Annotated in this window: 42 protein-coding genes; 28 read left to right on the forward strand and 14 right to left on the reverse strand. The window is 71.6% G+C overall.

Annotated features, from left to right (window positions below):
- Positions 1-295 precede the first annotated feature (295 nt).
- From AC3WRM_RS16800 to AC3WRM_RS16815, 4 genes are all read left to right on the forward strand, one after another.
- Positions 296-1,378, forward strand: coding sequence for a sugar ABC transporter substrate-binding protein (locus AC3WRM_RS16800; protein WP_492249698.1), 1,083 nt, complete (start codon positions 296-298; stop codon positions 1,376-1,378).
- Positions 1,379-1,499: 121 nt separating this feature from the next.
- Positions 1,500-2,261 (forward strand): ATP-binding cassette domain-containing protein, encoded by a 762-nt coding sequence (locus AC3WRM_RS16805; protein WP_492249699.1) that lies wholly within the window; start codon positions 1,500-1,502, stop codon positions 2,259-2,261.
- Positions 2,262-2,269: 8 nt separating this feature from the next.
- The gene (locus AC3WRM_RS16810; protein ID WP_492249700.1) at positions 2,270-3,565 is read left to right on the forward strand and encodes a sugar ABC transporter permease; all 1,296 of its coding nucleotides are present in this window, start codon (positions 2,270-2,272) and stop codon (positions 3,563-3,565) included.
- Between the two features lie 52 nt (positions 3,566-3,617).
- Entirely contained in the window at positions 3,618-4,802 is a 1,185-nt protein-coding gene (locus AC3WRM_RS16815) for an ROK family protein (protein ID WP_492249701.1), read from the forward strand.
- 12 nt (positions 4,803-4,814) lie between these two features.
- On the opposite strand, the gene AC3WRM_RS16820 is transcribed toward AC3WRM_RS16815, so the two are convergent.
- From AC3WRM_RS16820 to xylB, 3 genes are all read right to left on the reverse strand, one after another.
- Positions 4,815-5,963, reverse strand: a complete 1,149-nt coding sequence (locus AC3WRM_RS16820) for an ROK family protein (RefSeq protein WP_492249702.1) — start codon at positions 5,961-5,963, stop codon at positions 4,815-4,817.
- A 2-nt stretch (positions 5,964-5,965) separates the two neighbouring features.
- Positions 5,966-7,126 (reverse strand): xylose isomerase, encoded by a 1,161-nt coding sequence (gene xylA / locus AC3WRM_RS16825; protein ID WP_492249703.1) that lies wholly within the window; start codon positions 7,124-7,126, stop codon positions 5,966-5,968.
- Between the two features lie 64 nt (positions 7,127-7,190).
- Positions 7,191-8,576, reverse strand: coding sequence for a xylulokinase (gene xylB / locus AC3WRM_RS16830; protein WP_492249704.1), 1,386 nt, complete (start codon positions 8,574-8,576; stop codon positions 7,191-7,193).
- A 139-nt stretch (positions 8,577-8,715) separates the two neighbouring features.
- On the opposite strand from xylB, the gene AC3WRM_RS16835 reads away from it, so the two are divergent.
- From AC3WRM_RS16835 to AC3WRM_RS16855, 5 genes are all read left to right on the forward strand, one after another.
- Positions 8,716-10,440, forward strand: a complete 1,725-nt coding sequence (locus AC3WRM_RS16835) for an alkaline phosphatase D family protein (protein WP_492249705.1) — start codon at positions 8,716-8,718, stop codon at positions 10,438-10,440.
- 57 nt (positions 10,441-10,497) lie between these two features.
- A complete protein-coding gene (locus AC3WRM_RS16840; protein WP_492249706.1) occupies positions 10,498-11,001 on the forward strand; it encodes a flavin reductase family protein in 504 nt (167 codons plus the stop codon).
- A 45-nt stretch (positions 11,002-11,046) separates the two neighbouring features.
- Entirely contained in the window at positions 11,047-12,936 is a 1,890-nt protein-coding gene (gene dxs, locus AC3WRM_RS16845) for a 1-deoxy-D-xylulose-5-phosphate synthase (protein ID WP_492249707.1), read from the forward strand.
- Between the two features lie 10 nt (positions 12,937-12,946).
- Positions 12,947-13,852 (forward strand): PAC2 family protein, encoded by a 906-nt coding sequence (locus AC3WRM_RS16850; protein ID WP_067857765.1) that lies wholly within the window; start codon positions 12,947-12,949, stop codon positions 13,850-13,852.
- 352 nt (positions 13,853-14,204) lie between these two features.
- Positions 14,205-15,077, forward strand: coding sequence for an acyl-CoA thioesterase (locus AC3WRM_RS16855; protein ID WP_492249708.1), 873 nt, complete (start codon positions 14,205-14,207; stop codon positions 15,075-15,077).
- 12 nt (positions 15,078-15,089) lie between these two features.
- On the opposite strand, the gene AC3WRM_RS16860 is transcribed toward AC3WRM_RS16855, so the two are convergent.
- From AC3WRM_RS16860 to AC3WRM_RS16870, 3 genes are all read right to left on the reverse strand, one after another.
- Positions 15,090-16,979, reverse strand: coding sequence for a CocE/NonD family hydrolase (locus AC3WRM_RS16860; RefSeq protein WP_492249709.1), 1,890 nt, complete (start codon positions 16,977-16,979; stop codon positions 15,090-15,092).
- 65 nt (positions 16,980-17,044) lie between these two features.
- Complete coding sequence (locus AC3WRM_RS16865; RefSeq protein WP_492249710.1) at positions 17,045-17,920, reverse strand: MaoC family dehydratase; 876 nt, start codon at positions 17,918-17,920, stop codon at positions 17,045-17,047.
- The gene (locus tag AC3WRM_RS16870) at positions 17,917-19,263 is read right to left on the reverse strand and encodes a 3-oxoacyl-ACP reductase (RefSeq protein ID WP_492249711.1); all 1,347 of its coding nucleotides are present in this window, start codon (positions 19,261-19,263) and stop codon (positions 17,917-17,919) included. The genes AC3WRM_RS16865 and AC3WRM_RS16870 overlap by 4 nt, the downstream gene beginning before the upstream one ends.
- Positions 19,264-19,480: 217 nt before the next feature.
- Here AC3WRM_RS16870 and AC3WRM_RS16875 point away from each other — a divergent pair, with 217 nt between their 5' ends.
- The gene (locus AC3WRM_RS16875) at positions 19,481-20,869 is read left to right on the forward strand and encodes an acetyl-CoA C-acetyltransferase (RefSeq protein ID WP_492249712.1); all 1,389 of its coding nucleotides are present in this window, start codon (positions 19,481-19,483) and stop codon (positions 20,867-20,869) included.
- Between the two features lie 88 nt (positions 20,870-20,957).
- On the opposite strand, the gene AC3WRM_RS16880 is transcribed toward AC3WRM_RS16875, so the two are convergent.
- Positions 20,958-21,659 (reverse strand): TetR/AcrR family transcriptional regulator, encoded by a 702-nt coding sequence (locus tag AC3WRM_RS16880; protein WP_492249713.1) that lies wholly within the window; start codon positions 21,657-21,659, stop codon positions 20,958-20,960.
- Between the two features lie 117 nt (positions 21,660-21,776).
- Here AC3WRM_RS16880 and uvrB point away from each other — a divergent pair, with 117 nt between their 5' ends.
- From uvrB to AC3WRM_RS16905, 5 genes are all read left to right on the forward strand, one after another.
- On the forward strand, positions 21,777-23,861 hold the full coding sequence (gene uvrB, locus AC3WRM_RS16885) for an excinuclease ABC subunit UvrB (RefSeq protein WP_492249714.1): 2,085 nt from the start codon (positions 21,777-21,779) through the stop codon (positions 23,859-23,861).
- Positions 23,858-24,646: an aldose 1-epimerase gene (locus AC3WRM_RS16890; RefSeq protein ID WP_492249715.1), complete on the forward strand. Its 789-nt coding sequence runs from the start codon at positions 23,858-23,860 to the stop codon at positions 24,644-24,646. The genes uvrB and AC3WRM_RS16890 overlap by 4 nt, the downstream gene beginning before the upstream one ends.
- A gap of 103 nt (positions 24,647-24,749) precedes the next feature.
- Positions 24,750-25,241, forward strand: a complete 492-nt coding sequence (locus tag AC3WRM_RS16895) for a beta-class carbonic anhydrase (RefSeq protein WP_492249716.1) — start codon at positions 24,750-24,752, stop codon at positions 25,239-25,241.
- Positions 25,242-25,330: 89 nt separating this feature from the next.
- Entirely contained in the window at positions 25,331-26,065 is a 735-nt protein-coding gene (locus AC3WRM_RS16900) for a peptidoglycan recognition protein family protein (protein ID WP_492249717.1), read from the forward strand.
- 198 nt (positions 26,066-26,263) lie between these two features.
- Positions 26,264-27,262, forward strand: a complete 999-nt coding sequence (locus tag AC3WRM_RS16905) for a TerC family protein (RefSeq protein WP_492249718.1) — start codon at positions 26,264-26,266, stop codon at positions 27,260-27,262.
- A gap of 51 nt (positions 27,263-27,313) precedes the next feature.
- Here AC3WRM_RS16905 and AC3WRM_RS16910 read toward each other — a convergent pair whose 3' ends face one another.
- Both AC3WRM_RS16910 and AC3WRM_RS16915 read right to left on the reverse strand, forming a co-directional pair.
- Positions 27,314-27,619 (reverse strand): putative quinol monooxygenase, encoded by a 306-nt coding sequence (locus AC3WRM_RS16910; protein WP_492249719.1) that lies wholly within the window; start codon positions 27,617-27,619, stop codon positions 27,314-27,316.
- Positions 27,612-29,063 (reverse strand): APC family permease, encoded by a 1,452-nt coding sequence (locus AC3WRM_RS16915; RefSeq protein WP_492249720.1) that lies wholly within the window; start codon positions 29,061-29,063, stop codon positions 27,612-27,614. The genes AC3WRM_RS16910 and AC3WRM_RS16915 overlap by 8 nt, the downstream gene beginning before the upstream one ends.
- A gap of 109 nt (positions 29,064-29,172) precedes the next feature.
- Here AC3WRM_RS16915 and AC3WRM_RS16920 point away from each other — a divergent pair, with 109 nt between their 5' ends.
- Positions 29,173-30,453, forward strand: coding sequence for a cytochrome P450 (locus AC3WRM_RS16920; RefSeq protein WP_492249721.1), 1,281 nt, complete (start codon positions 29,173-29,175; stop codon positions 30,451-30,453).
- Between the two features lie 9 nt (positions 30,454-30,462).
- Here AC3WRM_RS16920 and AC3WRM_RS16925 read toward each other — a convergent pair whose 3' ends face one another.
- From AC3WRM_RS16925 to AC3WRM_RS16935, 3 genes are all read right to left on the reverse strand, one after another.
- Positions 30,463-30,855: a hypothetical protein gene (locus AC3WRM_RS16925; RefSeq protein WP_492249722.1), complete on the reverse strand. Its 393-nt coding sequence runs from the start codon at positions 30,853-30,855 to the stop codon at positions 30,463-30,465.
- A 185-nt stretch (positions 30,856-31,040) separates the two neighbouring features.
- Positions 31,041-31,277 carry a hypothetical protein gene (locus AC3WRM_RS16930; protein WP_492249723.1) on the reverse strand — a complete coding sequence of 79 codons (237 nt, stop codon included), beginning with the start codon at positions 31,275-31,277 and terminating at the stop codon, positions 31,041-31,043.
- A 79-nt stretch (positions 31,278-31,356) separates the two neighbouring features.
- On the reverse strand, positions 31,357-32,010 hold the full coding sequence (locus AC3WRM_RS16935; protein ID WP_492249724.1) for an MBL fold metallo-hydrolase: 654 nt from the start codon (positions 32,008-32,010) through the stop codon (positions 31,357-31,359).
- Positions 32,011-32,063: 53 nt separating this feature from the next.
- Between AC3WRM_RS16935 and AC3WRM_RS16940 the strand changes: the two genes are divergently transcribed.
- Positions 32,064-32,270 carry a hypothetical protein gene (locus AC3WRM_RS16940; RefSeq protein ID WP_492249725.1) on the forward strand — a complete coding sequence of 69 codons (207 nt, stop codon included), beginning with the start codon at positions 32,064-32,066 and terminating at the stop codon, positions 32,268-32,270.
- A 118-nt stretch (positions 32,271-32,388) separates the two neighbouring features.
- A complete protein-coding gene (uvrA, locus tag AC3WRM_RS16945; RefSeq protein ID WP_492249726.1) occupies positions 32,389-35,250 on the forward strand; it encodes an excinuclease ABC subunit UvrA in 2,862 nt (953 codons plus the stop codon).
- A 105-nt stretch (positions 35,251-35,355) separates the two neighbouring features.
- Here the strand turns inward: uvrA and AC3WRM_RS16950 are convergent, their stop codons facing one another.
- Positions 35,356-35,760, reverse strand: a complete 405-nt coding sequence (locus AC3WRM_RS16950) for a hypothetical protein (RefSeq protein ID WP_492249727.1) — start codon at positions 35,758-35,760, stop codon at positions 35,356-35,358.
- A 234-nt stretch (positions 35,761-35,994) separates the two neighbouring features.
- The gene (locus AC3WRM_RS16955; protein WP_492249728.1) at positions 35,995-36,339 is read right to left on the reverse strand and encodes a type IV toxin-antitoxin system AbiEi family antitoxin domain-containing protein; all 345 of its coding nucleotides are present in this window, start codon (positions 36,337-36,339) and stop codon (positions 35,995-35,997) included.
- Between the two features lie 234 nt (positions 36,340-36,573).
- On the opposite strand from AC3WRM_RS16955, the gene uvrC reads away from it, so the two are divergent.
- The 10 genes from uvrC (at position 36,574) to AC3WRM_RS17005 (ending at position 45,833) form a co-directional block, all read left to right on the forward strand.
- Positions 36,574-38,514: an excinuclease ABC subunit UvrC gene (gene uvrC / locus AC3WRM_RS16960; RefSeq protein WP_492249729.1), complete on the forward strand. Its 1,941-nt coding sequence runs from the start codon at positions 36,574-36,576 to the stop codon at positions 38,512-38,514.
- Positions 38,511-39,371: an RNase adapter RapZ gene (rapZ, locus tag AC3WRM_RS16965; protein WP_067857711.1), complete on the forward strand. Its 861-nt coding sequence runs from the start codon at positions 38,511-38,513 to the stop codon at positions 39,369-39,371. The genes uvrC and rapZ overlap by 4 nt, the downstream gene beginning before the upstream one ends.
- Positions 39,368-40,336 carry a gluconeogenesis factor YvcK family protein gene (locus AC3WRM_RS16970; RefSeq protein WP_492249730.1) on the forward strand — a complete coding sequence of 323 codons (969 nt, stop codon included), beginning with the start codon at positions 39,368-39,370 and terminating at the stop codon, positions 40,334-40,336. Before rapZ ends, AC3WRM_RS16970 begins: the two co-directional genes overlap by 4 nt.
- A 38-nt stretch (positions 40,337-40,374) precedes the next feature.
- Positions 40,375-41,358, forward strand: a complete 984-nt coding sequence (gene whiA, locus AC3WRM_RS16975; RefSeq protein WP_492249731.1) for a DNA-binding protein WhiA — start codon at positions 40,375-40,377, stop codon at positions 41,356-41,358.
- The gene (locus AC3WRM_RS16980) at positions 41,339-42,133 is read left to right on the forward strand and encodes a putative protein N(5)-glutamine methyltransferase (protein WP_492249732.1); all 795 of its coding nucleotides are present in this window, start codon (positions 41,339-41,341) and stop codon (positions 42,131-42,133) included. The genes whiA and AC3WRM_RS16980 overlap by 20 nt, the downstream gene beginning before the upstream one ends.
- 62 nt (positions 42,134-42,195) lie before the next feature.
- A complete protein-coding gene (gene gap / locus AC3WRM_RS16985) occupies positions 42,196-43,200 on the forward strand; it encodes a type I glyceraldehyde-3-phosphate dehydrogenase (RefSeq protein ID WP_492249733.1) in 1,005 nt (334 codons plus the stop codon).
- 15 nt (positions 43,201-43,215) lie between these two features.
- Positions 43,216-44,433 (forward strand): phosphoglycerate kinase, encoded by a 1,218-nt coding sequence (locus tag AC3WRM_RS16990; RefSeq protein WP_492249734.1) that lies wholly within the window; start codon positions 43,216-43,218, stop codon positions 44,431-44,433.
- Positions 44,433-45,227 (forward strand): triose-phosphate isomerase, encoded by a 795-nt coding sequence (gene tpiA, locus AC3WRM_RS16995; RefSeq protein WP_492249735.1) that lies wholly within the window; start codon positions 44,433-44,435, stop codon positions 45,225-45,227. The genes AC3WRM_RS16990 and tpiA overlap by 1 nt, the downstream gene beginning before the upstream one ends.
- A gap of 16 nt (positions 45,228-45,243) precedes the next feature.
- Positions 45,244-45,480, forward strand: coding sequence for a preprotein translocase subunit SecG (secG, locus tag AC3WRM_RS17000; RefSeq protein WP_253022056.1), 237 nt, complete (start codon positions 45,244-45,246; stop codon positions 45,478-45,480).
- The gene (locus tag AC3WRM_RS17005; RefSeq protein ID WP_492249736.1) at positions 45,477-45,833 is read left to right on the forward strand and encodes an RNA polymerase-binding protein RbpA; all 357 of its coding nucleotides are present in this window, start codon (positions 45,477-45,479) and stop codon (positions 45,831-45,833) included. Before secG ends, AC3WRM_RS17005 begins: the two co-directional genes overlap by 4 nt.
- Positions 45,834-45,880: the final 47 nt, after the last annotated feature.

The raw sequence follows: 45,880 nt of genomic DNA on the forward strand, positions 1-45,880 counted from the left end.
GCGGTGGATCTGCCACCTGAACAGCGCTCAGAAGGTGGCAGATCCACCGCCCGGGACGCGCGAACGCAGCATCGTGCGTCGCCAACCCGCCCCCCGGTGGACCGTCCAGCGGGCGGGGGAGGAGCGCCCCGGTGCCGACCCACGGAAGAAATTCGTTGTCCGCGACACCTTATTGCTCCAAGGTGCTGGACGTGACCCCGATCACGCGATAGGTTCACGCAAACAACAATTGCGTCCGGGTGTCGATCAGATGTCGTCTCCGTGTCGCGCGAGATGAATCAAGGAGGCGGTTCGTGTGAAGCGGACGCGCAATCTGGTGCTGGCCGGGCTCATGGGTGCCACGCTCATGCTGAGCGCCTGCGGCAGCAGCGACTCGGGGAACGACGGCGGCGACAGCAAGGGTGACGAGGGCAAGATCGGCGTCATCCTCCCCGACACCAAGTCCTCGGTGCGCTGGGAGTCGGCCGACCGTCCCGCGCTCGAGAAGGCCTTCAAGGAGGCCGGCGTCAAGTACGAGATCCAGAACGCCGAGGGCGACGCCGACAAGATGGCCACCATCGCCGACAGCATGATCGCCGACGGCGTCACCGTCCTCGCGATCGTCAACCTCGACTCCGACTCCGGCGCCTCCATCGAGGAGAAGGCCGCGCAGCAGGGCGTCAAGACGATCGACTACGACCGGCTCACGCTGGGCGGCTCGGCCGACTACTACGTCTCGTTCGACAACACCAAGGTCGGCGAGCTGCAGGGCCAGGGTCTCGAGCAGTGCCTCGGTGACAAGGACGCCAACATCATCTACCTGAACGGCTCGCCCACCGACAACAACGCGACGCTGTTCTCCCAGGGTGCGCACAGCGTCCTCGACAAGAACAGCAAGTACAAGAACGTCGGCGAGCAGGCCGTCCCGGACTGGGACAACGAGCAGGCCGTCACGATCTTCGAGCAGCTGTACACGAAGGTCGACGGCGACGTCCAGGGCGTCTACGCGGCCAACGACGGCCTCGCCGGCTCGGTCATCTCGATCCTCCAGAAGAACGGCCAGGAGGGCAAGGTGCCCGTCACCGGCCAGGACGCCACGGTCGAGGGCCTGCAGAACATCCTCAAGGGCGACCAGTGCATGTCGGTGTACAAGTCGGCCACCCAGGAGGCCGGCGCGCTCGCCAAGGCGGCCATCGCGCTCGCCAAGGGCGACAAGGCCGAGACCAACGGCACCACCGAGGACTCCGAGGGCAAGCGTGAGGTTCCCTCGATCCTCCTGACCCCGCAGTCCATCACGAAGGACAACGTCAAGGACGTCGTCGACGACGGAGGCGTCAGCAAGGACGACCTCTGCGCCAACGACTTCGCGAAGCTCTGCGCGGACGCCGGCATCAGCTGACGTCCACCCCGACGTCCCGCGGGGGACGGTCCTGCCAGACCGTCCCCCGCGGGAGTCACGCTGGGCGCGTCCGCGCCCGCACCGTCCGACCGCCCTCCTGCGACTCCCTGGAGACACCCCCATGACCACCACCCCGCTGCTGGAGCTGCGCGGCATCAACAAGAGCTTCGGCGCCGTCCACGTCCTGCACGACGTCGACTTCGCCGTCTACCCCGGCCAGGTCACGGCGCTCGTCGGCGACAACGGCGCCGGCAAGTCGACGCTCGTCAAGACCATTGCCGGCATCTACTCCGCCGACACGGGCCAGCGCTACTTCGAGGGCGAGCCGGTCGACATCCACGGCCCCCGCGACGCCGCCGACCTCGGCATCGAGGTCGTCTACCAGGACCTCGCCCTCTGCGACAACCTCGACATCGTCGAGAACATGTTCCTCGGCCGCGAGCTCATGAAGGGCCCCCAGCTCGACGAGGCCACCATGGAGGCCCGCGCCCGCGAGACGCTCGCGTCGCTGTCCGTGCGCACCGTGAAGTCGGTGCGCCAGAGCGTCGCCAGCCTGTCCGGCGGCCAGCGCCAGACCGTCGCCATCGCGAAGTCGGTGCTCTGGAACTCCAAGGTCGTGCTGCTCGACGAGCCCACCGCGGCCCTCGGCGTCGCCCAGACCCGTCAGGTCCTCGACCTCGTCCGCCGCCTCGCCGACCAGGGACTCGGCGTCGTGCTGATCTCCCACAACATGGTCGACGTCTTCGAGGTCGCCGACCGCATCACCACCCTGTACCTCGGCCGCGTGGCCGCCGACGTCGCCACGAAGGACGTCACCAACACCCAGGTCGTCGAGCTCATCACCGCGGGTCGCTCGGGCGACCTCGGGCTCGCATCCGTCTGAGAGGCACCATGACCACGTCATCCACGGGCACCCAGCCCGCCCAGAACGTCGGCAGCGGACTCGCCGACTCCGACTTCGCGATCGACGCGCGCCAGACGACGACGCTCGGCGAGGCCTGGCAGGCCTACCTCAACCGCCTGCGCGGCGGCGACATGGGCGCCCTGCCCGCGACGCTGGGGCTCGTCGTCCTCTTCGTCGTCTTCGGCTCGCTCAGCGACACGTTCCTCACCGCGCTGAACATCGCGAACCTCATCACGCAGGCCGGCGCGATCTGCGTGCTGGCCATGGCCCTCATCCCGGTGCTGCTGCTCGGCGACATCGACCTGTCCGCGGGCGTCGCGGGCGCGGTCGGGGCCGCGGTCGCGGCGCTCGTCATCGACGACCACGGGCTGCCCTGGTACGTCGCCGTGGTCGGCGCGCTCGTCGTCGGCATGGTGCTCGGCGCGTTCATCGGCGCGCTGGTCGCCAAGCTCGGCATCCCCAGCTTCGTCGTCACGCTGGCCTTCTTCCTGGCCCTGCAGGGCGTGCTGCTCAAGATGATCGGCCAGGGCGGCTCGGTCCGCGTGGCCGACCCGGTCCTGCGCGGCATCACCATCAAGAACGTGCCCGTCACCGTCGGCTGGATCGTCGCGGTCGCCGTGGTCGTCCTGTTCGCGGCCCTCGCGCTGCTGCGCCACCGCACCCAGGTCCGACGCGGGCTCGCGCACCAGCCGCTCAGCCTGATCGTCGTCAAGATCGCCGGCCTGGCCGTCGTCGTCCTGGGCCTCACGGCCCTGCTCAACGTCGACCGCAGCCGGAACCCGAACTTCCCGATCCAGGGCGTGCCGTACGTGCTGCTCGTGGTGGGCGCGCTGCTGGTGCTCTTCACCTTCCTGCTCAGCCGCACGCGCTACGGACGCCACGTGTACGCCGTCGGCGGCAACCGCGAGGCCGCACGACGGGCCGGCATCAACGTCGACCGCATCCGCATCTCCGTGTTCGTCATCTGCACCTCCACGGCGGCGATCAGCGGCATCATCGCCGCGTCGTACGCGGGCAAGGTCTCGCCCTCCTCCGGTGGCGGCAACACGCTGCTGTACGCGGTCGGCGCCGCGGTCATCGGCGGCACCAGCCTCTTCGGCGGCAAGGGCAAGGCGCGCGACGGCGTCATCGGCGGTGTCGTGATCGCGACGATTGCCAACGGTCTCGGCCTGCTCAACCAGGCCAGCTGGATCAACTACGTCGTCACGGGAGGCGTGCTGCTGCTCGCCGCCAGCGTCGACGCCCTGTCGCGCCGACGCCGGTCGGCGTCGGGCGTGAGCTGAGCCGACCATGCAGACGCGGGCCCGCGGGGGGGCGGGTACCAACCAGGAGGCCGTGAGACGGCACAACCTGGGCACGCTGCTCGGGCAGGTGCACCTGCGGGGTCGGGTGTCCCGCGCGGACCTCACCACGCACATGGGCCTGAACCGCAGCACGATCGCGGGGCTCGTGAGCGAGCTGGAGTCCATCGGCCTGGCCGAGCAGGTGCGGTCGGCGGCCGTGCGCAACGGCGCCGGCCGCCCCTCGCCCGACGTCGTCCCGACAGCGGACGGTGCCCACGTGCTGGCCGTCGACGTGCGGGTCGACGGCCTGGCCGTGGCACGTGTCGGCCTGGGCGGCACCGTGCTCGCCCGGGCCACCGGCCCGATCCCGGCCTCGCGCGACCCGTACGCGGTCGCCGACGCCATCCACGCGATGCTGCGCCTCGTGGTGCGCGACGCCGCCCCGAGCAGCGCGCTCGTCGGCGTCGGCATGGCCGTCCCCGGCGTGGTGCGCCGGTCGGACGGCCTGGTGCGGCTCGCCCCCAACCTCGGCTGGGTCGACGTGCCGTTCAGCGCGATCCTGTCGGAGCGCCTCGGCCGGATCGCTCCGGTCGAGGTGGGCAACGACGCCGACCTCGGCGCGCTCTCGGAGCATCTTCGTGGTGCCGGCGTCGACGTGGCCGACCTCGTGTACCTCTCGGGCGAGGTCGGCGTCGGAGCCGGTGTGATCGTGGGCGGGCACCGGCTCGTCGGCGCAGGCGGGTACGCGGGGGAGATCGGGCACCTGTCGATCGACCCGCAGGGTCGCGAGTGCCACTGCGGCAACCGCGGATGCTGGGAGACGCAGGTCGGTGCGCACGCCATCGCGGAGGCCATCGGGTGCCCGGCGGACCGGGTCGCGTCGCTCGACGAGGTGCTCGACGGCCTCACGACCGCCGACGAGGACCTGCGCGAGGTGGGGCGGCTCCTGGGCCGCGGCCTCGCGAACGTCGTCAACCTGCTCAACCCGCAGGTCATCGTGCTCGGTGGGTTCCTCCGCTCGCTCTACCCGCTCGTGCGCGAGGAGGTCGACCAGACCCTCCGCGACGCCGCGCTCGTCGCTCCGCAGGAGCTCGTGCGGGTCGCGCTGCCCGGTCTCGGCCCCGACGCGGTGCTGCTCGGTGCGGCCGAGACGGCCTTCGGCCGCCTGCTCGCCGACCCGGTCAGCTGCCTGGCGCAGGCCCAGCTCGACGTCGAGTCGGCGCTCGTCGTCGCCTGAGCCCGCGAGCGTTCAGAGCGCGGCGACGCCGCTGAGCACGTCGGCCAGCGCCTGCTCCGCCGCGCCCAGGGCGGCGGCCTCGATGCCGAGCTCGCCGACGCGGAGCGTGGGTCGGTGCGCGTCCGCCGACGGCAGCCGGTCGGCGAGCGTGGCCTCGGCGTCGTCGAGGATCCACGGCGCCAGCGGCTGGAAGTAGCCGCCCAGCACCACGGTCTCCGGGTCGAGCACCGTGCACAGGGCGGCCAGGCCGCGGCCGAGGTCGGTGGCCAGCGACCTGAGGACGTCGGCGGCGGCGGGGTCGGTCGACGCGCGGTCGGCGACCTGCGTGGCGCGTTCCATGGGCGTGCCCTCGCCGGTCACGTCGACGGCGGCCAGCGTCGGCCGCAGACCGACGGTCGCCTCCCAGCAGCCGAGCCGGCCGCACGCGCACCGCCGGTCCGGCTGGCCGACCGGCATGTGCCCGACCTCGCCGGCGAACCCGGAGCCGCGGACGAGCCGCCCGTCCTGCACGATGCCGCCGCCGATGCCGACGGTTCCGGTGATGTACAGCGACGACGCCGTGCCACGCGCCGCGCCGTGGGTGGCCTCGGCGACCGCGGCGAGGTTGGCGTCGTTGTCGACCTGCACGGGCAGGCCGAGCGCGTCGGCGAGCCGGTCGCCGGGCCGGGTGTCCGTCCAGCCCAGGTTGGGCGCGAGCCGGACGGTCGCGTGGTCGCGCTCGACGAGGCCGGGGACGGCGAGGTGCGCACCGACGATGCGACCGGGGGCCTCGCGCCGGACCTCCAGCGCGAGACCCTCCAGCACGTCGAGCGCGTCGTCGCCCTGCGGCACCTCGCGCGTCGTGGTGAGCACGTGCGACCCGGCGAGGTCGACGAGCGCCGCCGCCACGTAGTCGACGTTCACCTCCAGCCCGAGGCCCAGCACGCTGCCGGCGACCAGCCCGACCGGGGTCGACGGCCGACCCCGGCCCTGCGAGGAGGCCTCGCCCTCGACGACGACGGCGTGCTCGGCGAGCTCGCCCACGATCGCCCCCACCGTGGCCTTGGCCAGCCCGGTGCGACGTGCGAGCGCCGACCGGCTGCCGGGGCCCTGGTCACGCAGCGTGCGCAGCACGAGGGCCGTGTTGGCGCGACGCAGCTGGTCGGGGGCGGCGGGGGGCATGCTCAGCGCACCCCGTAGAGGTGCTCGAGCGCGAGCTGGTCGAGGCGCTCGAAGGCCATGCCGCGGGCCCCGAGGGTCTCGGGATCCTCCTCCGGCGCGGCCTGCAGGTCCTGCCAGGTCTCGCCCTCGGCGAGGGTCGGCGTGGCCAGCTCACCCACGCGCGACGCGGCGAGCGCCTCCTGCACGTCGGGGTCGGCGCGGAAGGCGAGTGCCTTGTCGCGCAGCACCAGGTAGTTCGTCATGCACGCGGCCGCGGCCGTCCACACGCCGTCCTCGTCCTCGGTGCGCGGCGTCTTGAAGTCGAAGTGCACCGGTCCGTCGTAGCCGCCCTGCAGCAGCGTGTCGACGACCCAGAACGCGCCGCGGGCGTTGCCGGCGCCGAAGCGGAAGTCCTGGTCGTAGCGCGGCCCGGTCTGGCCGTTGAGGTCGATGTGGAAGAGCTTGCCGTGCCACAGCGCCTGCGCGTAGCCGTGGGCGGCGTTCAGGCCGGCCATCTCCTCGTGCCCGATCTCGGGGTTCACGCCGACCAGCTCCGGACGCTCGAGGCTGTCGATGAAGGCGAGGGCGTGGCCGATGGTGGGGAGCAGGATGTCGCCACGGGGCTCGTTCGGCTTGGGCTCGATCGCGAAGCGCAGGTCGTAGCCCTGGTCCACGACGTACTGGCCCAGGAGGTCGAAGCCCTCCTTGTAGCGCGACAGCGCGGCCTGCACGTCCTTCGCCGCGCCGCTCTCGGCGCCCTCGCGACCGCCCCAGCAGACGTAGACCTGCGCGCCGAGCTCGGCGGCGAGGTCGATGTTGCGCATCACCTTGCGCAGCGCGAAGCGGCGCACGGCGCGGTCGTTCGACGTGAAGCCGCCGTCCTTGAAGACGGGGTGGCCGAAGAGGTTGGTGGTGGCGGTCGTGACGGCCAGGCCGGTGTCGGCGAGGCCCTGGCGGAACCGGTCGAGGATGGCGTCGCGCTCGCTCGTGGAGGAGCCGAAGGGCACGACGTCGTCGTCGTGGAAGTTGACGCCGTAGGCGCCGAGCTCGGCGAGCTTCTCGAGCGCGTGCACCGGGTCCATCGGCGCGCGCGTCGGGTCGCCGAACGGGTCGCGGCCGGCGTACTGGACGGTCCAGATGCCGAAGGAGAACTTGTCGGCGGGGGTCGGGGTGGGGACGGACATGGTGCGCCTCTCGGTGGGTGGTGCGGGGTGTGGGCAGGTGGTCGGTGGTGCTGGCGGGGACGGGTCAGGGGGTGAGGGCGGTGGCGCGGTCGCGCAGGGCCGCGTACGCGTCGCGGACGGCGGGCGTCGGGTCGGCGCGCAGCACCCGGGTGCCGGCGAGCGGCCACGCGGGCGGCTCGGCCGAGCCGGCCAGGGTCCACGCGGCCTGGCGGGCGGCGCCGAGTGCGACGTACTCGGCGGAGGCCGGCAGCACGACGTCGCGTCCCAGCACGGCCGGTGCGAGCGCCTGCACGGCCGGGCTCTTGGCGCCGCCGCCGATGAGCAGCACGCGGTCGACCCCGGTGAGCCCCTGGGCCACGGCGTCGAGCGCGTCGGCCAGGGAGCACAGCAGCGCCTCGACGGCGGCCCGGGCGACGTCGGCGCGGCTGGTCGCCGTGGTGAGCCCGGCCCAGGTGCCGCTGGCGTCGGGCCGGTTCGGGGTGCGCTCGCCGTCGTAGTACGGGCTGACGGTGAGGCCGTGGGCACCCGGCACGGAGTCGAGGGCGAGAGCGGCGAGCTCGTCGTGGTCGACGCCGAGGAGCCGTGCGTGCAGGTCGAGGATGCGTGCGGCGTTGAGCGTCGTGGCCATGGGCAGGTAGCGCCCGGTCGCGTCGGCGAAGCCGGTCACGACGCCGGTGCGGTCGACGACGGGGGAGTCGCTGACCGCCGCGGCCACGCCGGACGTCCCGATCGAGAGCGACACGTCGCCCGGCCCGAGCCCGAGCCCGAGGGCGGCGGCCATGTTGTCGCCCGTCCCGGGAGCCACGACGGCGCCGTGCTCGGTGGTGCCGACCTGCTCGCTCGGGCCCGCGACGTGCGGCAGTCCGGCCCGGTGCCCGAGAGCCCGCTCGAGGACGTCCTCGCGGTAGGTCCCGTCCGCGGGGGAGTAGTAGCCGGTGCCCGAGGCGTCGCCGCGGTCCGTGGCGGGGGCGGAGCGACGCCCTCCGGCGTGCCACGACAGGTAGTCGTGGGGCAGCAGGACACGTGTGGTGCGCCGCGCGGCGTCGGGCTCGTGGTCGCGCAGCCAGCGCAGCTTCGTGACGGTGAAGGAGGCCACGAGCACGCTGCCCACGGCCTCGGCGCAGGCGGCCGGTCCGCCCAGCTCCTCGACCAGCGTCGCGGCGGCCGCGGCGGAGCGGGTGTCGTTCCACAGGAGCGCGTCGTGCACGGGCGCGTCGTCGGCGTCCAGCGCCACCATGCCGTGCTGCTGGCCCCCGACGGCCACGGCGGCGGCGCGGGGGAGCAGGGGACCGGCCGCGGCGTCGAACGCGTCGAGCCAGGCGCGCGGGTCGACGCTGGTGCCGTCGGGGTGCGGGGCCGTGCGCGACGCGACGACCGTGCCGTCGTCGGCGTCGACGAGGACGGCCTTCGTGGACTGCGTCGAGGAGTCGACGCCGAGGGCGAGGGGCATGGACCCATATTCGTTCAGGGTCCGAACGAAGTCAAGCGTCCAGCGTGACGTGTCTCACGCGTCGGGCCGGCTGGGGTCGTTCCGCGGGCGCTCCCACGTGCGTCGCCGTGCGTTCACCCGCGACCGGTCGGCTGGGGCCATGACTGACACGCCCGAACCCACCCCCACGCCCGCCCCCGACCCCACGCGCCGACGACTCGTCGTGGGCGGCGCCGTCGGCGCGGCGGCGGTCGGTGCCGGCGGCGTCCTGGTCCCAGCGACGGCCTCGGGGGCCGCCGCGGACCGACGTCGTCACGCCGACACCCTGCGCCACGACCCCTTCACGCTCGGCGTCGCGTCCGGCGACCCGGTGCCCGACGGGGTCGTGCTCTGGACCCGGCTCGCGCTCGACCCGACCGCTGCCGACGGCCGCGGCGGCATGCCCGACCGTCCTGTCGCCCTCACCTGGCAGGTGGCGTCCGACTCCCGGTTCCGGCGCGTGGTGCGCAGCGGGCGGGTGACCGCGCTGCCCCAGCACGCCCACAGCGTGCACGTCGAGGTCGACGGGCTGCGGCCCGGCCGGGAGTACTGGTACCGCTTCCGGGCCGGACGCCACGTCTCGCGGGCCGCCCGCACGAGCACCTCGCCCACGCCGGGCAGCCTGCCCGCGTCGATGACGATGGCGTTCGCCTCGTGCGCCCAGCTCGAGCACGGGTTCTTCAGCGCCTACCGCAACATCGCCGTCGACCAGCCCGACCTGGTGCTCCACCTCGGCGACTACCTCTACGAGTACACGGCGCGCGACTACGTGGCACCCGGCGGGAACGTGCGCGACCACGAGGGTCCCGAGACCGTCGACCTCGCCTCGTACCGCCAGCGGCACGCCCAGTACAAGGCCGACGCCGACCTCCAGGCCGCCCACGCAGCCGCCCCGTGGCTGGTCGTCTGGGACGACCACGAGGTCGACAACAACTGGGCCGGCGACACGCCCGAGAACCTGTCGGAGAAGCCCGGGTTCGCCGCCCGACGGGCCGCCGCCTTCCGCGCCTACTACGAGAACATGCCGCTGCGGCGCTCCTCGATCCCGCGGGGCGACCACCTGCAGCTCTTCCGTCGGCTGCACTGGGGTGCGCTCGCGTCGTTCCACATGCTCGACACGCGGCAGTTCCGCGACGACCAGGGCTGCGGCGACGGCTACAAGGCCGACTGCCCGGCGGCGGTCGACCCGAGCCGCACCATCGTCGGGCCGGCGCAGGAGCGCTGGCTCCTCGACGGCTTCCGCCGGTCGCGGGCCCGGTGGGACGTCATCGGCCAGCAGGTGTTCTTCGCCCAGCGCGACAGCACCGACGGACCGGTGAAGACGGTGTCGATGGACGCCTGGGACGGCTACCAGGCGTCGCGCGACCGCATCACCCGCGGCTGGGTCGACGCGCAGGTCCGCAACCCCGTGGTGCTCACCGGTGACGTGCACGCGCACTGGGCCTCGGAGCTGAAGCTCGACTACGACGACCCGACGTCGCGCAGCGTCGGCACCGAGCTGGTGTGCTCGTCGGTCACCTCCGGCGGCAACGGGTCCGACAGCGACCTGACCGCGCACCCGTGGCTGCGGTGGAACCCGCACCTGAGGCTGCAGAACAACCTGCGCGGCTACGTCCGCACCCGCATCACGCCGGAGGAGCTGACGGCGGAGTTCCGCTGCCTGCCGCAGGTCCGGACACCTGGTGCGGAGGCGTTCACCCGGGCCACGTTCGTCGTCGAGGACCGGGTGCCGGCCCTGAACCTCGTCCAGGACCGTGGCGTCCCGGGCGCGCGGACGCTGACGGGCCGCTCGGTCGAGGAGGACACGCGCGCGACCATCGAGCACGAGACCGCGCGTCCCCGGTGAGTCTCTCGCCGGGCGTGCCACGCTGCCGCGCGGACGGGGTCTGCCTAGGCTGACGGCGTGACGATCCACGACGAGCACCCCTTCGTGCCCCCCGAGGGGGAGCGGGATGTGCTGCGACGCCTGCGCGGGCGGCTGCCGGCGGCCGTCACGGTCTGGACGGCAGGCCAGGGGCGGGGGAGAGTCGGGCTGACCGTCTCGTCGTTCCTGCTCGCCGCAGGCGATCCCGCCCGGGTGCTGGCCCTGGTGGACGAGGAGTCCGACCTCTGGGACGCGCGCCCCGCGCGGGTGAGCGTGAACGTGCTCGGGGCCGACCACGGGTACCTCGCCGACGCGTTCGCCGGGACGGCGCCGGCACCGGGCGGGCCGTTCACGATCGGGTCGTGGAGCGACGGTCCTTGGGGGCCGCGCCTCGACGACGCCGTCGCCTGCGTCGGGGTCAGCCTCGACGACGTCGAGCCCGCGCACGAGGGCTGGGGCCTGCTGCTGCGGGGCACCGTCGACGACGTGGACCTGCGCGACGGACCCGCGCTGACGCACCTGCGCGGTCGTTACCGCACCTGACGGTGGTGCCGGGCGTGCGTGAGGCCCGCTGGCTAGACTGACCGAATGGCGTTGCTCGACGAGATCACCGGCCCGGCGGACCTGCGGGCGATGTCCGACGCCGATCTCGAGACCCTCGCCCACGAGATCCGTGAGCGCACGATCGACGCCGTCGCGGCGCACGCCGGGCACCTGGGCCCGAACCTCGGTGTCGTCGAGCTGACGCTCGCGCTGCACCGCGTCTTCGACTCCCCGCGCGACCGCATCGTCTGGGACACGGGACACCAGGCCTACGTGCACAAGATGGTCACGGGCCGGGCCGGCGCGTTCGACACGCTGCGCCAGGAGGGTGGCCTCTCGGGCTACCCGAGCCGGGCGGAGTCCGAGCACGACTGGGTCGAGAACAGCCACGCGTCCACGAGCCTGTCCTACGCCGAGGGCATGGCACGGGCCAACCAGGTGCTGGGTCGCGAGGACCACGTGGTCGCGGTGATCGGCGACGGCGCCATGACGGGCGGCATGGCCTGGGAGGCCATCAACAACATCGCCGCGTCGCAGGACCGGCGGGTCGTCATCGTCGTCAACGACAACGGACGCTCCTACCAGCCGACCGTCGGCGGCCTCGCCAACCGGCTCACCGACATCCGTACCAACCCGCGCTACGAGCCCGCGCTGGGCGCGATCCGCGAGCGGCTGAACCGCGGCGGCTCGGTCGGTCCGGCCGCCTACGACGCCCTGCACGCCATCAAGAAGGGCCTGAAGGACGTCCTCGCCCCGCAGGGCATGTTCGAGGACCTCGGCCTCAAGTACGTCGGTCCGGTCGACGGGCACGACCGCAAGGCCGTCGAGTCCGCCCTGGCGCACGCGAAGCGCTTCGGCGGTCCGGTGCTCGTGCACGTGCTGACCACCAAGGGCCAGGGCTACGACATCGCCGTCGCGAACGAGCACGACCAGATGCACCAGGCTCCGCAGTTCGACCGCACCACGGGCGACGCCGTCTCGGTCGCGCCGGCCGGGTGGACGTCGGTGTTCCGCGACGAGGTCGTCCGGATCGCCGACGAGCGTCCCGACGTCGTCGGCATCACCGCGGCGATGCTCTACCCCGTCGGGCTCGACGCGTTCGCCGACAAGTTCCCCGACCGCGTCTTCGACGTCGGCATCGCCGAGCAGCACGCCGCGACGAGCGCCGCCGGCATGGCGATGGCGGGGCTGCACCCCGTGGTCGCCGTCTACGCGACCTTCCTCAACCGCGCGTTCGACCAGGTGCTGCTCGACGTCGCGCTGCACCGGTGCGGCGTCACCTTCGTGCTCGACCGCGCGGGCGTCACCGGCGACGACGGCGCGAGCCACAACGGCATGTGGGACATGTCGATGCTGCAGCTCGTGCCCGGGCTCCGCCTGGCGGCGCCGCGCGACGGAGCCCGTCTGCGCGAGCTGCTGCGCGAGGCCGTCGACGTCGACGACGCCCCGACGGTCGTCCGCTTCGCGAAGGGTGCCGTGCCCGCCGACGTCGAGGCGATCGACACGGTCGGCACGTGCGACGTGCTCGCGCGTGGCGACCGACAGGACGTCCTCGTGCTGGCGGTCGGCTCGATGGTGCCCACCTGCCTCGCCGCGGCGGAGCGGCTGTCGGCCCAGGGGCTGGGGGTCACGGTCGTCGACCCGCGCTGGGTCAAGCCCTTCGACCCCGCCGTCGTCGGGCTCGCCGCCGAGCACCGCCTCGTCGTGACGGTCGAGGACAACGGCCGCGCCGGTGGTGTCGGGGCGGCGTTCACGCAGGCGCTGCGCGACGTCGAGAGCGAGGTGCCGGTCCGCGTGCACGGCGTGGCCCAGGAGTTCCTCGACCACGCGAAGCGTCCGGTCATCCTGGAGCGGCTCGGGCTGACGCCGGACGCCATCGCTGCCGACACCCACGCCGCCTGGCTGCGGCTGACCGGGAACAACGCGGACGTCTGAGGGCTTGACGATGAAGTGGCCCTCACGACGTGACCGAGACGACGCGACCGACCCGACGCCCTCCGGCGACGGCCCGGTCCTCATCCATGCCCTCGACGGGTTCCTGACCGCGGGCGGCGCGCCGCGCATCGCGGCGCAGCACCTGTTGTCCGGACGCGGCGAGGTGCTCCGCAGCTTCGACGTCGACGAGCTGTACGACTACCGCGCGCGTCGTCCGTTCATCACGTTCCGCCAGGACCACTACGTCGACTACGACGAGCCGCGGCTCGACGTCGTCCGCGAGCACGACCGGTCGGGCACGCCCTACCTGGTGCTGACCGGGCCGGAGCCGGACTTCCGGTGGGAGTCCTTCGTCGACGGGGTGCAGGAGGTCGTGGAGGACCTCGACGTGAGCCTGACCCTGGGCCTCGGTGCCGTGCCGATGGGCGTGCCGCACACGCGGCCCACCATGATCACCGCGCACGGCTCGCGTCCGGAGCTCGTCGACCGCACCAACCTGTGGCAGGCCGAGGTGCGGGTGCCCTCGTCGGCACAGTCGCTGCTGGAGTACCGGCTGACCCAGCGGGGCCTCGACAGCGCCGGCTACGTCGCGCACGTGCCGCACTACCTGACCCAGGTCGACTACCCGCCCGCCGCGCTCGCGCTGCTCGAGGCCGTGCTCGACCGGACGGGCCTCGACCTCGACCTCGACCCCCTGCGTGCCGTGCAGGGTGCGACGGTGGCCGACATCGAGCGCCAGATCGAGGACCAGGGCGGCGCCGAGGTCCTCGCGGGCCTCGAGCAGCAGTACGACGCCTTCACCCGCGGCGCCGCCGAGTCGCTGCTCGCCGAGGACGGCGACCTGCCGAGCGGCGACGAGCTGGCCGACCAGTTCGAGCAGTTCCTCGCTCGCCAGCGCAAGGACGACCAGGACTGACCCTCCCGCGCCCACCATCGGTGGATCGGCACCCTCAGGATCGCTCCTGCGGTTGGACATCCACCGACAGCGGGCGTCGGGGCGCAACGATGCTGCAATCGCGCGTTCGAGACCAAACGCTTCTGCGTTCATGACGGGATCTCGTCGCCAACGCAGCATCCTCGACCCTCCGACACGCGAACGCAGAATCCTGCGTCCACCCCGTGCCGAAGCCACAGCCCGAGACCCGCAGGCAGCACCAGCAGGTCGAGACCCCCACCACCACGACACACCGCACCCACCCCGGTGTGAGCCCGCTCTCGACCCCTGCAGGCCCACGCGGGGCGGCCTCGCGGATCGGTAGGATCTGCGCGTGCCTGCATCCCTCCACGAGCTCGTGACCCTGCTGGACCTCGAACCTCTCGAGGTCGGCCTCTTCCGTGGCAGTCAGCCGGAGGGGTCCAGCCTCAAGCGGGTCTTCGGCGGCCAGGTGGCCGCGCAGGCCGTGACGGCGGCCCAGCTGACGGTGCCGGAGGATCGGCACATCCACTCGCTGCACGCCTACTTCCTGCTCGGCGGAGACCCGTCGATCCCGATCGTCTACGACGTGGAGAACGTGCGCGACGGCGGCTCGTTCACGACGCGGCGGATCGCGGCGCGCCAGCACGGCGAGAACATCTTCTACATGACCGCGTCGTTCCAGCGGACGGAGGACGGGTTCGACCACCAGGACGTCATGCCGCAGGTGCCGTCGCCGGAGGAGTCCGTGCCGCTGCTCGACGTGATCCGCCAGGTCCGGCCGCAGGAGGTCGAGTCGTGGAAGCGGGAGTGGTCGTCGTTCGACCTGCGCTACATCGGCGACAACCGTCCCGCGGACGACCCGACCCGGGCGACGGTGCCGGCGGTGCAGCGGCTGTGGTTCCGGGCCGATGGCACGCTCCCGGCGTCGCGGATCATCCACACGGCGGCGTTCGTGTACATCAGCGACTTCAGCCTGCTCGGCGTCGCCCTCCTGCCGCACGGGGAGCTGATCAGCTCCCCGCGAGTGCAGCCGGCGTCGCTGGACCACACGATCTGGTTCCACCGTCCGATCAGCGCCGACGAGTGGCTGCTGTACGACCAGACGTCGCCGTCGGCGTCGGGTGCCCGCGGGCTCAGCACGGCACGGGTGTTCGCCGAGGACGGCACGCTCGTCGCGACCGTCGCGCAGGAGGGCCTCATCCGGCGGGTCACGCCCCGCGACTGACGCCCCCGCTCGTCAGGGCGTGCCGAAGGACAGGGACGACGGGTGCTCCGGTCCGGTCAGGACCGTCATCGGCACCAGCGCGGGCAGGAGCGACCCGAGGGTCGGCAGCAGGTGCGGCACGTCGAAGCCCTGCACCGACACGCGCAGCCGGTGGCCCCGGGCGATGCGGGCGCGCGTGGGGAACACCTCGACGTCGACCGGCGCGACCTGGCCGGCAGCCAGAGGAGCCTGCGCCGCCCGCGTGAACGGGTGGTACGGCTGCACCAGGGTCGTCCCGACGTAGCGTGAGCGTGAGCGGTCGAGTGCGCGGTGCGAGAGCACCTGCCAGCCGCCGGTGAGGCGGGACACCGTGCCGTCGGGCGCGACGTCGGAGACGGTGACCGAGAGCATCCCGTCGCCGGCGGGGGACGACGTGTAGAGGCGCGCGTTCAGCGGTCCGTGCACGACGACGTCGGCCTTGAGCGGTGCCGTCTCGAACACCGGGCCGAGGCTGTCGTTGAACGTGTTGTTCGTGAAGCACGGCAGGTCGGGCAGCGCCTGGCGCAGGATGCCCGCGGTCCACTGGTTCGCCGACCGCGTGCAGAGCCCCTGGACGGGGATGGTCGGCACGGTCGTGCTGCCGCTGCGGGGCGTCCCGGCGGTGAGGCCGCCGGGGGTGCCGGCCGTCGTGGCGCTTCCGCTGAGCCGGAAGGTGCGTGGGGTGAGGGTCGACGGCATCCACGCCGTCCCGCGGACCCAGCGGCCGCTGCCCTGCTCGTAGCTGCTGAGACCGGCGATCTCGTCGAGCCGCTGGCCGGGCAGCCCCTTGACGTAGTGGTCGAACCAGCGGAGCTGCAGCTCCTCGATGCTGCCGTACCCGGCGTCGCCGACCTCGGCGCCAGAGGAGCCCTGGAGGTGGTCCCAGGGGCCGACGATCATGCGGGTCGGGACGCCCCGACGCTGCAGGTTCTCGTACAGGAGGGGTGTCCCGCGCTGGAAGAGGTCGTACTGGCCCGCGACGAAGAACGTGGGCACGGTGATGCGCGACGCGACCTGCAGGGGCGAGCGCCGCGTGTAGAACGCGCCGTCGTAGGCGGGTTCGCCGCCGGTGAACGCGGACAGCAGGAGGTTGGTGCTGAACAGGCCGTTGCCGACCAGGTGGGTCACGAGGGTGCCCAGGCCGGTGCCGGGGTCCGTCGCGGTGAGGGCCGGCGGGATGATCGACGTCCCGTTCACCAGGCCGATCCAGAGCGGGATGAACCCGATGTCGAGCGCGCCGCCCGAGGCGACCACGTCGCGGTAGACGTCGGCACCGGGCACCTGGGGGAAGATGGCCCGCAGCCCCTTCGGTCGGTCGGCGGCGGCGAAGAGCTGCGAGATGCCCATGTACGAGGGCCCGTTCATGGCCGTGCGTCCGTCGCTCCACGGCTGCTCGGCGGCCCAGGTCATGACCTCGCCGAAGTCGCGGTCCTCGCGCGAGCAGAAGGCGCACCACGTCCCGTCGGAGCTGCCCGTGCCGCGGGCGTCGACCGTGAGGTGCAGGTAGCCGCGCTTGACCAGATAGCTCGGGTCGGTCCCGAGGAGGCCGCCGGCCTGGGACTGGACGTTCTTGTTGTAGGCGGTGATGGTGACGACGACCGGGAGCCGGCGGGTCACCGGCCGCCCGGCGGCGTCGACGGGTCGCATGAGGTTGCCGCGCAGCACGGTCCCGTCGGACGTGCGGATCGCGAGGTCCTGCTGGGTCACGGTCGCGGGGTACTGCTCGGGCCGTGGCTTCCACGCCGACGTCGGCGCGGCGTCCGCGACGGTCGTCGCCGAGGCCGGCGGTGCCACCGCGGCCGCGCTCGCCGGCGCCGTGAGCGTCGTGACCGACGCCGCCGCGGACACGGCGAGCACGAGGGTGCGGGTGAGCAGGTTCGTCATCGGTCCTCCTGGTGGTCCGGGAGGACCAACGACGAGACCTGCATCACGTCACGTGCGCGACCTCGTCAGTGGCTGACCCGACCCACCAGGTGCGTCGCGTCCTTCTTCTGGGCGCGGACGCCGAAGACGATGCCGTCCTCGGAGGCCTCGGACCCGAAGACGACGGTGGTCGGCAGCAGCACGGGCTTCTTGAACTCCACGTCGACCGTGAAGGCGTCGGGCAGTCGGTTCTGCAGGGCCGCCAGGCTGCGCGCCTTGGTCCACATCCCGTGCGCGATGTTGGTCGGGAAGCCGAACGCCTTCGCGGTGACGGGGTAGAGGTGGATGGGGTTGCGGTCCCCGGAGACGGCGCCGTAGCGGCGTCCCAGGTTGCCGGCCAGTCGCCAGTGCACGACGCCCCGCGGGGCCTCGACGCCGTCGAGCACCGGGGTCGAGGTCTCGGCGTCGCCGCCGCGGCCCCGGGAGAACAGCGTCATGGTCTCGTCCCAGACGACCTCCTCGCCGACCGTGACGGTCGTGAGCACGTCGACGAGGCGGCCCTTCGGGTGCGGGCGCAGGTCGGCCGCGTGCACCGACACGTCGAACGTCTCGTCGAGGCCGATCGGACGGTGCTGCGTGATGCGGTTGCGCAGGTGCACCAGCCCCATCGGCGCGAACGGGAACGACGTGTCGGTCATGAGCGCCATGTGCAGCCCGAAGGCGGCCATGTGCGGGTACGTGACCGGCAGGTGCTCGGCACGCGGGAACGCGCAGACCTCGAGGTAGCGCTCCAGGTGTGCCGGGTCGGTGTTCACGCCGCGGCGCTCGAGCACGAGGTCGGGCACGGTGCCCGACGCGTGCTTGACGCCGGGGAGCGAGCCGACCACCGGCAGCGCGGGCAGCGCGGCCTTCAGCATGAGCGGCAGCGTGGCCGGAGCCGCCTCGAACTGCCTCGTGGTCACGACGCCCCCAGCAGCATCTGGCCGTTGACGCCGAGCACGTTGCCGCTGACCGCGCCGGAGCCGGGGTTGGCGAACCAGGCGATGGCCTCGGCGACGTCGACGGGCTGGCCGCCCTGCGACATCGAGTTCATGCGTCGGCCGGCCTCGCGGATGCCGAGCGGGATGGTCTTGACCATCTCGGTCTCCATGAAGCCGGGGGCCACGACGTTGGCGGTGATGCCGTCGCCGGCCACGCGCTCGGCGAGCGCCTGGATCCAGCCGATGACGCCCGCCTTCGCGGAGGCGTAGTTGGTCTGGCCGTTGTTGCCCGCGATGCCGGCGATCGACGCGATGCCGATGACCGTGCCGCCCTCGTTGATCAGGCCCTGGGCCAGGAGCTCGTCCGTGATCCGCTGCGGCGCACCGACGGAGATGTCGACGACGAGCTGCCAGTTCTCGGCCTTCATGTTGCGCAGGCGCTTGTCGCGCGTGATGCCGGCGTTGTGCACGACGACGTCGACGGAGCCGTAGTTCTCCTTGACGTACGCCGCGATCGTGGCGGGGGCGTCCTCGGCGGTGATGTCGCCGACGATGTAGCCGCCGCCGAGCTCGTCGGCGAGGGCCTTGAGGTCGGCCTCCAGCGGCGGGACGTCGAGGCCGATGACGGTGGCGCCGTCGCGGGCGAGGGTGCGCATGTCCGCCTCGCCCAGACCACGCGAGGCACCGGTGACGAGGGCGACCTTGCCGGCCAGCGGCTTCTCGAGGTCCGCAGGCTCCGTGACCGACGTGATGCCGGTGGTGCCGATCCGCACGACCTGGCCGGAGACGTAGGCCGACTTGGGGGAGAGGAAGAAGCCGAGGGTCGACGCGAGCGACGTCTCGGCGCCGGGGGCGAGGTAGACGAGGTTGGCCGTGCTGCCGCCGCCGACCTCCTTGGCGAGCGAGCGGGTGAAGCCCTCGAGGGCCCGCTGGGCCACACGAGCGCCCTCGCTGCCGGCCTGCTCGGGGACGGTCCCGACCACGACGACGCGACCGTTGCCCTGGAGCTGGCGCAGCACCGGCGTGAAGAACTCCTGGAGGGCGACGAGGCCGGCCGCGTCGGCGATGCCGGTCGCGTCGAAGACGAGACCCTTGTAGCGCTTGCCCTGGGCGGGGACGCCGGTCGCCTCGATCTTGAGCGCCTTGAGCGCGGCCGTCACGGCCTTCGCGACGTCGCCCGGGGTGGCGCTGCCGGTCAGCACGGAGCCCCGGACGAGCGGTCCGCCCTCGTAGCGCTCCAGGTACGGCGGGTTGGGCAGCCCCAGGTTCTTGACGAGGAACTTGCCGATCGGGTTGTGGGCCAGGTCCTGGTAACGATCGCTCATCGCCGGGTGTGTCCTATCTCTCGCATACCATTGGTATCTGGATTCGCAGCCAAACTGTAACTTGGAGTGACACCAACGTCCACCGAGGGTGGCGAGGCGCACACGGGCGTGCAGGCGACCGAGGACCGCGTCGCGTGGCACCATCGTCGCACCCACCCCGGTGGCTCGGCACCACCCGACCACCCCGTCCACCCCGAAGCGCAAGGAGCACCGCGCCATGGCGGAGAACACCCCCGCGAAGAAGACGGCCGCCAAGAAGGCCCCCGCGACGAAGGCCCCGGCCAAGAAGGCCGCAGCGGCCACCGAGGCCTCCACCGGCCCGTCCATCCGCAAGGTCGTCGTCGTCGGCGGCAACCGCATCCCGTTCGCCCGGTCGAACACCGTCTACCAGAACGTGTCCAACCAGGAGATGCTCACCGCGGCGCTCGACGGCCTCGTCGCCCGGTACGGCCTCGAGGGCGAGCGCGTCGGCGAGTTCGTCGCCGGTGCCGTCCTCAAGCACAGCCGCGACTTCAACCTCGCCCGCGAGGTCGTGCTCGGCTCCGCGCTCTCGCCCGAGACGCCCGCCGAGGACATCCAGCAGGCCTGCGGCACCGGTCTGCAGGCCGCCTTCCAGGTCGCCGCCAAGATCCAGCTCGGCAAGATCGAGTCCGGCATCGCCGGCGGCACCGACACCACGTCGGACGCGCCCCTGGCCATCGGCGACAAGCTCCGCAAGATCCTCATCGAGGCCAACAACGCGAAGGACACCAAGGGTCGGCTCGCCGCCCTGGCCAAGGTGCGCCCGGCGTACCTCGCGCCCGACCAGCCCCGCAACGCCGAGCCGCGCACCGGCCTGTCGATGGGTGACCACCAGGCCCTGACCACGCACGCGTGGGGCATCACGCGCGAGGCGCAGGACGAGCTCGCCGCGCTGTCGCACCAGAACCTCGCGAAGTCCTGGGACGAGGGCTGGCAGGACGACCTCGTCACGCCCTTCCACGGCGTCACGAAGGACAACCACCTGCGCCCGGACTCCACGGTCGAGAAGCTGGCCAAGCTCAAGCCCGTCTTCGGCAAGCAGCTCGGCGACGAGGCGACCATGACGGCCGGCAACTCCACGCCGCTGTCCGACGGCGCCTCGGTGGCGCTGCTCGCCTCCGAGGAGGAGGCGGAGCGTCGCGGCTGGACCAAGCGCGCCTACTTCGTCGACTACGAGACGGCTGCCGTCGACTACGTCAGCGGCGCCGAGGGCCTGCTGATGGCGCCCGCCTACGCCGTGCCGCGCATGCTCGCCCGCAACGGCCTGACGCTGCAGGACTTCGACTACTACGAGATCCACGAGGCGTTCGCCGGCCAGGTGCTGTCGACGCTCGCCGCGTGGGAGGACGCCGAGTTCTGCCAGCAGAAGCTCGGCCTCGACGTGCCGCTCGGCTCGATCGACCGCAGCAAGCTCAACGTCAAGGGCTCCTCGCTCGCCGCGGCCCACCCGTTCGCGGCGACCGGCGCCCGCATCGTGGCCAACCTCGCGAAGCTGCTGCACGAGAAGGGCGCGGGCAGCCGTGGTCTCATCTCGATCTGCGCCGCCGGCGGCCAGGGCGTCGTCGCGATCCTCGAGGGCGCCTGACCCTCGGCCTACGGCGTCGGAGCAGCCGCGACGTCGAAGGACCCCCACGGCACTGCCGTGGGGGTCCTTCGCGTCTCGCGGGTGCGGGTCAGGCGCCGCGTGCCATGGCCAGCGCTCCGCGCAGCAGGTGCCCGAGCAGGTCGTCGGTGCCGACCGGGTCGACGACGGGCAGGCCCGAGATGTGCCGGCGCACCGACAGCTGCAGGTGGGCGAGGTTCAGCGCACCGAGGCCCTGCGTGTAGAGCACGTTCGCGAGCAGGTGCGGGTCGGCCACGGCGAAGTCGCCGGAGCGCGTGCCGTCCTCCAGCACGCCGACGACGTGGCCGAGGCACGCGCTCATGCCCGTGCCGAGCCGGATCATGACCTCCTCGCTGACCTCCTCCATGAGCTCGGTGCCGCGGCGACGCAGCAGCGTCTGGGCGCAGTCCACGAACGCGGGGTGCTCGAGGCCGTAGCCGAAGAAGGCCCGCACGAGCAGCTCGAGCCGGTCGGGCGCGGCGAGGTCGGGGTCGTCACCGGGGGAGAGCGCGGCGTCGAGCTCGGTGAGGTACCCGAGCAGCGTCACGGCGAACAGCTCCTCCTTGCTGGAGAAGTGCCGGTAGATGATGGCCCGGTTGATGCCGACGGCCCGCGCGATGTCCTCGATCTGCGCCTCGCGCACGCCCCGCTCGTCGAACAGGGCCCGGGTGGCGGCGACGATCTCGCGCGAGCGCTCGGCCCGCCGCTCGGCCGTCCGCGGCCGCACCGCGGGCGGTGCTGGCGAGTCGGCCTCCGGCTCCGATACAGACATGGATGCATCCTAGGCTCGACGTCGCGCGCGACGTCACTCCCGGGGCGTCGTGGCGGGTCGTCCGGTCGGACGTCGTCGGACGCGCCACTGTCGGTGGCTGGTCGTACGGTGGAGCACATGAGGCCCTTGTCCGAGCTGCGCCGTCAGGTCGCCCCCTTCACCGTCGTCTCCGAATACGAGCCCGCCGGCGACCAGCCCGCCGCCATCCAGGCGCTGCAGGAGCGGATCGAGGGCGGCGAGCAGGACGTCGTGCTCATGGGCGCGACCGGCACCGGCAAGACGGCCACCACCGCCTGGCTGGCCGAGCGGCTCCAGCGGCCCATGCTCGTCATGCTGCCGAACAAGACGCTCGCCGCCCAGTTCGCGAACGAGCTGCGCGAGCTGCTGCCGAACAACGCCGTCGAGTACTTCGTCTCCTACTACGACTACTACCAGCCCGAGGCGTACGTCCCGCAGAGCGACACCTACATCGAGAAGGACTCCTCGATCAACGAGGAGGTCGAGCGGCTGCGCCACAGTGCCACGTGGTCGCTGCTCACCCGACGCGACGTGATCGTCGTGGCCACCGTCTCCTGCATCTACGGCCTCGGGTCGGCGCAGGAGTACATGGAGCGCATGATCCGCTTCACGGTCGGCGACGAGAAGCCGCGCGAGGAGCTGCTGCGCACGCTGGTGCAGGCCCAGTACGTCCGCAACGACGTCGCGCCGACCCGGGGCACCTTCCGGGTCAAGGGCGACACGCTCGAGATCTTCCCCGTCTACCAGGAGATGGCGGTCCGCATCGAGTTCTTCGGCGACGAGATCGAGCGGCTCATGACGCTGCACCCGCTCACCGGCGAGGTGATCAGCGAGGACACCGAGCTGGCCGTCGGCGCCGCGACCCACTACGCCGTGGGGCCCGACATCATGACGCGGGCCATCGAGAGCATCGAGATCGAGCTCAAGGACCGCCTGGCCGAGCTCGAGGCACAGGGCAGCCTGCTCGAGGCGCAGCGGCTGCGCATGCGCACCACCTACGACATCGAGATGATGCAGCAGGTCGGCACCTGCTCGGGCATCGAGAACTACTCGCGCCACATGGACGGCCGGGCGCCGGGCTCGGCACCCAACTGCCTGCTCGACTACTTCCCCGAGGACTTCGTGCTCGTCCTCGACGAGTCGCACGTGACGGTGCCGCAGATCGGCGCCATGTACGAGGGCGACATGTCCCGCAAGCGCACGCTCGTCGAGCACGGCTTCCGGCTGCCGAGCGCCATGGACAACCGCCCGCTCACGTGGAGCGAGTTCCTCGAGCGCATCGGCCAGACGGTGTACCTGTCGGCCACGCCGGGCAACTACGAGATGGAGAAGACCGGGGGAGAGGTGGTCGAGCAGATCATCCGGCCCACGGGCCTGGTCGACCCCGAGGTGCTGGTCAAGCCGACGCGCGGTCAGATCGACGACCTCGTCGCGCAGATCCGCGACCGGGTCGAGAAGAACGAGCGTGTCCTCGTCACCACGCTCACCAAGAAGATGTCCGAGGACCTCACCGACTACCTGCTCGAGGCCGGCATCCGCACGCGCTACCTGCACAGCGAGGTCGACACCCTGCGCCGGGTCGAGCTGCTGCGCGAGCTGCGGATGGGCGAGTACGACGTGCTCGTCGGCATCAACCTGCTGCGCGAGGGCCTCGACCTGCCCGAGGTGAGCCTGGTGGCGATCCTCGACGCCGACAAGGAGGGCTTCCTGCGCTCCGGTCGCTCGCTCATCCAGACGATCGGCCGTGCCGCCCGCAACGTGTCCGGCCAGGTGATCATGTACGCCGACCGGATCACGGACTCGATGGCGCTGGCCATCGACGAGACGAATCGGCGTCGCGAGCGTCAGGTCGCCTACAACACCGAGCGCGGCATCGACCCGCAGCCGCTGCGCAAGAAGATCGGCGACATCACCGACCTGCTGGCCCGCGAGGACGCCGACACGACGAAGCTGCTCGCCGCCACCGGCGACCACAAGCGTCGGGGTGCGCCGGTGCCGCTCGGCCAGCACACCGCGGACCTCGCCGACCTGCCCTCGGCCGACCTCGCGGCGCTCATCGAGCAGCTGAGCGAGCAGATGCACACGGCCGCCGCCGACCTGCAGTTCGAGGTCGCCGCCCGGCTGCGCGACGAGATCGGGGAGCTGAAGAAGGAGCTGCGCGGCATGCTCGAGGCTCACGCGTGACCGTGCGTGCCGCAGCGGGCGACCTCGCGATCGAGGTCGACCCGGCGCACGGAGCCCGGCTGGTGTCCTTCACCGTCGCAGGGGAGGAGCTGCTCTCGACGCAGGAGGTGCCCGGCGTGCCGACGTCGATCTCCCGCGGGTGCTACCCGATGGTGCCCTGGGCGGGGCGGATCGGCGGCGGCACGCTCGAGCACGCCGGGGCACGTCACGCGCTGCCGCTCGACGGCGACGGCAACGCGCTGCACGGGCTCGGTCTCGACGCCGTCTGGCAGCAGGACGACGCGACCGAGGACGGCGCGGCGTTCTCGGTCGATCTCGGCGACCCGTGGCCGGTCGACGGACGCGCCACGCTCGGCTACGCGCTGACGCCGCAGCGGCTCGTGTGCACGCTCACCTGGGACGGTGGCGGTCCCGGCGCGTCGCTCGGCCTGCACCCGTGGTTCCGCCGCACGCTCTCCGACGGGACGTCCGCCGACGTCGACGTCGCCCCCCTCGAGATGGTCGAGCGCGACGGCGCCCTGCCCACTGGACGCCTCGTCGCGCCACGCGAGGGTCCGTGGGACGACTGCTTCCGGCTCGCCCGCGATCCGATCGTGCGCTGGGGCGACGCTCTGACGCTGCGCCTGTCCAGCGACGCGCCCTGGTGGGTCGTCTACAGCGAGCCCGTGCACGCGGTCTGCATCGAGCCGCAGACGGCCCCGCCCGACGCGTTCGCGCACCCGGACTGGCACCGCTGGCTGCAGGCGCGCTCGCTCACGTTCACGCTCGACGTCGACGCGGGGTAGCACCAGGGCGGTGCGACCGTGCGGCGTCCCGTCTGCTGGGACGTCGGTGGTCGCGTCCCGGGGGAGCGCACGCTGGACGCACATCCCACCCCGAGGAGCTGTCATGACCGTCACCGACGAGTTCGTCCAGGCCAACCGCGCCTACCAGGAGGGCTTCGAGGGCCCGCTGCCCCTGCCACCGGCCCGCAAGGTCGCGGTCGTCGCCTGCATGGACGCGCGGCTCGACCCCGCCAAGATCCTGGGGATCGTCGAGGGCGACGCCCACGTCATCCGCAACGCCGGCGGCGTGGTCACCGAGGACGCTCTGCGGTCCCTCGCCATCAGCCAACGTCTCCTCGGCACGGAGGAGATCGTGCTGCTGCACCACACGGACTGCGGCATGGTGACCTTCACCGACGATGCGTTCCGCCAGCAGATCGAGGCCGAGACCGGCATCCGGCCGAGCTGGGAGGCCGAGGCCTTCCCCGACGCTGCAGCCGACGTGCAGCAGGGCATCCGGCGCATCCGGGCGAACCCCTTCGTGCCGAGGACCGACCGGGTCCGCGGCTTCGTGTTCGACGTCGCCTCCGGTGCGATCGACGAGGTCGTCGCCTGACCTCGTCCGGCACGTCGTCGGCGCGGCTGGACCGGGCCCCGTAGCGTCGTCCTGAGACGTCCCGCCGGGGCCAGGACGAGAGCAGCGCGATGACACGGATGGACGAGCAGCCGACGGTCCGCCCGACCACCCGGTCGGGTGCCGTGGGCCGTCGGGTGCTCCTCGGAGGTGCCCTGGCGACGACCCTCACCGTCGGCGGGCTCGCGCTGCTCGACCGCATGCCCTACGTGCGCGACCTGCCGATCCCGGGACGCCGGCGCGTGCAGCTGACCTGGTTGGCCGACGAGCTCCGCGGCGCCGGGCTCCGTGTGCAGGGTGACGCGGGGTGGGTCGAGCGTGGTCGCCCGTGGGCCTTCGACCCGGTCGGCGTCCTGATGCACCACACGGCCTTCCGAGCCACCGCGGCGGACCCCCAGCCGGCCCTCGCCACGGTGCGCGACGGTCGCGCCGGGCTGCGGGGTCCGCTGTGCCACGTGCTCGTCGCACGGGACGGCACCTGCCACGTGATCTCCGCCGGCCGCGCCAACCACGCCGGCGAGGCCCGGGCGAGCGGGCCGGTGGAGGGCGGGGACGGCAACGTCTCCTACGTCGGCATCGAGATCGACTACGCGCCGCAGCAGCCCTTCTCCCAGCAGCCGACCGCGGCCCAGCTGGACGCCTCCGTCGTCGCTGCGGCGGTGGTCGTGGCCAGGCTCGGCAACGGAGCGGACCACGTGCGCTACCACGCCGAGACGAGCCTGGCCGGCAAGTGGGACCCGGGGAACACGCTCGACGCCGACGCGTTCCGAGCGAGGGTGGCCGCCGAGCTGGCGCGGCGCGCCTGAGGCCGCCGCCGGCTCCCGCCACCGGACCCGCGACGTGCGCCAGGCCGGTGCCGGCTGCAACAATGTCCGGCGGAGGGGAGTATTCCTTCGCTGCAGCGTCGTCATCACGGGGGTCCGCCTGACCCTCCGGTGCTGCGGGTCCGCGGTCCGCGGGCGGAAGAGACCTCCGGTACACGTCTGTCGACCGGAGGAACCTGAGTGAACGTCTCGACCCTGGAGTGGTCCATCACCGTCGGGGTGACCATCGCGATCATCCTGTTCGACGTGTTCGTCGTGGCGCGCAAGCCGCACGAGCCGTCGATGAAGGAGTGCGCGACCTACCTCGCCATCTACGTCGGGCTGGCGGTGGCCTTCGGCATCTGGACGTTCAGCTACCACGGCTCCCAGTACGGCGTGGAGTTCTTCGCCGGGTGGCTGACGGAGTACAGCCTGTCGATCGACAACCTGTTCATCTTCATCATCATCATGGCGAGCTTCAAGGTGCCGCGGAAGTACCAGCAGGAGGCCCTGCTGGTCGGCATCATCATCGCGCTGGTGTTCCGCGCGATCTTCATCGCCGTCGGCGCCGTGGCGATCAACAACTTCTCGTGGATCTTCTACCTGTTCGGCGCCTTCCTGCTCTACACGGCGATCAACCTGATCCGCGACACCGACCACGACGACGACGGCGAGAACGCGGTCGTCCGCTTCGCCCGACGCCGCTTCAACCTCACCGAGCAGTGGGACGGCCTCAAGCTCATCGTGCGGGAGAACGGCCGCCGCGCGCTGACCCCGATGGCGCTCGTCATCATCGCGCTCGGCACCACCGACCTGCTGTTCGCGCTCGACTCGATCCCGGCGATCTACGGCCTCACCAAGGAGCCGTACCTGGTGTTCACGGCCAACGTGTTCGCCCTCATGGGCCTGCGTCAGCTCTACTTCCTGCTCGGCGACCTGCTCAAGCGTCTGGTGTTCCTGTCGCAGGGCCTGGCGGTGCTGCTCGCGTTCATCGGCGTCAAGCTGCTGCTCCACGCCCTGCACGAGAACGAGCTGCCCTTCATCAACGGCGGCGAGCACGTGAAGGTCCCGGAGATCCCCACGCTCGCGAGCCTCGGTGCGATCGTCGTCATCCTCGGCACCACGACGGTCGTGAGCCTCTGGTACTCGCGCAGGTACCCCGAGAAGGTCGACGACGGGCACTCCGCCCCGAAGGAGTAGGTCGCGAGGGGGCGTCGTGCCCCAGGCCCGTGCGGAGGAGGAGGGTCCGGCTCAGGCCGGGCCCTCCTCCTGCACGTGGTAGCGGCGGACGTCGGCGTCCAGCACCTCGGGAAGCTCCACCGCGTCGTCATCGGGCAGCGCCCGGAACGCGAGCAGGGCGACCTCGTCCGTCCAGTGCTCGTGCACCTGGACGAGGCCGGGGTCGACGCTGTCGGCCGTCAGCGCGAAGGCCAGGCAGCCGTCGGTGCGGCGCGCCAGCTCTACGACGGGACGGCAGGCGGCCACGTACGCGTCGCGTGCGGCCGGCTCCACACGGAGCCAGCCGGCCACGACCATCGAGTGCGGAGAGTCAGCCACCGAGCTGCTCGACGTCCTTGAACTCGCTGTCGGCGGTGCCGGTGAGCTTGTTGATCGCGTAGGTGACCGCCCACAGCACGACGCCGATCAGCATGAGCGCGCCGGCGATCTTGTAGACCTCCGAGTCGCGCTCGACCCACGGTCCGGCCAGGAACACGCAGAGGATCGCGGCGATGCCGGGAAGGATCCACGGCGACACGAAGTGGTCCTTCTGAGCGTCGCCCGGGTTGCGCCGCAGGACGAGGCAGGCCACGTTCACGACGGCGAAGACGCACAGCAGGAGGAACGCGGTCACGTTCGACAGGTTGCCGACCACGTTGCTCTCGGCGTCGCGGGTGACGTAGAAGATCAGCCCGAGCGCGAGCAGGGTGCTGAACGCGACCGCCACCCACGGGGTGCGGCGACCCGGCAGGACCGAGCCGAGCTGGCGGGGGAGCACGCCCTGCTTCGCCATGCCGTAGAGCAGGCGGCTCGCCATGAGCATGTTGATCAGCGCGGTGTTGGCCACCGCGAAGACCGCGAGGAACGGGAAGACCCGGTCGATCGGGAAGTCCGGCGCACCCTGCGAGACGACCTCGAGCAGGGCGCGTCCCTCAGAGTTCTCGCCCACCGTCTTCGCCCCGTCGGCGGTGAGGACGGCCACGACGGACACGGCGACCAGCATGTACAGGATCACCGCGATGCCGAGCCCGGTCAGCATCGCGCGGGGGAAGATCTTGTTCGGCTCCTTGACCTCCTCGACCATGTTCACGGCGTCCTCGAAGCCGACCATGGCGAAGAACGCGATCGACGTCGCAGCCGTGACGGCGAGGAAGAGCCCGCGGTCCTCGTAGTCGGTGAAGGTCACGACCTCCGACAGGTTCGCGCCGTTCCGGCTCATGGCGTAGAAGCCGACGCCGATGACGATGGACAGAGCGGCGAGCTCGACGAGGGTCAGCACGACGTTGAACTTGACGCTCTCGCCGACGCCGCGCAGGTTGATGATCGCCAGCAGCAGCATGAACCCCATCGCGATGGCGACGATCGTGCCGCTGCTGGACGGACCGTCGACCCAGCCGTTCACCTCCAGACCGCCGGTGAACTGGTCGGCGAGCGTCTTCGCCGCCGTCGATGCGCTGGTGATGCCCGAGCAGACCACCGCGAACGCGATGAGGAAGGTCACGAAGTGGATGCCGAACGCCTTGTGGGCGTACAGCGCTGCGCCGGCGGCCTGCGGGTACTTCGTCACGAGCTCCAGGTACGACAACGCCGTCATCGAGGCCACGACGAACGCCAGGAGGAACGGCAGCCAGACGAGTCCGCCGACCTTCCCCGCCATCTGTCCGGTCACCGCGTAGATGCCGGCACCGAGGATGTCACCGACGATGAACAGGAGGAGGAGCTTGGGCCCCATGACCCTCCGGAGCTCCGTCGGCCCCTGGACTCCTGCGGTCTCGGTGGTCATGCGTCTCCCTCGCTCGTGGGCGCACTGGAGCGACCGCTCCGGTGCAGAGTTTGGGTGACACCTTGCTCCGCCTGCCCTCCAGATGCAACACCAGTAGTACCGTCGAGGCGTGATCGACGTACGCGGACGGCTGACGTCCTGGGCCGGTTCGCTCGTCATGCGTCGGGTGCGACGCAAGGGCATCGACCTCTCCCGCATCTCCTTCATCCCCGAGGCGACCAAGGTGCCGCTCCAGCGGAACGGCCTCGACCCGGTGCCGCGGCTGGCCGAGATTCGCGGCCAGGAGCGTCTGCACAAGCTGTCGCTCCCGTTCTCGTTCAACGCCTACCTGGTGTCCGGCTACGACGAGACCCGCACCGTCCTGACCGACCGCGACAGCTACTCCAACGACATCCGCCACCTCTTCCACGGTGACGGTCCGGCCACCTCCGACGACATCGGCGGTCTCGGGTTCACCGACCCTCCGCTGCACACGCGGCTGCGCAAGATCGTCACGCCCGAGTTCACGATGCGACGTCTCGCGCGGCTCGGCCCGGCCGTCGAGCGGATCGTCGACGACGCGCTCGACGCGTTCGAGGCGTCCGGATCGCCCGCCGACGTCGCGAAGCACCTCGCGTTCCCGGTGCCGTTCCAGACCATCTGCGAGCTGCTCGGCCTCGACTACGAGGACCGCGAGGCGTTCGCCGCCCTCGGCAGTGCACGGTTCGACGCGACCAACGGCGCGGCGGCGGCGTTCGGTGCGGTGTCGGCCCAGCGCGAGTTCCTGTTCGACGCCGTCGCGCGACAGCGTCGCGACCCCGGCCCGGGCCTGATCGGGCAGATCATCCGCAACGAGGGCGACGCCATCAGCGACGTCGACCTCGCCGGTCTCGCCGACGGCGTGTTCACGGGCGGCTTCGAGACGACGGCCGGCATGATCGCCCTCGGCACGATCGTCCTCATGCGCGAGGAGAAGCACGCCAACCTGGTGCGCAACGGCACGTCGCAGGACATCGACCTCGTCGTGGAGGAGCTGCTGCGGTACCTGTCGGTCGTGCAGGTGGCGTTCCCGCGTTTCGCCAAGGAGGACATGACGCTGTTCGGCCAGCGCATCCGCAAGGGCGACGTGCTGCTCGCGTCGCTCAGCGGCGCCAACCGCGACGGCGCGGCGGCGGGGGAGAGGCCGGAGGACTTCGACCCCTTCCGGGTCCCGCGCAGCGGCCACCTCGCGTTCGGCCACGGCATCCACCGGTGCATCGGCGCCGAGCTGGCCCGCATGGAGCTGCGCACCGTGTTCCCGCGGCTGCTGCGCCGCTTTCCCGACCTCGCGCTGGCCGTGCCGGAGTCGGAGCTGTCGTTCCGTCAGCTGTCGTTCGTCTACGGCGTCGACGAGCTGCCCGTCACCTTCTGACCACCCCGGTCAGGTCTGCGACTCCTGGTCGGGGGAGTCCTCCGGCTGCGCGTCGCCGCACTGCCCGAGGGTCGTGGCCTGGTGCCGCTTGAAGTCCGGCGACGACTCGAAGGCCTTCCGGTACTTGTCGGCGGGCAGTCCGGCGTAGTACTCGACGGCCTCGAGGAGGTCGTCGGCCCGAGGGTCGTCCGTCGCGGCGGCGAGTCGCCTCGCCGGGTCGAGCGCCGCCCGGAACCGCTCGATCGTCTCGGGGTAGTCGTTCTCGTTGAACGCCGCCACCCCCGACCGCACCAGGCCGCACGTCTGGTCGAACGCGCGCTGCGCGGTCCCGTCGTCACCCCCGCCGCCGGTGCACGCGGCCGTCAGCGCCAAGACGGCGGCCGCGGCGGCGATGGACCTCACGCTCGCAGCGTAGGCAGGGTCGCGCGGTTCCGCAGGTCAGGACACGGAACGCCGAGAACTGCACCGGTGCTCGGGACTCGTCGAGGCGTCCGCACCTGATCGCCGGCCGCACTCGCGCGTCTCGGGAAGTTCGGTCCTTCGCTACTGAGCGCGGTGTCGATCCCTCGGCCGGGTGGACGACGAGCTCAGCGCATGGCGTGGGACCAGCTGCCCTCGTACTCGCGGTCAACCGTCTCCTGCGACTCGACGTGCACACCTTTCAGCAACCGTTCGAGTCCATCCTTCTCGGCGATACGTCGCACGCGTTCGTAGAGACCATCCTCCGAGCGGAGCACGTCACGTTCTTGGTCAGTCGCCGTGCCCAGCCAGATCCAGAACTCAAAGGGTGGCGCGAAGGCGATGACCTGACCGACGAGGACCACCCCGTCACGACGAAGACGCCTCCTCAGGCGTGTCTTGAGGGACGCCAGGGGCAGCCAGTTCGGGTTCTGAGGTCCAGGCTTACCAACCACGCTCGCGCCACTCGGGGAGGTGCGGGCGCTCGGCGCCGAGGGTGGTGTCGTTCCCGTGGCCGGGGTAGACGTGCGTGTCGTCGGGGAAGCGGTCGAACAGCTTCGTCTCGACCTCGTCGATCAGGGTGGTGAAGTCCTCGGGCGACCACGTCTTGCCGACACCGCCGGGGAAGAGGTCGTCACCGACGAAGAGGTGCACGACGCCGTCAGGGTCGTCGTAGGCGAGCACGATCGAGCCGGGCGTGTGGCCGACGACCTCGATCACCTCGAGCTCGCACGAGCCGACCCGGACGCGGGCGCCGGTCGCGACCGTACGGTCCGACGCGACGTCGATGCCCTCCGCGTCGCGCTCCCCGGCCACCGTCTCGGCACCGGTCGCCTCCTTCACGGCGGCGAGCGCGCCCCAGTGGTCGTGGTGGCGGTGGGTGGTGACGACACGCGCGAGTCCGGCGTCGCCCACGAGCTCGAGGAGCCGGTCGGGCTCGGCGGCGGCGTCGACCAGCACCTGCTCGCCCGTGAGTTCGCAGCGCAGCAGGTAGGCGTTGTTGCTCATGTCGCCCACCGCCAGCTTCGTGATCCGCAGGTCGCCCGCGGACTGGACGTCGGCTGGACCGCCGACCTCGACCTCACCCGTGTACGTCATGATGCTGATCCTAGGCGGACGGGAGGGACCCACGCCGGGACGGAGGAGCGACGATGGACGGCGCAGAGGTGGCCGGTCGGCTGATCGGGTTCGCGATCGTGCTGGCCATCCCGATCCTCATGATCGTCTCCGGGCAGCGGCGCAAGACGCGGACCTCGGGGGAGCGCGGCGGCGTGCTCCTCGTGAGCGGCATCGTGCTGCTCGTGCTCGTGGTGCTCGGCATCCTGAGCTCCGCGGCCCAGATGAGCACCGCTCCCTGACGCGGTGCACCCCGGCCGTGGGTGAGGTCACCGTCGCCCGACGTGTTTCTGTCGGCGGTCGCGACTAGGGTCGAGCACGTATGCATACTCCTGTCTTCATAGCCCTGGAGGGACGCTCGTGACGTCGGACCGCATCGTCGTGCGCGGCGCCCGTGAGCACAACCTCAAGGACGTCTCGCTCGACCTCCCGCGCGACGCCCTCATCGTCTTCACCGGCCTGTCCGGGTCCGGCAAGTCGTCGCTGGCCTTCGACACGATCTTCGCCGAGGGGCAGCGCCGCTACGTCGAGTCGCTGTCGGCGTACGCCCGCCAGTTCCTCGGGCAGATGGACAAGCCCGACGTCGACTTCATCGAGGGTCTCTCGCCCGCGGTCTCGATCGACCAGAAGTCCACGTCGCGCAACCCGCGCTCGACCGTCGGCACGATCACCGAGGTCTACGACTACCTGCGTCTGCTCTTCGCGCGCGCCGGGCGCGCCCACTGCCCCGAGTGCGGCGAGCCGATCTCCCGCCAGACGCCGCAGCAGATCGTCGACCGCATCCTCGCGATGCCCGAGGGCGCCCGGTTCCAGGTGCTCGCGCCCGTCATCCGCGGTCGCAAGGGCGAGTACCTCGAGCTGTTCAAGCAGCTGCAGCAGCAGGGCTTCAGCCGCGCGCTGGTCGACGGCCAGGTGCACAACCTCGCCGACGAGCCGCCCAAGCTCGCCAAGCAGAAGAAGCACACCATCGACGTCGTCGTGGACCGGCTGCAGGTCAAGGAGTCCATGCAGCAGCGGCTCACGGAGTCCGTCGAGACGGCGCTCGGCATCGCCGACGGTCTCGTGCTCGCCGACTTCGTCGACCTCGACGACGACGACCCGAACCGCGTCCGCCGCTTCTCCGAGAAGCTCGCCTGCCCCAACGACCACCCGCTCGCCGTCGACGAGCTCGAGCCGCGCTCGTTCTCCTTCAACGCGCCGTTCGGCGCCTGCCCCGAGTGCCACGGCCTCGGCACCCGTATGGAGGTCGACCCCGAGCTCGTCGTGCCCGACCCGACCAAGTCGATCAGCGACGGTGCCATCGCGCCGTGGAGCTACAACCAGGTCTCGGAGTACTTCCTGCGGATCACGCAGGCGCTCGCCGAGGAGATGGGCTTCTCCACCGACACGCCCTACGGGAAGCTGCCCAAGAAGGCGCAGGACGTGCTCATGCACGGCCATCCCGACAAGGTGCACGTCACCTACAAGAACCGGTACGGCCGTCAGCGCTCCTACTACACCGCGTTCGAGGGTGCGATCGCGTTCATCGAGCGTCGCTACGCCGAGACCGAGTCCGAGACCAACCGCGAGCGCCTCGAGGGCTTCATGCGCGAGGTGCCGTGCGGCGAGTGCGGCGGCAGCCGGCTCAAGCCGGTCATCCGCGCCGTCCTCGTCAACCACCCGGAGCTCGGACCCAAGAACATCGCCGAGGTCAGCAACCTCTCCATCGCCGAGGCGGCCGAGTACCTCCAGGGTCTGGAGCTGACCGACCGCGAGCGCCAGATCGGCGAGCGCGTGCTCAAGGAGATCCACGAGCGGCTCCGGTTCCTGCTCGACGTCGGCCTCGACTACCTCAGCCTCGACCGTGCGGCGGGCTCGCTCTCGGGCGGCGAGGCGCAGCGCATCCGACTGGCCACCCAGATCGGTGCCGGCCTCGTCGGCGTGCTGTACGTCCTCGACGAGCCGTCGATCGGGCTGCACCAGCGCGACAACCACCGGCTCATCGAGACCCTCGTCCGTCTGCGCGACATGGGCAACACGCTCATCGTCGTCGAGCACGACGAGGACACCATCAAGGCAGCCGACTGGACCGTCGACATCGGTCCGGGTGCCGGCGAGCACGGTGGACAGGTCATCGTCTCCGGGTCGGTCAAGGAACTGCTGAAGAGCAAGGACTCCGTCACCGGGCAGTACCTCTCCGGACGACAGTCGATCCCGGTGCCGGAGGTCCGGCGTCCGCGCGAGAAGGGTCGCGAGATCACGATCCACGGTGCGCGCGAGAACAACCTGCGCGACATCGACGTCACGTTCCCGCTCGGCCAGCTCGTGGCCGTCACGGGCGTGTCCGGGTCGGGCAAGTCGACGCTGGTCAACGACATCCTCTACACGTCGCTCGCGCGACAGATCTACGGCGCGCGCACCATCCCGGGACGTCACCGCACCATCAGCGGCGCCGACCAGATCGACAAGATCATCCACGTCGACCAGTCGCCGATCGGCCGGACGCCCCGGTCCAACCCGGCCACCTACACGGGCGTGTTCGACCATGTCCGCAAGCTCTTCGCGCAGACGCCCGAGGCGAAGATGCGCGGCTACCAGCAGGGTCGCTTCTCGTTCAACGTCAAGGGCGGACGCTGCGAGGCGTGCTCCGGCGACGGCACGATCAAGATCGAGATGAACTTCCTGCCCGACGTGTACGTGCCGTGCGAGGTCTGCCACGGTGCGCGCTACAACCGCGAGACGCTCGAGGTGCGCTACAAGGGTCGCACCATCGCGGAGGTGCTCGACATGCCGATCGAGGAGGCCGTCGAGTTCTTCGAGGCGATCCCCGCGATCGCGCGTCACCTGCGCACGCTGGTCGACGTCGGGCTCGGCTACGTCCGGCTCGGCCAGAGCGCACCGACCCTGTCCGGCGGCGAGGCGCAGCGCGTCAAGCTCGCGTCGGAGCTGCAGAAGCGGTCCACGGGTCGGACGCTCTACGTGCTCGACGAGCCGACCACCGGCCTGCACTTCGAGGACATCCGCAAGCTGCTGCTCGTCCTCGGCCGCCTCGTCGACTCCGGCAACTCTGTGGTCGTCATCGAGCACAACCTCGACGTCATCAAGACGGCCGACTGGCTGATCGACATGGGCCCCGAGGGCGGCTCCGGTGGCGGCACCCTCCTCGCCGAGGGCACCCCTGAGCACGTCGCGACGATCCCCGAGTCCCACACCGGCCGCTTCCTCGCCCCCCTCCTCACCTGACCGGGTCGGAGATTCCCAGGTCGACCTGGGAATCTCAGCGAAGCAGAGGAATCTCAGCCGCGCACGGAGTCCTATCCCTGCACGGCTGAGATTCTCGTGCTGGGGTCATGCGAGGTAGCGCCGACCGCGGCGATAGATGCGGTCGGACTGCTCGAGCTCGTGGGCGATGCGGCGCCCGGTGGCTCGTGCCTGTTTTGGCGTCACCTCCGCGAAGGTGGCACGAGAGACGCCGAAGTTGCGGCGACGGATTCGGTCCTCCCGGTGCTTCTCACGTACGACGACGTCGCTCGCATCCTCACCTGGCCGAAGGTCGCGCAAGTACTTGCGTCGACCGTCGACCTCGCCGACGTGACGGTGCTCCGGCCATCCCAGGTCCGTCCAGGCGAAGACCTCCCCGCGATCATCGGCGACGGGGTACTGCGTGACCGGGATCGGTAGACCCGCCTCGAAGCACGCCTGCCGGAGCAGCGACTCGGCCGCCGTCTGGGCACCGGGGTCCGCTCGACGCACGACAAGTCGTGCCAGCCGAGACCCGTGCCATCCCCGGAAACGTCCGGTGGCTTCCTGGAGCGCTGCACGTTCGGCCAGACCCAGGTGCAGCGCTGAGTCCATGACGACGAGCGCACGACGGACGTCCTGGCCGCACGCCACCTGGAACGCCGCGTGGTCGGCCCGCACCGCGGGAAGACCAGAGGGAGTCTCGACGATCTCCAAGCCGTCAAGCCTTCGATGGTGGTGCACGCCCTACTCCGACCGCGCTGATCCGGGATCGAGCCGCATCACGTGGACGACTCGCAGGTCGACCGCCCACGTGGCCAGCCCATGCGCGATCGCCGCGCTGTGGTGCGACAACGCCATGCTTCCTGGCGCGAACTTCGCCAGGACGCTGCGAGCAAGGAGCAGATGACGCTGCTCCCGGTCGAGGGACGTGAGGACTTGAGGGAGTGCGTACGTCCCGACGCGGATCCGAGTCAGCAGACCAGCCATCACGTGTGCCGCGATGCTCTGGTCACTCCATCCCAGCGCGAGCAGGTCCGACCGCAGGACGAATCCTCCTCGTTCCCTCGCGGCGAGCTCAACCTCGTTCATCGACCCGAGCCTGGCGTCTGTTGGGGGAAGTCGGAACCTCTCTCCGCGGTCCTGTGGACGACGGCGATCATCCCTGGAGCACGTGTGGATGACCGGAACGAGGCTCGGAAATCTCAGCGAAGCACGGGGAGCAAGCCGTGCTTCGCTGAGATTCCCGCGCTTCGCCGCAGATTCCCAGGTCGACCTGGGAATCTCCGCGTCGAGGGTGTCGGTGGGGGCTCGTAGGGTGGGGGAGTGGCGGATCCAGCGACCTATCGGCCGGCTCCGGGGGAGATCCCCGTCGAGCCCGGGGTGTACCGGTTCCGGGATGCTCAGGGGCGCGTCATCTACGTCGGCAAGGCGAAGTCCCTCCGCGCGCGACTGAACTCCTACTTCCAGGACGTCGCCGGCCTGCACGAGCGCACGGCGCGGATGGTGACCACGGCGGCGTCGGTCGACTGGACCGTCGTCACCACCGAGGTCGAGGCGCTGCAGCTCGAGTACACGTGGATCAAGGAGTTCGACCCGCGGTTCAACGTCAAGTACCGCGACGACAAGAGCTACCCCTGGCTCGCGGTCACCGTCGGCGAGGAGGTGCCGCGTGTGCAGGTCATGCGCGGTGCGCAGCGCAAGGGCGTCCGCTACTTCGGCCCCTACGGCCACGCGTGGGCGATCCGCGACACCGTCGACACGCTCCTGCGCGTGTTCCCGATGCGCTCCTGCTCCGCCGGCGTCTACCGCCGCGCGCAGGGCATCGGGCGACCCTGCCTCCTCGGTGACATCGGCAAGTGCGCCGCGCCGTGCGTCGGACGCGTCACGCCCGAGGAGCACCGCGACATCGTCGACGACTTCATGGCCTTCATGGGCGGCCAGACGTCCGGCTTCGTCAAGAGCATCGAGCAGAAGATGCGCCACGCCGCGGAGCAGCAGGAATACGAGCTCGCCGCGAAGTACCGCGACGACCTCGGGGCGCTGCGGCGGGCGCTCGAGAAGCAGACCGTCGTGCTCGGCGACGGCACCGACGCCGACGTGCTCGGCTTCGTCGACGACCCGCTCGAGGTCGCGGTGCAGATCTTCTCCGTGCGCGGCGGCCGGATCCGCGGCCAGCGCGGATGGGTCGCCGACAAGGCCGACGACGCCGGTTTCCCCGAGCTCGTGCAGCGCGCCGTCATGACCCTCTACGAGGACACCGCCGCCGAGGCCATCCCGCGGCAGGTGCTCGTGCCCGAGCTGCCCGCCGACGTCGACGCCGTCACCGAGCTGCTCACCGAGCTGCGCGGGGGACCGGTGCGCATCAGGGTGCCGCAGCGCGGCGACAAGAAGCGTCTCCTCGAGACCGTCGAGCAGAACGCGCAGCAGGTGATGGCCCGGCACAAGCTCAAGCGGGCCGGCGACCTCACCGCCCGCAGCAAGGCGCTCGAGGAGATCCAGGAGTACCTCGACCTGCCCACCGCGCCGCTGCGCATCGAGTGCTACGACGTGTCCAACCTCCAGGGCACCGAGATCGTCGCGTCCATGGTCGTCTTCGAGGACGGTCTCCCGCGCAAGGGCGAGTACCGCCGCTTCACGATCCGCCACGAGGGCCAGAGCGACGTCGCCGCCATGCACGAGGTGATCACCCGACGGTTCCAGCGGCTGCTGAAGGCTCGCAAGGAGGGCGACGAGGTGCCCGGCATCGACCCCGAGACCGGTCTGCCCCGCAAGTTCGCCTACGCGCCCGGGCTGGTCGTCGTCGACGGCGGCCCGCCGCAGGTCGCGGCCGCGCAGGCCGCGATGGACGAGCTCGGCATCACCGACGTCGCGCTCTGCGGGCTCGCGAAGCGGCTCGAGGAGGTGTGGGTGCCCCACGACGCTGACCCCGTCATCTTCCCGCGCACCAGCGAGGCGCTCTACCTCCTGCAGCGCGTGCGCGACGAGGCCCACCGCTTCGCGATCACCCACCACCGGCAGCGCCGTGCGAAGGCGATGACCGGCAGCGCGCTCGACGACGTCCCCGGACTCGGGCCGAGCCGGCGCAAGGCCCTCATGGCCGCGTTCGGGTCGGTCCGCAAGATCCGCGCGGCGAGCGTCGAGGAGGTGGCGGCCGTGCCCGGCTTCGGACGCGCTACGGCAGAATCCGTCGTGGCGGCACTCGCCGCCGACACGCCCGGGCCCACCGTCGACACCGCGACGGGGGAGATCGTGGAGGACCGATGACCCCGCTGACCACCTTCGTCGTCGTCACCGGCATGACCGGTGCGGGCCGCGGCACCGCCGCGAAGGCCCTCGAGAAGCTCGGCTACTACGTCATCGACAACCTGCCCGCCGCGATGATCGAGGAGGCCGTCGACGCCGTGCAGGGTGCCGACGTCCCCCGCCTGGCCGTCGTCGTCGACTCCCGCTCCGGCGCGTTCTTCGGCGGCCTGACCGACGCGCTGGAGTCGCTGCGCGAGCGCGGCATCCGGGCACGCGTGCTCTACCTCGAGGCCGCCGACGAGGTCCTCGTCCGCCGCCAGGAGGCCGCCCGCCGCCCGCACCCGCTCAGCATGGAGGGGCGCCTGCTCGACGGGTTCAACCGCGAGCGCGAGCTGCTGCGCACCGTCCGCGGCCGCGCCGACATCGTCATCGACACCACGCGGCTCAACATCCACCACCTCGCCCGCCGGGTGCAGGCCGCGTTCGAGGAGCCCGGCGCCCTCGGGCTCCGCGCCTCGGTCATGTCGTTCGGCTTCAAGTACGGCATCCCCATCGACGCCGACATGGTCGCCGACATGCGCTTCCTGCCCAACCCGTACTGGGTCGAGGAGCTGCGACCCATGAGCGGCCTCGACGCGCCGGTCAGCGAGTACGTGCTCAGCCAGCCGAAGGCCGAGGAGTTCCTCGACTCCTACGAGAACCTCGTCGACATGCTCACCGACGGGTTCCTGCACGAGGACAAGCGCTTCCTGACGATCGCGATCGGCTGCACCGGCGGACGCCACCGCAGCGTCGCGATGTCCGAGGCGTTCGCCGAGCGGCTGCGCGGGCACGGCGTGCGCACGCTCGTCGTCCACCGCGACCTGGGGCGCGAGTGACCACCCCGCCGACGGCACCGGCCGGCGGCGTCCGGGTCGCCGCCCTCGGCGGCGGTCACGGGCTGGCCGCCAGCCTCTCCGCCCTGCGCCTGCTCGACACCCGGCTGACCGGCATCGTCACCGTCGCCGACAACGGCGGCTCCTCCGGCCGGCTGCGCGAGGAGCTGGGGGTGCTGCCGCCGGGCGACCTGCGCATGGCGCTCGCCGCGCTGTGCGCCGACGACCAGTGGGGACGGCAGTGGGCCACCGTCCTGCAGCACCGCTTCAGCAGCGACGGCCCACTCGACCAGCACGCCGTCGGCAACCTGCTCATCGCCGCCATCTGGGGCATCCTCGACGACCACGTCGCCGGCCTCGACCTCGTCGGCGACCTGCTCGGTGCCCGCGGCCGCGTGCTCCCCATGGCCGCCGTGCCGCTGCACATCGAGGCCGACGTGCACCTGCACGCCGACCCGGACCGGCTCACCGTCGTCCGGGGCCAGGCACAGGTCGCATCCGTCGACGGACAGGTGGTCAGCGTCCGGCTCGACCCGGAGGACCCGCCCGCCTGTCCCGAGGCCGTCGAGGCCGTCGAGGCGGCCGACTGGGTCGTCGTCGGCCCCGGCTCCTGGTTCACCTCGGTCATGCCCACCCTGCTGGTGCCGCAGCTGCGCGACGCGCTCGTGCGTACCTCGGCGCGCCGCGCGCTCGTGCTCAACCTCAGCGAGCAGGAGGGCGAGACGGAGGGGCTGTCGCCGACGGACCACCTCGAGGTGCTCGCCGCCCACGCCCCCGACCTGCGGCTCGACGTCGTCGTCGCCGACCACTCGCTCGTCGACGACGCGGGCGTGCTCGAGCGGGCCGCGCGGTCGCTCGGCGCGCGCGTCGTGGCGGCCGACGTCGCCGTCGCCCGCGGCGCCGACCAGCACGACCCCGCCCGGTTGGCCCGGGCCTTCGAAGGGTTCTTGCGCGCAGGCATACAGTGAGGGTCTGACTGCACGCGACGACGTTGGAGGACGCCCGCATGGCCATGACGGCTCAGGTCAAGTCGGAGCTCGCGAGCACCACCGTGACGAAGGCGTGCTGCCGCAAGGCGGAGGTCGCCTCGATGCTGCGCTTCGCCGGCGGTCTGCACATCGTGGCGGGGCGCATCGTGGTGGAGGCCGAGCTCGACACCGGCGCCGTCGCCCGACGACTGCGCCGCGACATCCAGGAGGTCTACGGGCACGAGAGCGAGATCCTCGTCGTCCAGGGCACGAACCTGCGCAAGGGCACGCACTACGTCGTCCGGGTCGCCAAGGACGGCGAGGCGCTGGCCCGGCAGACCGGCCTGATCGACGCGAGCGGCCGCCCGGTCCGCGGCCTGCCCCCGCAGATCGTGTCCGGTGCGTCGTGCGACTCCGTCGCCGCCTGGCGGGGCACCTTCCTCGCGCACGGCTCGCTCACGGAGCCGGGCCGCTCGTCGGCGCTCGAGGTGAGCTGCCCGGGTCCGGAGGCCGCCCTGGCGCTCGTGGGCGCCGCGCGCCGGCTCGGCATCAGCGCCAAGGCGCGTGAGGTGCGTGGGGGCGACCGCGTCGTGATCCGCGACGGCGAGGCCATCGGTGCGCTGCTGACCCGCCTCGGCGCCCACGAGACGCTGCTGGCGTGGGAGGAGCGCCGCATGCGCCGCGAGGTGCGCGCCACGGCCAACCGGCTCGCTAACTTCGACGACGCCAACCTGCGCCGCTCCGCCCGCGCGGCCGTCGCCGCGGGCGCCCGGGCGCAGCGTGCGCTCGAGATCCTCGGGGAGGACGTCCCGGACCACCTGCGGATGGCCGGCGACCTGCGCGTCGAGCACCGGCAGGCGAGCCTCGAGGAGCTGGGCGCCCTGCACGAGCCCCCGCTCACGAAGGACGCGATCGCCGGTCGCATCCGCCGCCTCCTGGCGATGGCCGACAAGCGCGCCTCCGATCTCGGCATCCCCGACACCGAGGCGAGCGTCAACGAGGATGCACTCCCCGAGGCCTGACGCCGACGCCGTCGCGGCCCGCCTGCGCGCCGCCGGGTGCGTCTTCGCCGAGGACGAGGCGCGACTGCTGCTCGCAGAGCACGACGCGGGGCGTCCGCTCGAGGACCTGGTCGCGCGTCGGGTCGCGGGCGAGCCCCTCGAGCAGGTGCTCGGGTGGGCCGAGTTCGACGGCGTGCGCGTGCGGCTGCAGCCGGGCGTCTTCGTGCCACGGCGCCGCTCCGCCGCCCTCGTCCACGCGGCCCTCGAGGCCGTCCGGACCGTCGGGACCGTGGCTCGCCCCGTCGTCGTCGACCTGTGCTGCGGGTCGGGAGTCCTGGGGCTCGCGGTCGCCCGGGCCGTCCCCGACCTCGAGCTGCACGCGGCGGACGTCGACGCGACGGCCTGCGCGTGCGCCCGCGACAACCTCGACGGGGTGGGCGTCGTGCACGAGGGCGACCTGCTCGACGCGCTGCCTGCCGACCTCGTCGGACAGGTGGACGTGCTGCTCGTGAACGCGCCCTACGTCCCGACCGCGGAGCTCGTCACCCTGCCGCGCGAGGCGCGCGACCACGAGCCCGCGACCGCGCTCGACGGCGGGGTCGACGGCGTCGTGCTGCACCGCCGGGTCGCGGCCGCCGCCGGACCCTGGGTCCGGAGCGGAGGCACGGTCCTGGTCGAGACCTCCGCGCACCAGGCGCCGCTCACCGTGGCCGGGTTCGACCCGGCCGCGTGGGACGTCGACCTGGTCACCGACGACGACCTCGACGCGACCGTGGTGCGGGCGACTCGCCGGTAGCCGACGCGACTCGATAGGCTGACGCCGATCACACCCCGACCCCAGTAGGAGCAGGTTTCACCGTGACCGTTCGCGTGGGCATCAACGGCTTCGGCCGCATCGGCCGCAACTTCTTCCGGGCGGCCCGTGCCGCTGGGACCGACATCGAGATCGTCGCCGTCAACGACCTGACGGACAACAAGACGCTCGCGACGCTCCTCAAGTACGACTCGATCCTGGGCCGCCTCGACGCCGACGTGTCCTACGACGACACCTCGATCACCGTCGGCGACCAGAAGATCGCCGCGTTCGCCGAGCGCGACCCCGCGAAGCTCGACTGGGCGTCGGTCGGCGTCGACATCGTCGTGGAGTCCACCGGCTTCTTCACCGACGCCACCAAGGCGAAGGCGCACGTCGACGGCGGCGCCAAGAAGGTCATCATCTCCGCCCCGGCGAAGAACGAGGACATCACCATCGTCATGGGCGTCAACCACGACCTCTACGACGGCGCCCAGCACACGGTCATCTCCAACGCCTCCTGCACCACCAACTGCCTCGCGCCGATGGCCAAGGCGCTGAACGACGCCCTCGGCATCGAGCGGGGCCTCATGACGACCATCCACGCGTACACGCAGGACCAGAACCTGCAGGACGCGCCGCACAGCGACCTGCGTCGCGCCCGCGCCGCCGCGCTCAACATCGTGCCCACCTCCACGGGTGCCGCGAAGGCCGTCAGCCTCGTGCTCCCCGAGCTCAAGGGCAAGCTCGACGGCTACGCGCTGCGCGTGCCCGTGCCCACCGGCTCGGCCACCGACCTCACCTTCACCGCGTCCCGCGAGACGACGGTCGAGGAGGTCAACGAGATCCTCAAGACGGCCTCCGAGGGTGCGCTCAAGGGCTTCCTCACCTACACCGAGGACCCGATCGTCTCCAGCGACATCGTCACGGACCCGTCGTCGTGCATCTTCGACTCGGGCCTGACGAAGGTCATCGGTGACCAGGTCAAGGTCGTCGGCTGGTACGACAACGAGTGGGGCTACTCCAACCGTCTCGTCGACCTCGTCAAGCACGTCGGCGCCAGCCTGTGAGCCGGGGCCTCTGAGGTGGCGGCCCAGACCATCGACGACCTGCTCGCGAGCCGTGGGGGAGACCTCAGCGGCACGCGGGTGCTGGTCCGCAGCGACCTGAACGTGCCGCTGGACGGCAGCACGATCACCGACGACGGCCGTGTGCGCGCCAGCGTCCCGACGATCCAGAAGCTCGCCGGTGCCGGTGCGCGGGTGCTCGTCACCGCGCACCTCGGTCGGCCGAAGGGTGCGCCGGACCCGGCCTACTCGCTGCAGCCGGTGGCGGAGCGTCTCGCCGAGCTGCTCGGCACCCCGGTGCTGTTCGCCCACGACACCGTCGGCACCGAGGCGCAGCGGATCTCCGCGGCGCTGCAGGACGGCCAGGTCGCCGTGCTCGAGAACGTCCGCTTCAACGAGGGCGAGACGAGCAAGGACGACGCCGTCCGCGGCGCGTTCGCCGACGAGCTCGCCGCGCTGGCCGACGTGTTCGTCTCCGACGGGTTCGGGGTCGTGCACCGCAAGCAGGCCAGCGTCTACGACGTCGCCACCCGGCTCCCGGCCGTGGTCGGCGGTCTCGTGCAGGCCGAAGTGGAGGTGCTGGAGCGGCTCACCGAGTCGCCCGAGCGCCCCTACGTCGTCGTGCTGGGCGGGTCGAAGGTCTCGGACAAGCTGGGCGTCATCGACAACCTGATCGACAAGGCCGACAGCCTGCTCATCGGTGGTGGCATGGTCTTCACGTTCCTCAAGGCGCAGGGCCACGACGTCGGATCCTCGCTGCTCGAGGCCGACCAGCTCGACGTCGCGCGCGAGTACGTCGAGCGGGCCGCGGCACAGGGCGTCGACCTCGTGCTCCCGACCGACGTCGTCGTCGCGCCGGAGTTCTCGGCCGACGCCCCGGCCACGGTCGTCGCCGCCGACGCGATCCCGGCCGACCAGATGGGCCTCGACATCGGCCCGGAGAGCGCCGAGCGCTTCGCCGAGGTCGTGCGCGGTGCCCGCACCGTGTTCTGGAACGGTCCCATGGGCGTCTTCGAGTTCGAGGCGTTCGCGGCGGGCACGAAGGCCGTCGCACAGGCCCTCACCGAGGTCGACGGCCTGTCCGTCGTCGGTGGCGGCGACTCCGCCGCGGCGGTGCGCCAGCTCGGCTTCACCGACGACCAGTTCGGCCACATCTCCACCGGGGGCGGCGCGAGCCTCGAGTACCTCGAGGGCAAGACCCTGCCCGGCCTGCAGATCCTCGAGAAGGAGTCCTGATGGCACGCACCCCCCTCATGGCGGGCAACTGGAAGTCCAACCTCAACCACCAGGAGGCCGTCGTCCTGGTGCAGAAGCTGGCCTGGACGCTGCAGGACAAGAAGCACGACGCGGCGCGGTCCGAGGTCGTCGTCATCCCGCCCTTCACCGACATCCGCAGCGTGCAGACGCTCGTCGACGGCGACCGGCTCCCGATCCGCTACGGCGCGCAGGACGTGTCGGAGCACGACGGCGGTGCCTACACCGGCGAGGTCACGGCCGCCATGCTGGCCAAGCTGGGCTGCTCCTACGTCGTCGTCGGCCACTCCGAGCGCCGTGAGTACCACGGCGAGACGGACGCGGTGGTCAACGCGAAGGCGAAGCGCGCGCTGGCCGCCGACATCACGCCGATCGTCTGCGTGGGCGAGGGCCTGGAGGTCCGTCAGGCCGGCGAGCACGTCGCCTACACGCTCGCCCAGGTCGACGGCTCGCTCGCCGACCTGACGCCCGAGCAGGTCGCGGGCCTCGTCGTCGCCTACGAGCCCGTCTGGGCGATCGGCACCGGCGAGGTGGCCACCCCGGAGGACGCGCAGGAGGTGTGCGCGGCCATCCGGTCCCGGATCGCCGAGACCTGCTCTTCCGAGGCGGCGCAGGCGGTGCGTATCCTGTACGGCGGATCGGTGAAGGCGGCCAACATCGCCGCGATCATGGCCAAGTCCGACGTGGACGGCGCCCTGGTCGGCGGTGCGAGCCTCCAGGCGGAGGAGTTCGCCGCCATCGCCCGGTTCTACGACATGCCGGCCCTGCCCTCCTGATGGAAGACCTGAACCTGTGATCATCCTGTTGTCGTCCGTGCTGACGATCTCGAGCCTGCTCATGATCGTCCTGATCCTCATGCACAAGGGACGCGGAGGCGGTCTGTCCGACATGTTCGGCGGCGGCATCTCCAGCTCCCTCGGTGGCTCGTCCGTGGCCGAGCGCAACCTCGACCGCATCACGGTCGGCATCGCCGTCGTGTGGACGATCTCGGTCATCCTGCTCGGCCTCCTGCTGAAGGTGAGCAACTGATGGCGGCGGGAGCGATCCGCGGCAGCCGCATCGGCTCGGGCCCCATGGGCGAGGCCGAGCGTGGCGAGGCCGCACCGCGCAAGGCGGTCACGTACTTCTGCGCCAACGACCACCAGACGGCGCTGAACTTCGCCCTCGAGGCGGAGCCGCCGGAGTCGTGGGACTGCCCGCGCTGCGGCCTGCCGGCCAGCCACGACGCCGAGAACCGCCCGACGGCACCCAAGACGGAGCCCTACAAGACGCACCTCGCGTACGTGAAGGAGCGGCGCAGCGAGGACGAGGCGCAGGTGATCCTCACCGAGGCGCTCGACTCGCTCCGGTCGCGTCGCAAGTCCGGCGAGATCATCTTCTGAGGCCCACCGGCCCGGACGTGGACCGCCCCTGCACCTCGGTGCAGGGG

This window comes from Aeromicrobium sp. EU05-FHT14F07 (assembly GCF_058790455.1).

What these genes read in the sequence shown, in the direction of transcription:
- AC3WRM_RS16820 (WP_492249702.1), bottom strand. Translation starts at nt 5,963, where the DNA reads ATGCCCCCCGCCGCCCCCGACCAGCTGCGTCGCGCCAACACGGCCCTC.
- AC3WRM_RS16835 (WP_492249705.1), top strand. Translation starts at nt 8,716, where the DNA reads ATGACTGACACGCCCGAACCCACCCCCACGCCCGCCCCCGACCCCACG.
- AC3WRM_RS16870 (WP_492249711.1), bottom strand. Translation starts at nt 19,263, where the DNA reads ATGAGCGATCGTTACCAGGACCTGGCCCACAACCCGATCGGCAAGTTC.
- AC3WRM_RS16875 (WP_492249712.1), top strand. Translation starts at nt 19,481, where the DNA reads ATGGCGGAGAACACCCCCGCGAAGAAGACGGCCGCCAAGAAGGCCCCC.
- AC3WRM_RS16880 (WP_492249713.1), bottom strand. Translation starts at nt 21,659, where the DNA reads ATGTCTGTATCGGAGCCGGAGGCCGACTCGCCAGCACCGCCCGCGGTG.
- AC3WRM_RS16980 (WP_492249732.1), top strand. Translation starts at nt 41,339, where the DNA reads ATGCACTCCCCGAGGCCTGACGCCGACGCCGTCGCGGCCCGCCTGCGC.
- AC3WRM_RS16805 (WP_492249699.1), top strand. Translation starts at nt 1,500, where the DNA reads ATGACCACCACCCCGCTGCTGGAGCTGCGCGGCATCAACAAGAGCTTC.
- AC3WRM_RS16935 (WP_492249724.1), bottom strand. Translation starts at nt 32,010, where the DNA reads ATGACGTACACGGGTGAGGTCGAGGTCGGCGGTCCAGCCGACGTCCAG.
- AC3WRM_RS16940 (WP_492249725.1), top strand. Translation starts at nt 32,064, where the DNA reads ATGGACGGCGCAGAGGTGGCCGGTCGGCTGATCGGGTTCGCGATCGTG.
- xylB (WP_492249704.1), bottom strand. Translation starts at nt 8,576, where the DNA reads ATGCCCCTCGCCCTCGGCGTCGACTCCTCGACGCAGTCCACGAAGGCC.
- dxs (WP_492249707.1), top strand. Translation starts at nt 11,047, where the DNA reads ATGGCGTTGCTCGACGAGATCACCGGCCCGGCGGACCTGCGGGCGATG.
- AC3WRM_RS16860 (WP_492249709.1), bottom strand. Translation starts at nt 16,979, where the DNA reads ATGACGAACCTGCTCACCCGCACCCTCGTGCTCGCCGTGTCCGCGGCG.
- AC3WRM_RS16810 (WP_492249700.1), top strand. Translation starts at nt 2,270, where the DNA reads ATGACCACGTCATCCACGGGCACCCAGCCCGCCCAGAACGTCGGCAGC.
- AC3WRM_RS16895 (WP_492249716.1), top strand. Translation starts at nt 24,750, where the DNA reads ATGACCGTCACCGACGAGTTCGTCCAGGCCAACCGCGCCTACCAGGAG.
- whiA (WP_492249731.1), top strand. Translation starts at nt 40,375, where the DNA reads ATGGCCATGACGGCTCAGGTCAAGTCGGAGCTCGCGAGCACCACCGTG.
- rapZ (WP_067857711.1), top strand. Translation starts at nt 38,511, where the DNA reads ATGACCCCGCTGACCACCTTCGTCGTCGTCACCGGCATGACCGGTGCG.
- AC3WRM_RS16915 (WP_492249720.1), bottom strand. Translation starts at nt 29,063, where the DNA reads ATGACCACCGAGACCGCAGGAGTCCAGGGGCCGACGGAGCTCCGGAGG.
- AC3WRM_RS16900 (WP_492249717.1), top strand. Translation starts at nt 25,331, where the DNA reads ATGACACGGATGGACGAGCAGCCGACGGTCCGCCCGACCACCCGGTCG.
- AC3WRM_RS16850 (WP_067857765.1), top strand. Translation starts at nt 12,947, where the DNA reads ATGAAGTGGCCCTCACGACGTGACCGAGACGACGCGACCGACCCGACG.
- tpiA (WP_492249735.1), top strand. Translation starts at nt 44,433, where the DNA reads ATGGCACGCACCCCCCTCATGGCGGGCAACTGGAAGTCCAACCTCAAC.
- AC3WRM_RS16955 (WP_492249728.1), bottom strand. Translation starts at nt 36,339, where the DNA reads ATGAACGAGGTTGAGCTCGCCGCGAGGGAACGAGGAGGATTCGTCCTG.
- uvrB (WP_492249714.1), top strand. Translation starts at nt 21,777, where the DNA reads ATGAGGCCCTTGTCCGAGCTGCGCCGTCAGGTCGCCCCCTTCACCGTC.
- xylA (WP_492249703.1), bottom strand. Translation starts at nt 7,126, where the DNA reads ATGTCCGTCCCCACCCCGACCCCCGCCGACAAGTTCTCCTTCGGCATC.